The organism is Edaphobacillus lindanitolerans (assembly GCF_900156305.1).
GTDB classification, from domain to species: Bacteria; Bacillota; Bacilli; order Bacillales_A; family Planococcaceae; genus Bhargavaea; species Bhargavaea lindanitolerans.
This window is the reverse complement of record NZ_FTPL01000003.1, coordinates 449,051-505,392: the sequence shown is the minus strand read 5'-3', so window position 1 is coordinate 505,392 and position 56,342 is coordinate 449,051. Positions and strand designations below refer to the sequence as shown.

Here is a 56,342-nt window from a genome sequence, read left to right as displayed (position 1 = left end):
GGAAATCGCCCATCCGCCCGAACGGTGCTGCCACATTCCGAGCAGGATGACGGCCGGCACGATCAGCAGCGTCAGCAGGCCGTACGGGAACAGGAACCAGGAGGCCAGGCCGATGACCGGAATCATCCAGACGAAGTCAATCCGGTAAAAGTACGGCCGGGACCGCCCCGGCGTCCGGGCCAGTTCCGCGTCCAGATCCAGTTCCGGAAACAGTTCGCCGAGCAGCGCGTTGACGCGGTCCCGCTTCACGAGCGGGAACAGGCTGATGACGGCGCCGGACTCTTCCCCGCCGCCCGCGCTGTGCACTTTGACGGACCGGTAGCCGAACAGTTTCTGGAACGGGTTCTCGCTCATCCGCACCGCCTGGATCCGGTTGAGCGGGACGGTGATCCGTTTTTTCTCAAGCAGCCCTCTTGAAATGAACAGGTCATCCCCGTCAAATGCGACCTGGAATCCGTAGAACGACAGGAACGTCCAGACGACCGAGATCACCCAGCCGACCAGCAGGACGGCGAGCACGGCAGCCGCGATGATCAGCACGCCGAATTTCACGAACGCGGCGAGCTCGTCAAAGATCAGCTCATACGGCAGAATATCGGAGAACTGGGACATCAGCACCGCCATCCCGGAAAAGATCAGGCCGATCCGGCCCGAAATCGCGGACAGAAATACGATATCCCGGTTTTCCATCCTGAAGACGGTCCGCGCCGGCGCCCCATCCGCCTCCGGCACTTCCGGCGGCACGCCTTCTGCTTCCGTGCCGGTTGTTTCAGCCGCTTCTGCAGAAGGCATCCGCTTCATCCGTTTTGCATCGGCGATTTCCCGGCTCACCCGGTCCGCTTCCGCCCGGGTGACCGCCGTCAGTTCCGCTTCCGCCTGGTCCTTCCCCGAACCACCCGCCGTCTCGACCTTCACTTTGACAAGTCCGAATGGACGGTGGAAAATGCCTTCGGTGTAATCCAGGCTCTGGATCCGCTCAAACGGGATGTACCGTTTCTTTTTCACAAACAGGCCGTGCTCGATCCGCAGTTCACCGTCCTCGAACCAATAGACGAACCGCTTCCACTTGATCAGCCCCGCAACCGCGGTGAAGACGATGAACAGGCCGAAGATGAACACGGAAATATTGTCGAGCCAGAAGTTGCCCGTCTTCTCGCGTCCGAGCCCGTTGGCCACGACAATGACGATCAGCGGTAGGATCGCTTCCTTCAGCGTCTTCACGAGCTCGATGACGGCGGTGATCCAGTGCAGGCGGTGGCGCTCCTCAGACATCATCTTCCGCCACCCTCGCCAGTCCGGAGATCCGGCTCCTCAGATCATCGGCTTCCTCCATCTGGAGCGCCGGGATCTCATGGGTCGTCGCTGCAGTGGATACCGTGATCCCCGCAAGCCCGTACTTCCGCAAAATCGGGCCCTGGCTCGTATCCACATGCTGCACCCGCACCATCGGCACGAGCGTCCGCTTCACGATGAACAGGCCGTGCTGCAGCTCGATCTCCGTCTCCCGCACTTCATAGCGCCAGCGCTGCCAGCGGATCTTCGGAAACAGCCCGATCAGCAAATACCCCGTCAAAACCGGGACAGCCGCCGAGACAATATAAATCCAGACGGGCCCGTCAAATATGTACGCCAGCACAATGGCCGCGATTGCCGGAACGAGGACCATCAGCGTATAAAAGACCCCATGGATCCTCCACACGGTCAGCCCCTTCCCGGAAATCCGGTTGGCCGGTTCTTTTCTCATCCCGCTCACCCCTTCTTCTCTCTTCCTATTGTATACGGAACGGGGAGGGATGGGTTTCACTGATTTGATGGATTGGGAGGACAATCCACGCACACTTCGATACCGGAACCAATCCCCGGCGCAACACGACATCCAGGCAGCCCCGCCCGCCGGCCCGCAGGTCCGGCTAAAAATAAAACCGGAGAGTCGCGAAGACTCCCCGGTTCCGGCCCGCATCAGGGCAGGGATGTTCCTGGATTTGCATGTTTTACACCTGTTGCTTAACCCTCATCGATCGGAGTGAGCTTGGCTTCGATCTCTTCCCGTCTCTCTTCGAGGAAAGGCGGCAAGTCGAGTTTTTCTCCCAGATGCTCCACATCCCCGTCAACGGTAAACCCTGGACCGTCTGTTGCAATTTCAAAGAGGATGCCGTTCCAGTCACGGAAATACAGACTCTTAAAGTAGAAACGGTCCACGATCCCGGACGAGTGGAACCCTCTTTTGTCCACTTGGTCCGCCCAATACTCGAGCTCGGTGTCATTCTTCACACGGATTGCCAGGTGATGAATACTGCCCCGGCCCGGCTTTTCCGAGGGTCCGTCCATCTGCTTCAGGAGGATTTCTCCAAACACTTCCCCGCCGATCGACTGGAAAGCCGCCTCGCGTTCATTCCGGCTTACTTCTGTATAACCAAACAGTTCCGCCAAGACGCCTGCGGTTTTATCCAGCGAGCGCACCGTGATCTCCACCGTGCCCATTCCCTGAATGCGGTGCTCTTCGGGGATGTCCGATTGATCCCACGCTTCCCAGTGTCCAGCCTTTTCTCCATCGGCTGCGAGCAACACCAAGCGGAGTCTGTCAGGATCCTCAAATTTCAATGCCGGTCGGTTGGCATACATCGTGATCCCGCTGTGGGTTACACCCAGCTCCTCGAACCTCGCTTTCCAATAGTGCAGGCTATCCGTTGACGGAACGAGCAATCCGATCCGGGTGATGGCATTCGTCCCCGGATGGGTTTGTCCGGCAAAGGGAAGTTCAAAAAATGTCAGTTCTGTCCCCGGGCTTCCTGTTCGATCCCCGTAAAACAAATGGTACATCGATGGATCATCCTGGTTCACGGTCACTTTCACTCGCCGCAAGCCAAGCACATTTTTATAAAAATGATTATTTTGGCCGGCGTTTTTCGAGATCATTGAAATATGATGATGTCCGGGAATTTGATACATGGATCCTTCCTCCTTTTAGGTTGGCGGGTGGTCATGAACGGGCCCTGCAGCTCATTCCATTATGCACAAGGCTTCATTCCGAACCTCCGGGAATTTGATCGTTCAATTTCGTCATATAAGCTGAATCAACTAAACCCGTTTGTTGAATTGGATTTTATTGATATTCTCGCCAGGGACTCCTGTTTCAATGTAACTTCTGATCAATGTCCAACCCTCGTCTTCTTGCCGTTGGAACGTTTGAAAAAACAAACTGACGTTCTCCAGATTCTGTCCCCCGGTGACCAATGTTGCGGACAAGATCGCCATCACTTCATTTTCTCTTAAAGGCACAATGGAAACTTCATTCAAATCCCATTTGTTTTCTTTTTCTCTTGCAACATTGAAACCTTGTTCCCAGCCGGCTATCGATTCTTCATAGCCAAAGTCCGCTATTTCACCGCTTGAAATCTCCCTCGCACTATAATCCTTGGAAATCATTTTTTTCATGTCTGTCAAAGACGAATTGCTCCAAGCTTCCAGATACGATTCAAGAAATTTGCGAAACGAATTGGTTTCCATGAAATCCCCCCTCATGTCCGATTGATCACTGCCCCGTCCCTGCCATTTCAAACGTTGAATTCCGTTAGTCTGATTGTATTATAAGCTTTGTTAATCTTGAATTCAAGATATCTTCCTTCTTTGACTACTTTGCCATGAAGCCGGTCAGCCGAAACCGTCAGAACTAGAAAAGAAGGACAGCACTGTGACTGTCCTCCTTCCCGAAATGGAACAAACGTGCCAGATACTCGGACAACTCATGCACAATTGGGTCCGAATCTTGTATTAATCCCCGAATGCAAAGATCAATTCCGTTTCGCAGACGAGTTCACCATCAACCGTTGCAATTCCTTTCCCCTTTCCGACAGGACCTTTTAGGCGGGTGATTTCCACCTCGAGACGGAGCTGGTCCCCGGGTTTTACCTGACGCTTGAACCGGCAATGGTCGATTCCGGCCAAAAGCCCCAACCGGCCCTGATTTCCTTCTTTGCTCAGCATCACCACTGCGCTGACCTGTGCCAGTGCCTCCACAATCAGGACGCCCGGCATGACCGGATATTCGGGGAAATGCCCGTTAAAGAAATCTTCATTTGCCGTCACGTTTTTGATGCCGACCGCCCGTTTCCCTTCTTCCAATTCAAGAATTTTATCCACCAGAAGAAAAGGATAACGGTGTTTAATCAGTTCTTTTATTTGCAGCACATCAAGCAACATCAACACCCCGCATCATCATTATTTCAGGCAACCGCCCGTCACCCCACCAAGCCGGTGAGTTCGGTCAGCTTACGGATCTCGTAGGTCGGCTGGATGCCCAAAACGTTTTCCTTTTCGTTCGGATTGAACCAGCATGTGTCGATTCCGTAATTGATCCCGCCCTGGATATCGGAAGTCAAAGAATCCCCCACGATGAGCACCTTTGATTTGTCCTCGATCTGCAGCTTGGAAAACGCATAATCGAAAATCCCTTTTTCGGGCTTCTGACACCCGGCCTCTTCGGAAGTGATGATCTGCTCGAATGTATGACAGAGGGGAGAACCGGCGATCCTCGACTTCTGCACTTCCTTGAATCCGTTCGTGATGATCGCCATCCGGCAGCCGGCAAGGTGTTCACATAGCTCAACGGCTCCCTCGACAAGGGATGTTTCCTTCCCCAAATATCCGAGGTACCGGGTGTTGAACCGGTCCGCCTCGATCTCAAGCTGATGGGCGAGGAACAACCTCCTGAATCTTTCCACGCCCAGTTCCGGCAATGAAGTGAGCCCCTGCTCCAGATCTCTCCACAGTTCCTTGCTTATTTCTTTATACTTGGCCGCATAGTCCGCCACCCCTGCCGGCAAGTCAAATTCATCAAATGTCCGTTGCAGGGCGTTTTTCTCCGATATGCCGAAGTCAAACAGTGTATCATCCACGTCAAATAATATCGTTTCGTATTTCATCGCTGCCTCCGTTGTTCATGGTCTGTTCCACACTCTAAGCCTACCATTGAAATGATCACTTGCTCCAGACCCACTATGGATAGACGGCCTAGAATCCGGCACCGGGAAGGCGCCATTTAATCATCCAGCCGGGGCCAAATGGAAATAAAAGAACCCGGAAGCCTCTCGGCATTCCGGGTTCTGCTTGTTTCTTATCGGTTGCGGGAACGGTTGCCGCTCGGACGGCGTCCGTCACGGCGACGGCTGCTGCTGTCGCGGTTGTAGCCGCCGCTGCGGCTGCCGCCACCGCTGCGTCCCTTATAGTTGCCGCTCCGGCCGCCGCGGTTGTTGCCGCCGCGGTACGGAAGCGGTTTTTCTTCGGTGATTTTTACCGGTGTGTCGTCCGGTTCGCGAGTGAGCGATTTGATCGCTGCCGCGACGAGATCGACGGCTTCGTTGCTCTGCAGCATATCTTCTGCAAGAACGCGGTAGTCGTTGAGCTCGTTCTTCTCGACGAGTTCCTTGAGCTGGGCAACGGCAAGCTTCTGCTGGCCCGCGAGTGCTTCGTCCTCGGATGGCGGACGGAGAGGAGTCATCTTCTTCTTCGTCGTTTCCTCGACGATCCGGAGATAGCTCATTTCGCGCGGTGTCACGAAAGTGACAGCGACGCCGCTCTTGCCGGCGCGGCCCGTCCGGCCGATGCGGTGAACGTAGCTTTCAGGATCTTGAGGGATGTCGAAGTTGTAGACGTGCGTGACGCCAGAGATGTCGAGGCCGCGCGCGGCCACGTCCGTGGCGACGAGGACGTCGATTTTGTTTTCCTTGAACTGGCGCAGGACGGACAGACGCTTCGCCTGTGTCAGGTCGCCGTGGATGCCTTCTGCAAGGTAGCCGCGGAGGTTGAGGGCCTGTGCAACTTCATCGACGCGGCGCTTTGTGCGGCCGAAGATGATGGCAAGTTCCGGGCGTTGTACGTTCAGGAGGCGTGTCAGGATATCGAATTTCTCGCGTTCCTGGGATTTGACGAAGTACTGGTCGATGTTCTCGACAGTCATTTCCTTTGCCTTGATGCGCACTTCTGCCGGGTCCTTCATGTAGTTGTCAGCGATTCTGCGGATCGGTCCGGGCATCGTCGCGGAGAACAAGAGCGTCTGGCGCTCGGACGGGACATTCTCGAGAATCGAGTTGATGTCTTCGATGAAGCCCATGTTGAGCATTTCATCAGCCTCGTCGAGGACGAGCGTCTGGACACCCTGGAGCTTCATCGTGCCGCGGTTGATGTGGTCGAGGATCCGGCCCGGCGTTCCGACGACGATTTGCGGACGGCTGCGGAGCGCACGGATCTGGCGGCCGATTTCCTGTCCGCCGTAGACGGAGAGGATGCGGGCGCGCTTGCCGTATCCGATGCGGTAGATCTCTTCAGACACCTGGATGGCGAGTTCGCGTGTCGGCGCGATGATGAGGGCCTGGATGTCCGGATTCTGGGTGTCGATCTTCTCGATGATCGGCACGCCGAATGCGGTCGTCTTTCCTGTACCCGTCTGCGCCTGGCCGATGACGTCGCGGCCTTCCTGTGCGAGGGGAATCGTTTCTTCCTGGATTGGTGTTGCTTCTTCAAAACCCATCCGCTCGAGTGAGAGTTGGGTGGAATCGCTGATGTTCAGTTCGGAAAACTTTGTCAAATTGTGTCAATCTCCTTATCCTTCATGTGATAATTGGATCCATTTTTCAAATGAAGTCCGGCAATGCTGAGCCGTGATCGGAGGTTCGTCTGCCTGCAGACCGCCTCTCCGGTGCGGTCTGTCGCTAAAACGTCCGGTAGCTGCCGGGCGGTCCGACCGGAAAGGAGCACGCCCTTCAACCGAACCGTTTCAATGGGGCCCCGCCTGCCCGCTTCTCTTTCCGAGAAAGGCTGTACTGCAGGGCTTTTCAAAAAAAAGTACTCTTCATCAAACGCGAAGAGTTCCCGTCAAATGTATCCAACTCCAAAGAGTATACCATAGGAACGCCTTGGTTGCAATGAAACCGCGCGGACGAAAGCCCGCGGGATCATCACTGAATATCAGGTTGCTGCAGGATCCGTTCGAGCGCCATGCCCCTGGACCCTTTCAGCAGGATGAGCGGGCGATTCGGAAGCCGCTCCGAAAGCTTCCGGGTGACCGGTGACAGATCCTCCCCGCTCCAGACGAGCCGCCCTTCCGGAAAACGCCCTTCAAGTTTCCGATGAAGCGCCTCCATGCGGGGACCGAACAGGCACACACCGTCGAAGTCGGCCGGATCGAGATCATCGGCAAGCCCTTCGTGTGCCGACTGCTCGAGCGATCCGAGTTCCAGCATATCTCCGAGCACGACCCACTTCTCGCTCCTGAGCTTTGAACTGCGGACAAAGTCGAGTGCCGCCCGGACCGATGCCGGTGCAGCATTGTAGGCATCGTTGATGAACAGCGAGCCGGACGGGCCTTCCACCGTCTGCATGCGCATGCCGGTGAGTGACACGTCCCGGAGCGCCGTACGGATCCGGTCGGGTGAAAGGCCTGCTTCCGTTCCGATGAGGATGGCCGCGAGCGCATTCTTCGCCTGGTGGGCGCCGAGAACCGGGATTTCAAATTCCCCGCTGATCAGGCCGGATGTCCGGAATCTGCTGCCCGACTCGGATGCTTCGACGGACTCAAGCCGGAGCGCACACTCCGGCCCCCTGCCGAACGGTACGGCGGTGCCTTCCGTCAGTTTCCGGGCATGGGGTGCGAGAAGCGGCTCGTCCCCGTCATAGAACAATCTGCCGCCCCGCTGCAGGCCGTCCGTGATTTCAGACTTCGCCTTTGCGATCCCTTCGCGCGAGCCAAGGTCCTGCAGATGCGCTTCGCCGATGTTCGTGATGACAGCGAATGCCGGACGGGCGAGCTCCGACAGGAACGAGATCTCCCCGAAGCCGCTCATCCCCATCTCGAGCACTGCGTACTGCGTGTCTTCCTCAAGAGAAAGGATCGTGAGGGGCAGGCCGAGCTCGTTGTTGAAGTTCCCTTCCGTTTTGCGGACATTGAAATACGGGGACAGAACGCCTGCAACGAGATCTTTCGTCGAAGTCTTGCCGTTGGAGCCCGTGATGCCGATGAACACGGCGTCCAGTTCGTCCCGGTAGCTGCGGGCCATCTGCTGGAGCGCCTGTTCCGGATCCGTTACGAACAGGACCGGCCGGTCTTCCGGTGCACCGGGCACCCCTTCCTGCCAGAGCGTCGCCGAGGCACCTTTTTCAAATGCCTGGCCTGCGAACCGGTGGCCGTCCGCCTGCTCGCCCTTGAACGGGATGAACAGGTCCCCTTCCCTGAGTGTGCGCGTATCAATTGAAGCGCCGGTCACGATGATTTCTTCCCAGCCGGGCCGCGATTCAGCGCCGAGCCAGCGGGCGATTTGTTGAAGTGTCCGTTTCATGAAAGTCTTCCCTCAATTTCTGTCTGTATTCAGCGACTGCTTTTCTGCATGTCGTTCGAGCGCCAGGCGGATCAGCTCTTCGATGAGTTCCGGGTAAGTCATGCCCGTGTGCTGCCAGAGGAGCGGGAACATGCTCGTCGGCGTGAACCCGGGCATCGTATTCACTTCGTTGATGAGCACTTCATTGTCTTTCGTGAGGAAGAAGTCGGCGCGGACAAGACCCGAGCAGTCGAGCACCTTGAACGCCGCTTTTGCCATCCGTTCCATTTCCGTGACGGCAGGTTCGGGGATTTCCGCCGGAATCGTCAGGACCGTGTTGCCGTCCTGATATTTGGATTCATAATCATAGAACTCCGATGCCGAACTGATCTCACCGATGACCGAGCATTTCGGATCATCATTGCCAAGGAGTCCCATTTCGATCTCCCGGCCGTCGACCCCCTGCTCGATGATGACTTTCCGGTCGTACCGGAGGGCTTCCCCGATGGCACGGATGAGTGAAACGCGGTCGGTGGCCCTGGAAATCCCGACGCTTGATCCGAGATTCGCCGGCTTGACGAACACCGGCCAGGACAGCCGCGCCTCCACTTTGGCAAGGATCACGTCCCGGTCGCTTTCCCACTCGCTCCGGATGAAATGGACGAACGGCACCTGGTTCAGGCCGACCGAACCGAACAGCTGCTTCATGACCACCTTGTCCATACCGGCGGCCGATGCGAGCACACCGTTTCCGACGTATGGGAGATCCATGACTTCCAGCAGCCCCTGCACAGTCCCGTCTTCGCCGTTCGGGCCGTGCAGCAGCGGGATGACGACCGGCTGCCCCGGCGCCTCATCGGCAAGCGCCCCGATGCCGTCCGCCAGGCGCGCAGGAGCGGATGTCCCTGCCTCTCCGATCAAGAGATCCGTCACCTGTTCTGCCGGTCCTGCAAGCAGCGGCCCCGGACGCCATTCCCCTTGCGGCGTGATGAACACGGGTGTTACGTCATACTTGGAGAAATCAAGGGCATGCGAGACGGCGCGTGCCGTTGACAGCGACACATCATGCTCCGCCGACTTGCCGCCATATAGAAGAAAAATCCGATTTTTCATGTGGAAACCTCCGTATCTTGGATACTTACAGTGTAGCACGAGCGGCCGGACATGTGACGGGGCGGGCGGATTTTTTCAGGCGGATCACCCCCGGAAGCGGCGGCTGGCGGGGATGATCCGGAACGGACGCCATGCGGCCCGCCAGCCGCCCGCCGGCATGATGAATCGTCAAATCGGGCGCCGAACGAATTGTATGGCGGAATGGAAACATTTCTCTTTCAATCTCGTCCAATAGATTGCAGGAATCCGCGCAATCCGACTTCAGTTGCGGTATAATGGAGCGTATTGGCTCAATCTATTCCAAGAAATTTCAGGTGATATCCATGAAGCTGAACAATCGGCCGTCAGACCGGTTTGACTGGACGCTTGCGTTCATCTTATTGCTGTTTCTGATCATCAGTTCCTTCGCCATCGCATCGGCGCAGACGACCGGACAATATAACCATACGAACTTCGTGCCGGCCCAGATCCGTTGGTATGCCGTCGGCGCCTTCATCATCGCCGTCATGATGTACTTCGATCCGGAGCAATATAAAAAGGCTGCATGGCTCATCTACGGGGCCGGCGTCTTTTCCCTCTTCCTGCTCCACGTCCTGCCGGGCAGCATGGCGCTCGTCGAGCCGCGGAACAACGCAAAAAGCTGGTTCCACCTTCCGATCGGGGACATCCAGCCCGCCGAGTTCATGAAGACGTTCTACATCATCGGAGCGGCCAAGCTGATCACCATGCACAATGAGAAGAATCTCATCCGCACGGTTCAGACGGACCTGATGCTGCTCCTGAAGCTGGCGGGCGTCATGGCCCTTCCGCTGTTTTTCATCTTCAAGCAGCCGGACCTCGGGACCTCGCTCGTCTTCATCGCCATCACGGCCGCGCTGATCCTCGTTTCCGGCATCTCGTGGAAGATCATCACGCCGCTGTTTGCCGGAACCGCCGTGCTCGGCGGCATCGTCATCTGGATGGCGCTGTACATGCAGGAGTTCCTCGTCAAGACAATCGGTTTCAAACAGTATCAGTTCGCCCGCGTTTATTCATGGCTGGACCCGTACACCTACTCGACCGATGAAGGCCGTCACCTGATCACGTCCCTGAATGCGATCGGCTCGGGGCAGATCGGCGGGAAAGGGTTCATGGGCCGGGAAGTGTATGTCCCGGAAGCCCATACCGACTTCATCTTTTCCGTCATCGGTGAAGACTGGGGATTCATCGGTGCGAGCGTCGTCATCTCGCTCTATTTCGTCCTGATCTATCATCTGACGAAAATCACGCTTCAGCTCAAGGATCCGTTCAGCACCTATGTCCTGTCGGGCATCATCGCCATGATCACCTTCCATGTGTTCCAGAACATCGGCATGACGATCCAGCTGCTTCCGATCACGGGGATCCCCCTCCCGCTCATCAGCTATGGAGGGAGCTCGATCATGGGCAACATGCTCGCCCTCGGCCTCGTCTTCAGCATGAAGTTCCACCACCGGACCTACATGTTCAGCGCCGAATCGGAGGATTGAGGCTAAACAGAGGGCTTCGAACATCGCGATGCTTCCCCATCAACCCGCACACATAAAAGCTCCCGCCCTCTCGAAGAGGCGGGAGCTTTTCGCAGTGATCAGGTCGTGCGCGGGTGGGGAACATTTGCGGGCGGGGCAAGGGCTTTGAGCAGTTCCAGGCGGGATTTCGTAATCGTGACGGGGATTCCAAGCGCGGAGATCCGCTCCGCGATCGTCTTGACGTCCTTTTCTTTGGCCATCCGTTCCACCTCTTCCTTCCTGTAGATTCCGACGCAGCATCCGGGGCAAGGTTGCATGGCTGGCATGGTTGATGGATGAATCCGAACCTTATATATATGCCCTTTTATCATACCACCGGGGTCCCCGCTCAAATCTTTCAATTTTGTTACAAAGGTTAACCCGCAGTAAAGGTTTTATTCACGGTTTTGGAATAAGTGCCGGACCCCGTTTGTCACCCTCCCCTCCCGCAGAGTAGAATGGGGTCATCGAAATGTTTTGGAAAGCAGGTCAATGTGAAATGAAAAAAGCCATCATCCTTCTCATGTCCGTCCAGTTCCTCGTCTATCTCGGCTTCGGGATCGTCATTCCCGTCTTGCCGGAAGCCGTGGTCGCGCAGGGGTATGACGAAATGCACGTCGGCGGGCTCCTCACCGTCTATGCACTCGCCTCGTTTTTCACCGCCCCCCTCTGGGGATCGTATTCCGACAGGACCGGGCGCAAAAAACTCATCATGATCGGGCTTGCCGGATTCAGCCTGAGCTTCTTCCTCTTTGCCCTGTTCACCCATTCGCTCCCGATGATGTACCTCTCGCGCATCATCGGCGGACTGTTCTCCGGAGCCCTCTATACGGCCGTCACCGGATTTGTGGCAGATCTGACCGATGAAGAGAACCGGAACAAATACATGGGCTTCCTCGGCATGTCGATCGGGCTCGGATTCATCTTCGGGCCGGCGTTCGGAGGCATCCTCGGTGACTACAGCCTGTCGCTTCCGTTCACCGCATCCGGCACGCTCATCCTCCTGCTCCTCTTCTACGCGGCATTTGTGCTGAAAGAGCCCGTGCGACAGGGTGAAGCGAAGAAGCGGGCCATCATCCCGGAAGGCGCCGCCAGGCTGTGGGGATACAGGGTCCGCTATCTGTTCCTGCTGTCATTCATGGTGACCTTCCTGCTCGCAGGAATCGAAGCGACCTTCCAGCTGTTCAACATCCATAAAATCGACATCACGCCCAAGCAGATCGGCTATCTGTTCATGTTCAGCGGGCTCGTTGATGCCGCCATCCAGGGGGGCGTCGTCCGCAGGGTGAAAAATGGCATGGAAACGAACATCATCATCCTTGCCCAGATGATCACCGCCGCCGGCCTCATCCTCATGCTGTTCACCGGAAGCCTGTTCTGGGCAGGTCTGTCCCTGTGCGTGTTCACCGCCGGCAATGCGCTCGCCCGGACGATCCTCGTCTCGCTCACGACGAAGGAATCCGGCGGCCGGTACGGCACCGCAGCCGGCATGAGCTATTCGATGGACAATATCGGACGGATCGGCGGACCGCTCCTGTTCAGCTGGCTGTTCACCCGTCTGCCGGACGGCGTTTACGGCATATCCGCGGCGCTCGCCGTCCTGTCGATCGTCCTGCTCCTTCTCTACCGAAATTCGGACCGGACACTCCGCAACGCGGAACCTCTGGGCTGAAACAGAATGTTAAATCCCCTGCGGGGCGCTTCGTTGCGCGCCCGCAGGGGATTATTTCATTCATTCAGATGATCCGGTAGCGCCCGCTTCCCTCTTTCTTGGAATGATACATCGCCCGGTCCGCGAGCCGGAGCAATTCCTCGGGCGACATCCGTCCTGGAGCGGAGAGTGCGATGCCCAGGCTCGTCGTGACGAGGATTTCCCGGCCGGTGATCCGCAGCGGGGATTTGAGTGAATCGAGGATCCTTCGGCCTGTTGCCGCAGCTTCATCCGCGTCCCTGCATTCGGCAATCAGGGCGACAAATTCATCTCCGCCGTACCGCGCAACGAGACCGTCCTCAAGGGCCCCTGAAATCCTCACGCCGAATGCCCGGATCACTTCATCCCCTGTTTCATGGCCCCAGTTGTCATTGATCTGCTTGAAATTATCGATATCCATTAAAATGATGGCGAACGGTTCTCCTGCCATCCGGTATCGTTCCAGCCTCTGTTCCAGCCGGTCAAAGAAGAGCCGGCGATTCGGCAAGCCCGTCAGCGGATCATGGTACGCATAATTGTGCAGCAGCTCTTCCTCTTCTTTTTGGCGCGTGATGTCCCGGATGACCAGCACCATATGCAGGAAACGGCCGTCTGAACCGTACACCGCTGACCCGGTCATCTCGGCCCAGACCCAGCCTCTTTCTGCATGGGCAAGCCGGAGACGGAGGGTGAACACACCATTATCAAGGACCGTCCGGTCAAAGGTCTCCCGCAGTCTCGGCTCATCTTCGGGAAAGACAAATTTTTCTCCGCTGGAACTCGACAGTTCGTCAGGCGTGAAGCCGAAAACGGTTTTGATCGAAGGAGACACGTACAGGAAATTCCATCGCTTATCGACGAGAAGGATCAGATCCCGGACATGCTCCGCAATGATCCGGAAACGCCGTTCACTTTCCATGAACTGTCCGACGAGTTTATCCAGTTCCCGCATGTCTTTCAGATGGGCATAACATCCGATCTGCGTCCCGGCATTCATCACCGGCGTGAACTTGAGCAGGCAGCCGACCGGACCGGATATGGAGCACACATCCACCCGGATGTCCCCTTCTGATTCCGAATGCGCGGACCGGAACGCCTTTTCCTCCCGCTCTCCCCATCCTTCTCCGATCACTTCTGCGAACGGGCGACCGTCGAATGATTTTTCCGGTTTCCCGAACAGACGCCCTGCGGCCGGATTTGCGGCCAGAACCGTGCCATCCGCCGACAGCTCGAAGACCGCATCGCTGTTATTCTCAAACAACGCACGGAATTTGGAGCCGCTGAGTTCAAGCCGGCCGTTCAAGAGCGTAGCGGAACGGCGCGCGGCTATCTTTTCCGTAACGTCCCGGACTGTCGCCACGATGTGCGTGCAGGTCCCCTCCTCAAAAAGCGGAACCAGCGTGGTTTCGGAATACCTTGTCTTTCCAAGTTCATCCGGATACTCGTCCGAATAGACAGCGGAAATCCCTGTATCCGCGACTTCTCTATAAAGCGGCTCCAGCAATTGTCCGCGCACATCACCGAGCGCATCGCTGATCGTCCGCCCGATGATCTCTTCATTGATTCCAAGTGTGTTGCGGGCCGTCCGGTTGAAGAATTCGTAAACCATCTTCCCGTCCTCCCGGATGGCCATGACAAACACCATGTCTGTCATCCCATCCACCAGTACACGCTCCGGCAGGTTTCCGTATATTCCCCCCATGATGCGCCCCCCTATCCATAAAGCACAATCTCTTCCATTCAAACAGTATACCGGATGCCGAAACATAACGGGAAAAAAAAGCCGGACAGGCAACCCGGTGGGGTCCTGTCCGGCTGTGAGTCCGGTTGCTCTTTATTTTGCTGCCTGGGGGACATGGCCGTTCTTCGGTGCATGGAGTTCAGGATGGGCCCTGCGGATGACCGACGGTCGGGCAAGCCACAGCACCGCACCGATGAGGGCAGCCGTGGAGATGAGGAGAATCCATTCGGCCGGGAAAAGGTCATACAGAAATCCGTAAAGGACCGTCCCTAGCGGCATCAGCGACATCGCCATCGTTTCCAGGACTGCAAACACCCGTCCTTTATAGTCATCATCCACATTCTTCTGCATCATCACCATGATCGGCGTGTTCACGATGCCGGATGACAAGCCGGAGATCAGCATGATCGTTCCGAAGAATATCGTCATGGGAACATAGGGGATATCGGCGAAAAGCGGAATTGCGACACCGCCCATCGCCAGTCCCATGGAGACGATGCCCCATTTCGAGACGACCAGCGGGTATTTCACTTCTTTCCGGACGCTCAGCCAGATGGACATGAGGAGCGTCCCGACGGCGAGAGCCCCCTCGGTCAGTCCGAAATGTTCGGGGGCGATTTTCAGTTTTTCGATCAGGATGAATGAGTAGCCGACCTGGAAAGCCCCGAACAGGAAGTTGACGATGAGCGCAATCCAGATGACCGCCATGATGACCGGCTGTCTCCTCAAATAGGAGAGCCCTGACTTCATGCTCTGGAGCAACGGCTCTTCCGCCGGCTTCTCGGCTTCACCGCCTGCTTCGGCCTTGCGGTTAAACAGCCGAAAATTCATCGTCGCCTCCAGGATGAGGGCAATCGCCTCCGCAGCCATGAACAAGATGAGGAAAAGATTGATCGAAACGGCGCCGTACAGCAGGCCGCCGACCGCCGGCGCGGCGATCGCGGCAAGCGATATCGACATCTGGTTCAGGGACATCGCTTTCTGGATGCGCGCTTCGTCCACGAGCCCGGTGATTGCCGCAGAGAAGGTGACGCCCGAGAACGACGCGGCGAGGGAGATGACAACGGTCGTGGCATAGATGGCCGGAAGTGACAGTCCGGCCGTCAGACTGACCGCAAGCAGCCCGCCGACCGCAAGCACGATCGCGCCCTGCGAGAGAATCACAATCCTCTTTTTCGGCCAGCGGTCCGCCGCATAGCCGGCAAAGGGGGCTGCAATCGTCCGCGGAAGGATGCTGCAGATCAGGTTCGTCGCAAAGCTCGTCGCAGAACCGGTCAGCTGAAGGATATAGAAACTGATGGCAAACGTGTATACTTGTGCACCAAACGCGGAGATCAGCTTGCTCGTCATGAATGTCCAGATATGATAAGTGGCCCTGCGTAATTTTACCGCCTGCTCCAACCCTTCCACACTCCTTGTTTAATGCGATTGAACCAACGATACCATCTGCCACCGCTCAATTCAACCGTAAGTTTAATTTTATTAAACACATATTCCAAAAAAAATAGCGGTCACAGCCAGCGTCGTGTTCTCATGGATTCGGCATCCAGACGGTCATCCAGATTGCGATGAGCGGGAATTTTCTTCAAGGCATGCCTTTCCGGCTCTTCTGACGGGCGTATGGGCAGGAACCGCGCGGACAGTTTTTCTGCTGTCTGCGTCCACAAATCCAAGGTCGCCTGGTACAGCCGCTGTGCATTGATCATCTTGATCACTCCATTGTTTAATTTAATTAAACCAAGGATAACACGTTCCCACTTCACAGGCAAGCAAAAGTTCAATATAATTAAACAGAAGGATGTGATTGGATTGCCGACACTCGGTGAACGGATCCGTTCGATCCGGAAAGATCAGAAACTGACATTGGACAACCTGGCAGGTGACCGGATGTCGAAAGGCATGCTGTCCCTGATTGAAAACAACAAAGCCAAGCCTTCGATGGAAAGCCTTTCGTATATAGCGGAGCGGCTGGGCGTCTCCCCTTCGGAATTGCTGGAGGAAGTGAGTGTCCAGGAACTGCGTGACCTGTTGGAGAAAACAGAGGACCTTGCCAAGGTGAAGATTTTTGACGAGGCGAAGGCAGTAACGCAGCAGCAGACCGTGGATCTGATCGCGCCCTACGTTGAGCGGCTCGGGACCGGTTATGAGTCGGCCCGGATCCTCGAGCTGTATGCATACGCCCTGCGATACCTGGACAGGGATGGCTGGGAATCCGCCCTTGAGCGGGCGGCGGATATCTATGACAGACTCAACATCACCGCGCGCCGGGCCGCCATCGGACTGGCCCGGGCTCAGGCGCTGTACTCCCGGCACCGGTATGCCGATTCACTTGCCGTCCTTCTCAGGGAACGGAACACAATCGAAAACCGCGCCACCTTCATCGAACCCGTGACGAAGCTTGACTTCGATTACTTCGAAGCCACTCTCCACTACGCAGTCGGGCAGAACGAAGAGGCCTTGCGGGTCATGGAGGAGGCGCTCGCCTTCTCGAAAGAAAAAGGGATGTACTACCGGATGAGCGACTGGTACCGGCTTGCCGCCGTCCATGCCCTGATGACCGGGAACAAAGAGGATTACACCCGTTTCCGGCTCAAACTCCGCCAATACGGCGAATTTGCAGAGGACGATGAAACCACTGGCTTCCTCCGGTTCCTGGACATCCACGAGCTGACCTCCTATGAACATCAATACGCGGAAGCATTGCAGCAGGTTCGGGATGTGGAAAACGAATTGAAGGAGAACGGCCAGGACCTCGACCGTCTGCTCCACTCCCCGTACATGAACATGGAAACCGGAAAGGCGCTTTCCGGCCTCGGCCGGCATGAAGAAGCAGTTGAAAAGCTGCGCAATGTCCAGGTGCCGACCGAGTATATCCACCACCCGATCGACCTGTCCATCTTCCTTGAAGGAGAGGCCTTCCTCGCCGATTCTCTTGCCGGGACCGGTCAAACCGGCGAGGCGGAAGAAGTCATCCGTCATGCATATGAGCAGATCGGACCGCTCATCGACACGCCGTACAAAGAGCATGTCAAAGCAGTGCATGACCGGCTGATCCGGAACTGAATCAAAAGACCGCCCGGCAAGTCCGTTTCTAACGGTTTGCCGGGCGGTCTTTAATTTTCTGGTAAGTGTGTTGCAATTCGATTTGCCTGAGTCGCCTCACTGCCGGGAAGTGTTGCCGTCTTACGCGTCGATCGGCTGTGCATCGACCGAGCCGTTGAAGACATCCCGGTCGAGCTCTTTGTTGACGCTTGCTGCAGTGACGCTTGCGGTCATCGAGCCGCTGACATTGAGCGCCGTGCGGCCCATGTCGATGAGCGGTTCGACGGAGATGAGCACGCCGGCAAGTGCGACCGGCAGGTTCATCGCGGACAGAACGAGAATGGCCGCGAAGGTGGCACCGCCACCGACGCCTGCCACGCCGAACGAGCTGATCGCCGTGATGAGGATGAGCGTGGCGATGAACCCGGGATCAAGCGGATTGATGCCGACGGACGGAGCGATCATGACGGCGAGCATCGCCGGATAAACGCCCGCGCAGCCGTTCTGCCCGATGGACAGTCCGAACGAACCCGCGAAGTTCGCCGTTGCATCCGGAATTCCGAGCCGATCGGTCTGTGTCTTGATATTCAGCGGAAGCGCGCCGGCACTTGAACGGGAAGTAAAGGCGAACAGCAGGGTTTCAGCCGTTTTCTTCACGTAGGTGACCGGATTGAGGCCATTCATCGCAACAATCGCCAGATGAACGAGGAACATGACGATCAGCGCCGCGTATGAAGCCAGGACGAACTTTCCGAGGTTCACGATGGCACCGAAATCGGATGTGGCCACGGTCCGCGACATGATCGCCAGGATGCCGTACGGCGTCAGGCGGAGGATGAGCTTCACGACCCTCATGATGAGGGTATAGATGGCATCAATGCCTTTTTTCACAGTTGCCGCCATTTCCGGCTCCTTGCGCGCGATCCCCATGTAAGCCACGCCGAGGAAGGCCGCGAAGATGACGACGCCGATTGTCGACGTCGGCCGTGCGCCGGTCAGGTCGAGAAACGGGTTGGAAGGAATCAGTTCCGTGATCTGCTGAGGCAGCGTCCGGTCAGCCACATCGGCCGACTGCTGTTCAATGGACAGTCCCCGTTCCGATTCTGCGGAGCCCTGGACGATATCCGAGGCATCCAGGCCGAAGCCTGTTGCCGAGATGATGCCGATCGCTGCGGCAATCGCGGTCGTGCCGATCAGCATGCCGAGCACGAGTGCCGCCGTCTTGCCGAAGTTTTTCCCGGTCGACACTTTCGTAAATGCAGCCAGGATCGAGATGAAGACGAGCGGCATGACGATCATCTGGAGGAACCGGACATATCCGGTTCCGACAATGTTAAACCAGTCCACCGAGCGGGCGAGTGTCTCGGACTCCGCACCGTATACGAGATGCAGCACAACGCCGAACGCCACGCCGAGCCCGAGCCCGGTGAAAACGCGCTTCGAGAAAGAGACGTGCTTCCGGTCCATATAAAAGAGGACGCCGACAAGTGCAGCCAAGATCGCCACATTGAGGATGACCCACCATATATTCATAGTTCATTCTCCCATCATATTTTATCGGCCGGCTGTCCATTTAAGATAAAATCCGATGTCTTTCCGGCATAAGATGCATTCTATGTTTTTATTGCCTATAAGTCAAGTAGGTTTAATCGAGTTATTGCGTTCCGGTTCGTCTTTTTCTCGGCCCTTCGGTATACTATGGGTTATAGAAATAAGCGGTAAGGGAGGGTTCCCGGCCATGACACAAGCAATTACAATCGTGACGGCTACGATTTTCATCTTGAACATCTTCCTCGCCATTGCGCTCATTTTCCTCGAGCGTCGGGATGCGACTTCGACATGGGCCTGGCTGATGGTGCTCTTCTTCATCCCCGTCTTCGGCTTTTTCATCTACCTCCTGTTCGGGCGGCAGCTCCGGAAACGGCATATGTTCCGCTGGGAAGGACGCAACCGGATCGGGATTGAGAAGCTCGTTGATTACCAGACCGAGGCGATCGAAGACGGGACGTTCGAATTCAACCTGGATGATACGGCCCATTACCGGGATATGATCTATCTGCATCTGCGCAACAACCATGCGCTTCTCACCCAGGACAATGACGTGGAGATATTCAACGACGGGGCGGCGAAGTTCGAAGCACTGCTCGCCGACATGGAGCAGGCAAAGGATCATATCCATATCCAGTACTATATCTACCGGATGGACGACCTCGGCCGGCGGATCCTCGACGTCCTGGTGAAGAAGGCAAAACAGGGAGTGAAGGTCCGTGTCCTGTATGACGACATGGGATCACGGGGGCTCCGGAAACGACATTTCCGCGAACTCATCCAGGCAGGCGGCGAAGTGGAGGCGTTCTTCCCCGCTCTCCTCCCCCTCATCAATCCCCGGATGAACTATCGGAACCACCGTAAAATCTCGATCGTCGACGGACGGATCGGCTATATCGGAGGATTCAATGTCGGGGATGAATACCTCGGCCTGAAAAAGAAATTCGGTTATTGGCGGGATACGCATCTGAGGATCGAAGGCAGTGCGCTCCATCCCCTTCAGACCCGGTTCATCCTCGACTGGAACCAGGCATCGGCTTCCCATGACATTGAGTACTCGGACCGCTATTTCCCGGCCATCCCGAGAAAAGGGAATGTCGGCATCCAGATCGTCTCAAGCGGGCCGGACGCGGACTGGGAACAGATCAAGGACGGCTATCTGAAAATGATTAACCTTGCGAAGAAATACATCTATATTCAGACGCCTTATTTCATCCCGGATGCGAGTTTCCTCGATTCACTGCGAATTGCCTGCCTTTCGGGCATCGACGTCCGGATCATGATCCCGAACAAGCCCGATCATATGTTCGTCTACTGGGCGACCTATTCCAACGTGGGCTCGCTCCTGCGTGCCGGAGCGAAGGTCTACATTTACGAGAACGGCTTCATCCATGCGAAAATGATCGTCGTAGACGATGAATTGTCGACTGTCGGGACGGCGAACATCGATGTCCGCAGTTTCAAGCTGAACTTTGAAGTGAACGCATTCATCTATGACCGCGAAGAATCCCACGAGCTCGCCGAGCTGTTCGAGCAGGATATGCGCCTCTGCACGGAACTCACGACCGAGGTGTACCGCTCCAGATCAACGGCGATCAAGGTGAAGGAATCACTGTCCCGGCTCGTGTCGCCCATACTGTAAAGTAAATGCCCGGAAGGCGTACCTTCCGGGCATTCGTCTGTTTGTATTCATTTAGCCGGATCCGCCGGTTCGGGCTCGTGCCGCTGTTTCTGTTTCTGGCCGCCGAGCAGGTATTCTTCGAGCGTCAGGTTTTCGGAGTGGATCTTGGCGGCGAGTTCTTTGCCCACATAGCGGTAATGCCAGGACTCATGCATATAGCCGGTAATGTCTTCCTTGCCCTCCGGGTACCGGAGGATGAAGCCGAACCGGTGGGCGTTGGCGAACAGCCATTTCCCTGCCTCCGTATCACCGAATGAATTCCGCGCCCAGTGCTGTTCCTGATTGGCTTCCCCGATGTCGAACGTCAGCCCCGTCTGGTGCTCGGAGTAACCCGGCCGCGCACTGTACCTGTCGGCAGCCTCCACTCCGTCACGGGCGACATACTGATCGTACAGTTCTTTCTGGCGTTCGAATGTGCGGAACGTGCTGAACGGGGCAAGCTCAAACCCGTCCAGCTTCGCAGCGGCGGCCATTTCATCAAAAGCGGCCCTGGCCTCCGGGTCTTCCCCGGGGGCGAAGTCCGCAGGCAGCGGATATTTCTTGTTGGCGAGCAAAACGCCGTCTATATAGGTCGGCTCGGACGGGAGCGGCCGATCGTCGTCATATTCACCGATACCGGCAAGCGCATCGGACGCGTCATCCTTCTCTTCCGGGACGGGCTGTTCTCCGCCGCCGGATGCCGGGGCCTGATCCTCCTCTGCCGATTGGGGCGGAACAGGACTTTGGTCCGCAGGAGATTTCTCCGTCCCTCCTCCAAGAACGCCCTTCAGTGACACGGCACTCTCCTTCAGATCCCAGTCGTGCGCCCCTGTCCATGCCGCTCCTCCTCCGAGTACGAGGACGGCAATCGCCGAAGCCACGATCCAGCCTTTATTTTTCCGTTTTTTCTTGTTTAGATAATCCACTCTGCGCATCGTAAGGGGCTACCTTCTTTCCTTAATTTCCATTTCTTTATCGTACCACATCCGGGACTTGTTCCGGACTCCTGATTCATATGCTATTCTATTTCCATATGAGATTTTTTGAATGCGGAAGGATGGACCCGATGAATGCACGATGGCTGTCATTGAATTTCTTTGCTTACTTTTTCACCTGGGGCATCTTCCTGCCGTATTGGACCGGCTGGCTCACGACGGTCAAGGGACTGAGCGTGTTTGAAGCCAGTGTCGTGATGGGTACAGGCATGATTGCCCGGGCCCTGTCCACGCTGTTCTTCTTCCCCGCCGCCGCACAGCGGTATCCGCTCACCAAGCTGATGAGGATCTCGATCATCCTGTCCCTCGTCATCGGGCTCTTTTACATTCCCGCCCATTCGTTTGCCATGTTGCTCGCAGTGACGCTTGCCTTCAACACCGTTTATCCGAACCTGCTGCCCGCGATGGAATCCGGCGCCTCCGTGCTGATCCAGTCCGAGCGGATCGATTATGGGCGGAGCCGGGCCTTCGGCTCCCTCGGCTATACGATCGCCCTGCTCGTCATCGGCGGCCTCAATGCCGTCTTCGGCAACGCGGCCATCCTCTGGACGATGTTCGCCGGACTGGCCGTCTTCTATGCCGCTCAGCTCGCCGGCCCGCCCGCCGTGCTGAGCGAGCGCACAGCCGCTACGGGCAAAAGCGGGCGGGGCAGCGCGTTCAGGCAGCTTTTCGGCATGCCGGCCTTTCTGACCGTGCTCGGCATCACCATCCTGCTCCAAGGCGCCCACGCCTCCTACTACAACTACGGATTCATTTATCTCGATGACCTCGGGGTGGCCAGCTTTGCGATCGGCCTGATCCTGAACGTGGCCGTCATCGTGGAAATCGCCTTCTTTGCAAAGGCAGATAAACTGTTCGGCTCCATGAAGGCATCCACCATGTTCCTGATTGCGGCCATCGGTTCCACCGTCCGCTGGCTGCTCATCTTCCTCGTGCCGACGGTCTGGATGTTCACGCTCACCCAGGTGCTCCACGCCGTGTCATTCGGGATTGCCCACTACGCATTCATCCGATACATATCCGGAAAACTGCCGCGGGGTCTGATCGCACCGGCCCAGGGACTGTACGCCGCACTCGGCATGAGCCTCAGCAGCGCGTTCCTCACCCTGCTCGGCGGCTCGCTGTATGAACTGTCTCCCGGACTGGCATTCCTCGGCATGACGATCTGCACGGTCCCGGCCGCAGTGATCGTGCTCCTGACCCGCCGGCGTTTCTCCTATTGATCAAAAAGGACGGACGGGAGGGCGGTTGGTTTCGCACCGGCCGGAAAGGCGCGTACCCAAACTGCTTCCATAGGAAAAGGCAAGAACACGGATCCTCCGCAGTTCTTGCCTTTTTGTATCCTAGAAGAACAGCATCATCACGAGCAGGACGACAAACATCAGGCCGAAGAAACCGGCCAGCATGCTCATCCATTTGGCTTCACGGAACATTCCCCGCTCCCGGAATCCCGAGGCGCGGGCGGTATTTGTGAGCACGAACAGAAGTGAAAGCGACAAGGCGGCTCCGTACATAGCCTGCCGGATGATGAAAATGATCGTGAAGAGGCTGACCACAGCGATCAGGCCGCCGATCACCCACCTTTTCCCTTTGGACATCTGGCTCCCCCTCCCCGAAACGATTGTCTATAAAAAAGAGGCAAACGGCAGGACCCGGGTCACTTCCGTTTGCCAATATCCGATTAAACCGCCGCAAAACCGGCGGAGAATCCGCTCATTCCACTGCTTTTTCCGGGTGCTGGTAGTAGAACTTCCGACCGATATAGGTCTGGATGATGAGAAGCGCCCCGCTGACCGCCCAGTAGAGAGGCAGCGCCGACATCGCCGTGAAGGAGATGAACGTGATCATGATCGGGGACATGTAAATGAACATCTTCATCTGCTTCTGCTGCTGTTCCGGCATCGTCCAGAGTGATACGCGCGCCTGGAAAAGATAAACCGCACCGGCAACAAACGCCATGATCATGTCGGGCGAACCGAGATTGAACCAGAGGAACTGATGGGCTTTGACATCTCCGGAATACAGGATGGAGAAATAGAGGCCCATGATGATCGGCATCTGGATCAGGACCGGCAGACATCCCATGTTCAGCGGGTTGACCCCGTGTTTCTGATAGAGGCCCATCATTTCCTGCTGAAGCTTGAGCTGCTCGTCTTTGTCTTTTGTTTCTTTGATCTTCTTCTGGATCTCGTCCATCTCCGGCTTGAGTGCGTCCATCTTGACCTTCATGGCCTGCTGGCTTTTGTAGTTCTTCAGCATGAGCGGCATGAGAATCAGGCGGATGATGACCGTGATGACGATGATGGCGAGCCCATAATTTCCGTTGAACGCTTCACCTAGCGACTCGAGTGCCCACTCCATCGGCCGGACGAACAGACTGTAGAACGTCCCTTCCTTGTTCTGGACGCTCGAACATCCGCCAAGAAGTGTTGCCGTCGCCACGAGGGTGATGATCAACCCTATGCGTTTATTCAATCGATTCACCTACATCTTTTTCAAACTATAGAGTAGTATACATCAATTGTGACGGACATTTCAATTATGGGCAGGCACTCATTCTTCCGCCGACGGCAGTGCAAAGGTGAAATAGTCAATCTCCTTGCGCTCCCTGAACTGTTTTGGGGTCAGATTCGTATATTTCTTGAACGTCCGGGTGAAGTAGCTTTGATTGCAGAAACTGAACTGTTCTGCAATCGAGGAAATCTTCATGTCCGTGTTCCGGAGGAAATATTGGGATTCCTCGATCTTCCTCATATTAATATAATCGATGAGGGTCAGGCCGGTGTGCTCGCGGAAGATCCGGGAAAGGTGGCTTGTGCTGATATTGAAATGTTCGGCCAGCCGGGCGACTGTCAGATTGGCCTCGATCGAGGCGTCGATATACTCGATCAGCTCGTTGACGACCGGATGAGGAAGTTCCGGTTTCTTCCGCCCTTGCAGGACATGTATGAAAAATTCGACCATATCATTCGTCAGATCCTTGATGGCATTCGTGTCAAACTTCCGTTCCACGATCCTCATACAGGTAATATTGAAGGCCACAGTCCGCTCAACGGTGAATTTCGGCTTGAGGAGGATCCTCGCGACCAGCGCAGAAATGATGATGAAGTAAAAGGATACGTCGCGGTCCGCCCGTTCTCCCCCTGCGATTTCGCAGATCATCTCAACGATTTTGCCGAGGCGCTCCTTTGCCCCCGCCTTATCCCCTTCACCGATACAGGAAAGCAGCTCCTTCTCCAGACGGTAGAAGTCTCCGCTCCTGTCATATGCCCTCATCACTTCGAATTCATCCAGAAAGACCTTGGTCATGTCCTGCAAGCCAGAGTCCATCATCTGTCTCACCCGCTTTCTCATTCATGCTCTGCCTGTAGCTGCTCTGTTTTTCCGGGGGCCAGTACGCGGAGATGTCCGGGGAGGACGGAAACCTCGAGCGGGGTGGCGCCGCATTCGTCACCGTCGATATTGCAGACGAGCCGGCTCGCTGAAGTGACCCGGATCCGCTGCGTCCTGATCGTTTCAACCGCGCCCGCTTCCTGCAATTTACCAAAAAGAAGGGCAGCGGACAACCGGACCAGATTCGGCAATTTCGTGCTTTTGATGACGGTCACGTGCAGGAGGCCGTCATCCGTTTCCGCTTCCGGGGTCATCCGTTCGAACCCGCCGGTCGAGTTGGTCAGCGCAATGAGGAGAAGGGCGGCTTCCCCCGCCCATCTTCCGTGGTCATGGTCGAGCGTCAGTTCATTGCCATCGTCTTCAAGAAGCGCGCGGGCCCCGTGGACCGCATAAGCGAGCGGTCCGAAGGCGGACTTCTGTTCCACCGGCACGCCGGCCACCCCCTCCGCAAGGGCCCCGACGGCAATGATGTTCATAAAATACCTGTCGCCTGCCATCCCGATATCCGTTGCACGCGGAACAAAATCCGGAAACGCCCGGATCGCTTCGTCCGCATCCAGCGGAATGCCGAGCGCACGGGCGAAGTCATTGACCGTCCCGAGCGGGATGAAGGCGAACAAGGGCCTTTCCGGCAGCCCGGCAATCCCGTTGACGGCTTCATTGACCGTTCCGTCACCGCCCGCCGCAACAATGAGCGAAGCGCCGTCACGGGCCGCCTGCAGGGCAAACCGCTCCGCATCACCCGCTTTTTCAGTCAGGCAGACCCGGACGGCATAGCCGGCCCTTCCAATCGCTCTTTCAAGCGGCTCGCGGATCCCGCCCGCTTTTTCCTTGCCTGACGAAGGGTTCAAGATCAAGACAGCCTGTTGTTTCCCCACTGTTTAAACACTCCATTTCCTGCTGTATTTCCTCTATACCCTTCGGCAGGGAAGATTTACACGAGGTTTGCCGTTTTCTCCCTGAATCTGCAGGGCACACCATGCCGGAAAGAGATTTCCTGACCGCTGCGGCCCCGCAGTACACAAAGAAGCCGCCTATCCGGCGCCGGATAGGCGGCTGTCTGGAACGGATTTAGAGATTCTCGGTGCTGATCCGATTCTCATCCGTGACGGTATCCGTGTTTTCCTGTTTGTGTTCCTGATCCGCGTCGGTCCCTCCCAGTTTGGCGCCTTGCCCGCCTGCCGGTTCACCGGTCTCCTTCTTATGATAGAGGCCATCTTCGTCCGGTGCCAGTTTTTTGTTGTCCTGGACTTCCTGGTTGTAGTAATGGACGCTTGTCTGGGCTCCTTCTGCCACCATATCGTTATCCTGGAGGTCATACGGATCCGAGAATCCCGCTTTGGCGTCATCATCACGGTTCAGTTTCTGGGTTTCCATGAACGAATCCACTTTCGTCTTCAGGTTATTGAAGGACACCATCGCCTTGTCGCGATTTTCCTTCTTACTGAAATAGGCATAGGCTCCCGCAGCGAGGCCAGCCAACAATAGATTACGGTTTTTATTTCCCATCTCCATCATCCTCCATGTTTAAATCGGGTGTCGTTAAGTATCCGTATTCGAGTATACCCGTTTAGGAACTTTAAGAAACACTCATCCTCATGTCAACATGCGGAACCCCTTCATCATCGTACGGCTCCGAGATCGAGCCGAATCCGCAAGACTGATAGAACGGCTCGAGATGCTCCTGGGCCTGCAGCCGCACCGGCACGCCCCCCCACTCGTCCCGGATGATCCGCTTCGCCCGCTCGACCAGTTCCCGGGCAAGTCCGTTTCCGCGCCAGGCCATCCTGACGACCACGCGCCCGATCGAAGGCTCCTCGTATCGTTCCCCCGGCGGCAGGATCCGCGAGTAGGCACAGATCTCCCCGTCGTCCGTCCCGATCAGATGGAGCGACTGCCGGTCATGGCCGTCCACCTCCCCGTAGATGCAGCGCTGTTCGACGACGAACACGTCGACGCGCAGCCGGATGATCTCATAAAGCTCGTCCAATGTTAAATCCTGAAAGCGTTTGACTTTCCACTCCATGGAATCCCCCTCTTTCATTTCAATTTGATTACATTATTCCATAAGATATAGTTGAAGGGCGATTTATTTGTTATGCTTGATGAAATAAATTAGAGGTGGGGGAAGCCAATGATCCGTTTGATGACACCGAATGATATCAATACCGTCCGGCAGATTGCGGAAATCAGCCGGCGCCGCTCCTATGAAGAGATCTTGCCTGCCCAGGCTTTGGAATCTTCGCTGAACCGTGACTACTCTCCGCAGATGCTGATGAAGCGGATGGAAAAGACGACGATGCTCATCGCGGAACATGAAGGAAAGCCGGTCGGCTTCGCCAACTTCACCCGGGTTGACGAGGACGGCGATGCCGAACTCACGGCCTTCCACCTGCTTCCCCAATACGCCGGCACCGGATTCGGCGACCGGCTCATCGAAGCCGGCGTCGCCGGCCTGGAAGGAGGGCTCCGGCTGTTCGCTTATGTGGAAGGACCGATCAGCGAAGCCTGCACGTTTTTCGAAGGGTGCGGTTTTGAGCTGGTCGATGAATTCGAAGAGCTGTTTGAAGGGTATCCGACGCTCACTGCACAATATGTCCACTATCTGAAAACACCGGCGCTCGTTTGAGCGGCCGGTGTTTTTTTTTGAGCTCATTTCTGGATCATAGCGGGCGCATCGGCTCACCGAAATGGTCGTCCGCATACGTTTCCGGCTCGACCGGCGGCTTGCGTACAAGGCACATGATTCCCGCAATGTAGAACAGGATGGACGTGAGCGAGATGATCCCCGCCAGGAATCCTCCGACGAGGAACAGGATGCCCGAGAGCTTCGCATTCTTTTTCAGATTAATAACCGCGACCACCGCAAGGACTGTGCTGATGACAAGTGCGACGACGAAGAACCAGCCGAAGCCGACCATCCAGTCAATGACCGCATACATGATGTCAATAATATCCTGGGCATCCGACTGGCTGATGGTCGGATCGTTCCAGATTTCCGCTTCGAACTCTTCCCGGAACGCCGGGTCCGTCGACAGCATTTTCGTGAATCCGTTCATGATGATGACGCCGATGATCCCGAGGACATTAAAAACAATTCCGATGATGCCGAGCACCATTTCACCTGTCCGCTTGAACGGGCGCTGGTAGGCTGATTGATTGTGTTGCATGGACTGAACACCTCTTTTTCTATTGTTCTACTTCATCATACGGCTATCTTAGCATATGGTTTCATCTCCAAGACTAAATTTTTCAAATGGAAGGTTTATGCAAACATTGGCAGGGGTAAACTTCTAACAAATAACCAATGTGGACAGGAGAGATTGAAATGGAGAAAAAATTGATCTTCAACAATGCGGATGCCATGTATGCGATTGCCGGTTCGTCGGTGCTTACAGCCATTTTGATATTGCTGACATTCTGAGGGAGGGTGCCATGACCGACATTCCGAATTCCGACACATAAAAAGCAATCCGTCTGATCAGGGCCGGATTGCTTTTTTGATTTCTCTTTATGCCTTGATGTCATCGTAGTCCGGATACCGCTTGAACGCAGTCACCACATACGAGCAGACAGCCTCCATCTTGTAGCCGTGCTCGCGCGCATGTTCGGCGGCCCGGTCAAGAAGCTGCTTTGCCACCCCTTCGCCTCTGAGCGACGGATCGACGTACGTATGGTCCATGACCATGACATCGCCCATCAGTGTCCACGTGATTTCCGCGTCCTGCTTCCCGTCTTTTTCATGCACAAACGCAAATGCATCGCTTCCGAGATTTTTCAGTTCGAATTCCATCCTGGTCATTGCCCCTTTCAATCGTTTCATTCCGCTGTCCAGGGAGTGCGGGCCGGGTTCTTCGAGGCTTCGGGGACGAATCACGGCTCCCAAAATCGGAGACTGATTCTGACATGTCATTCCTGCCCCGAAGTCATCCGGCCGGCTCCTGATCGGGTATTCCCTGCAAAGGTTTTCCTTTTTTCAGTTTATATGCATCCCGGAAGCTTTGCAATCCGGACGGCCTGCCTTAAACTGGGGACAGACCGTATGCCATACGTAGAAAGGAAGCACATCCCATGTCGCTCATCACCTGGACACAAGTCGTCCTCATTGCCCTTTTTGCGCTGTTTGCGTATATCATCCTGAAGAAAAAAGCCTATTTCCTCATTTCCGGGTTTGCCACGCGGCCTGACGACGAACAGGAAGCGCTGATCGAAAACGGCTATCCGCAGGGGGTCGGAAAACTGTTCCTCCTCCTCGCGGCCGGAATGGCCGCCCTCCAGCTCACCGTGTTTTTCGGCTTCTCTTACACGTTTGAGATTCAGATTGCCTTCCTGTTCATCGTGCTGTTCGGAGGGAGTATCCTGCTCTCCGGAAAAGAAATTCCGAAAAAACGGAAGCGCGCGTTCATCACCTCATCCGTCGTGGCGATGCTCGTGATCGGAGGAATCGGAATCCTGCTCGCGGTGGGATCCAGCCAGCCGGAGCTCACCTTCACCGGGAAGGCCGTGGAGATTTCCGGCATGTACGGGGAAACGATCGGCTACAAGGACATCCGGACAGCCGATCTGCTTGATGAACTGCCCGATATCGCATACAAGGAAAACGGGTTTGCTTTTTCATCATTCGCCAGGGGCTGGTTCAAAACAAGGGATTATGGCTCTGCGCTGCTGTTCGTCGACGATCGTCAGAAACCCGTCCTGTTCCTCGACACCACTGACGGGCCGGTGTTCATCACCGGGGACACCCCGTCCGAAACGAAAGAATGGAAAAAGCAGATAGACGAAAAAACGGATGCACCGGCTGGATAACCGGGCATCCGTTTTTTTGGTCTGATCAGCTGAAGAAGGATTTGGCCTTGTCGATCAGGGTGTTGAAGAAATCTTTGACGCTCTGCCAGAACCCTTCGTCGTTGATCGTTTCCTTGATCTTGTCGCCATATTTGTCGTTCAGTTCCTGTCCGAACTGATTCAGCTTGTCGGACCATTTGCCGAAGTCGATGTCGAGCTGCCGGATCCGGTCCATCAGGTCAATCAGCAGCTGTCGGTCTTCGGGACTCAGCTCGATCTGCAGCTTGTCGAGCTGTTCCTTGACGATCTTCTCGACCTCTTCTTTGGAGGCCGGCTTCTGTTCGGCGATCTGCTGCTTGAGCTCTGTCAGCAGTTCATTCACTTTCTGCTCATCGACGCCCGACTTTTCCGTGAGGTCGGTCGCGACGGACAGTTCATCGTTGGCGACGTCTGTCCGCTCTGTATCCAGTGTTCCTCCGCTCGCTTCGTATGCCTTGTAAATTCCGGCGAGCGCCGAGTGCCCGGTCACCGGCTTCGGTGCGGCCACGTCAACATTCGCATCCTCGATCCCGGCCGTCAGCATGGCGTTCGCATACATGTCGGATGTGACCTGCGTGATGTTCTCCGGCGTGACGATCTGGATGACAAGCCCGCTCCCCTCATCGGTCACGGTGATTTTCGCGGACGAGTACATGCGTGCCCGCGGATTGCTGTCCTTGATGTATTTGCCGAGATCTTCCCCGGAGACCGTGATCTCCTCGGTCTCCGCATTGTCGTCGACGTCCAGGCTCTCTTTTACACTGGCCTTTTCCGCATCCGACAGGTTCGCGCCGTATACGACAATCGGGACTCCGAGCCGCTCATCAACCGGGGTGTCGGCCGATGCAACGGGTGCCGTCAGCATGGAAGCCGCCAATACCAGCACCGCAGGAAATGCCCATTTGTATGTTCGTTTCACCATTAAAATTCCCCTTTCAAATGCAATGCCCTACCCATATGAACGGGCAGGGCAATGAAAAAGTTTCACTTCAGATTGAAAATAAGCTCAATCCCGGCTTTCTTTCAAATACGTCCAGCCGTCCTCCTGCTCGATGCGACGGCTCTTCATCAGCTTGCCGAGGGCACGCTTGAAGGATGCCTTGCTCATGCCGAACATCTCCTCGATCTCTTCGGGCGTGGACTTGTCCCAAAACGGCATCTTGCCGCCGGAACTGTTCAGGTAGCGGAGGACCGTTTCCGCATCATCTCCGATCCGCTCTTCCTTTCTCGGAAGCAGCGATCCGTTGAGCGAGCCGTCTTCCCGGACGCCGATGACCCGGACATCCAGCTCCTGGCCGAGCCTCGGCTCGAACTTCATCTCGGTATGATGGACGAAGATCCGGTACTTCTCCGGCTCCGTCAGCATGAAGGCCCCGACCGGAAGCAGCCGGTATGGACGGGCTTTCAGATTTTTATTGAATATCGATGACGGGGCATCGACAAACTCGTCCATGATCCGCTCCTCTGTGACGAGCCGGCCGAACAGGTTCCCCCCCTTGTCGGTGCGGAGGGTCATGTACAGGCAATCGCCCGGCTTCGGCCAGAGATTGCACAGTTTCGGCATGTCCGCGGGGTTGACGATCACTTCGACCGATGTCCCGATATCGGTCCGGATGCCGTCACGCCCGTCCGTGTCGATCACCTCGGCCCATCCGTACGACCCGATTTCCATCCGAGGGAGGCGGGATGTGGCCGTCAGGTTGCCCCGCCGGTCCGGGTGGACGAACACCTTGACCCTGTCTCCCTCCGCCAGTCCTTCCGGCGCCTCCGAATCATTCATGAGGATTTCGTCTTCCCCGCATGCCAATATCCAGCGGGATCCTTCCCTGCGTTCCGCGACCGCCTCGACGATCCGGCCCGATTCCGCTTGTGCCATCCTCATCTCTCCTTTTCCGTTCCCGTGTTCTCTGCGGGCCTTTCGCCGGCCATCCTTCCGAGCACTTCCGGATGCTCCTCAAGGGTCTCGACGAGTTCGGTGATCCGGTCGATCGCATTCCAGCTCAGATGATGCTCGATCCCTTCAACGTCCCCGTATACGAATTGCTCGTCCACGCCGATGATCCGCAGGAACCGCTCCAGCAGCTCATGGCGGCGGACGAGTTTCCTGCCGAACGCCTCGCCTTTCTCCGTTAATATTAACCCTTTATACCGTTCATAAACTAAGTAGCCTTCCCGGTCGAGCTTGCGGGCCATCTTCGTCACCGAGGAAGGCAGGACTTCCAGCGCCTCGGCGATATCGGATACACGGGCCTCCCCGCTTCCAGCCGACTTCAGCCAGATCTGTTCGATATAGTCTTCCATGCTCGGCGTCGCCATGCCATCAGCCCTTTCCAATCCATGTCCGTCCATTATAGCACGGGAAGGTCGGCGGTTTAAGAAGCCGGCCCGGCGGGTAATTTCCTTGTATAGCAATAATCTTTCATCTCAAATTATGACGGAAAGCAGGTGAATGCCGACATGGGCAAAATTCTTTGGTTTATCATTCTTGCACTCATCGTGTTCTGGGTGCTCGGGCTTGCATTCAAGGTTGCAGGAGGATTGATCCACATCCTGCTTGTCGTAGCCGCAGTTCTGTTCATCATATCGCTCTTCACAGGCCGGAGATCAGCCTGAAGAAAGGGATGCCGCACAGCCGCGGCATCCCTTTTTCATTTCACTTTCGAATAGACGCATGTGTCCCGGACGCCGTCCCCCGAAACGGACAGGGCATCGTTGCGGAGCAGTCCTTCCAGGGAGAAGCCGAGCCGTTCGGGGATTGCCCGGCTCTTCAGATTGAGCGCATCGCAGCGGATCTCCACCCGCCGCGCGCCGAGCGAGTCAAAGGCGAATTCGGTGATCCGCTCAACCGCTTCGGTCATGTACCCCTGCCCTGCATAGCGGCTGTCGATCCAGTATCCGATCTCGAACTTCGGCACGTCCCAGTCGATCCGGTGAAGGCCCGAAGACCCGATGAACGCCCCGTCCTCCTGCCGGTACAGATGCAGACGGAGGTCATTCCGCGTGATGAAGTCGGCGATGGACCGGCGCAGGCTCTCTTCGGTCGAAGCGAGCGTCGGCGCCTCCTTCGCGAAAGGCAGCCATTCTTTGAGTTCCCCATGTGAGTGGGTGAGGGCGTCGCACACATCCGCGGCGTCTTCCAGACGCGGTGCCCGGATGACCAGGCGATCCGAGCGGAATTCATCCGGAAATGCCGGCGGGCCCGACACCGGTGCAGGCTCTACCCGTCCGGATTCCCGGTCGTTCCACTCGACCGGCGTGGTCGTCCCGCTCAGGAAGTCCTCCCGTGTCATCCCGTATGTGACGGCATCATAATACGAGTCTTCCTTCGGCGAGTACCATGCCTTCCGGAGATGGGCCTCCTTCACGAAGCCTGCCCGCTCGAACGTCTTGCGCATCGGGGCATTGTCCTGCCGGGTATGGCCCTCCAGCCGGATCTTCTTGGCCGGCAGGCTGAAGACATAATCGCAGATGAGGAGAAGCGCCCGCCGGCCGTAGCCGTGCCCGCGCGCCCGGTCCGCGATCCGCAGATCGAACATCGGGATTTCATCCTGCATGTCATACAGTTTGACGATTCCGACTTTCTCGCCTTCGTCCGTCTCCACCCAGAAGGTCTTGACCTCATCGGATTCATAGCCGCCCTCGCCGATGGCCTTTTCGATCAGTTCTCTGGCCGGGTGCGGAATTCCGTGGTACGGCCAGCTGTTTTCCGTCATGAAGTGTATGAGTTCTTCCTGTTCCTGCATCGTCCATTCCGTCAGTTTCATCCGATGTCCCCCCGCTGTGCGCTACTCCCGGATCTTGATGAGGCGGAGGGAGTTCAGCACGACGATGAGCGTCGCCCCCATATCCGCAAAGATTGCGATCCAGAGTGTGAGCCACCCCGGGATGAGCAGGAGCAGCGCGGCAATTTTCAGTCCTAATGCAAACATAATATTTTCTTTGATGATGCGCAATGTTTTTCGACTGAGCCGGATCGTATACGGCAATTTTTCAAGGTCATCCGCCATGAGGGCGATGTCCGCCGTCTCGAGCGCGGCATCCGTTCCGGCGCCGCCCATCGCGATCCCGACGGATGCCGCGGCAAGCGCAGGGGCGTCGTTGATGCCGTCCCCGACCATGGCGGCCGACCCGTGCGAGTCGCGGAATTCCTTGATGGCCCCGAGTTTCTCGTCAGGCATGAGGGCTGCCCGGACATCGGTGATTCCGATCCGTCCGGCGATCGCTTCCGCGGTTTTCTGGTGGTCCCCGGTCAGCATCGCCACCCGGTTGACCCCCGCATCCTTCAGCTTGCGGATGATGCCGGCGGCTTCCGCACGTTCGGCATCGGCCGCGGCGATGAGGCCCGCATAGCGGCCGTCCGCCGCGACGGCCATGACTGTCTTCCCTTCCCCGAGCAACCGGTCCGCCTCGGCACGGGCGCCGCCGGGGACATCGGCGATGGACTCAATCCAGGAGAGGCTTCCGATGGAGATGCGTTCTCCTCCGACGAGTCCTTCCGCCCCTTTGCCGGTGACGGAATGGAATTCCCCGACCTCGGGGACATCAGAGACCGATTGCTTTGCACGGGCCGTGATGGCGGAGGCGAGCGGGTGCTGGGACAGCGATTCGACCGCCGCCGCACGGCCGAGCAGCCAGTCCGGATCCGTGCCTTCAGATGCCAGGACATCCGTCACTGCCGGGACCCCGTTCGTCAGTGTTCCGGTCTTGTCAAAGGCGACCGCCCTCACCCGGCCGAGTTCCTCCAGATGGACTCCGCCCTTGATCAGGACACCGTTCCGGGCGGCGTTCCCGATTGCCGTGACAATGGCGACCGGCGTCGAAATGACGAGCGCACACGGACAACCGACGACGAGGACGGCCAGCCCCTGGTAGATCCAGGTGTGCCAGTCGCCCCCGAGAAGCGGGGGAACGACTGCGACGAGCAGCGCGACAAGCATGATCGCCGGCGTGTACCACCTGGCGAACCGGTCGACGAACTTCTGGGACGGGGCCTTCTCTGCCTGTGCTTCTTCCACAAGGTGGATGATCTTCGCGATCGTCGTATCCTCTGACCGCTTCGTCACACGGACCTTCAGTGCCCCCTCCCCGTTCAGTGTCCCGGCGAACACTTCATCGCCCTCCGCCTTGGCGGCGGGGATCGACTCTCCGGTGATGGCCGCTTCGCTGACCGACGACCGACCTTCGCTGACGGTCCCGTCCATGGCGATCTTGCCGCCGGGGCGCACGAGCATCAGGTCGCCGATCCGGATCTCATCGGTCGGAACTTCCACCGGCTTGCCGTCACGCAAGATCTCCGCAACCGGCGGTGCCAGATCCATCAATCCGCGGATCGACTGCCGGGCTTTGTCCATCGAATAGGCCTCGAGCGCCTCTGATACGGCGAACAGGAAGACGACGACCGCCGCCTCGCGCCATTCCCCGATGATCGCAGCCCCGATCACGGCGATGGTCATGAGCGTCTTGATGTCAAAGTCGAGCCTCACGAGATTGGACAAGCCGGTTTTGAAGATGCCGGCGCCTCCGATGAGGATCGAGAGTGCATACAGCAGGACGGTGACCGGCCGGGCGTCCCCGATTGTGTAGGAGGCCGTGACGCCCGCTGCCAGGAACACAAGGGAAACGAGGGAGACCGCCGCTTCCCTTTTCGGGATGAGCGGCGCCTTTTTGGGATCCGGACGTGTACCGGCCGGGACGATCTTGATGCCGTCGAACGCGCCGGCCGCCTCCAGTTCCTCGATCGTCGCATCCCCGACAACAGACAGCTTCGATGCGCCGAAATTCACCTGCGCCCCGCTCACCCCGGCGAGTGTGCTGACGTTTTTCTCGAACTTCATCGCGCAGTTTGCGCAGCTCAGATTCTCGAGCCGATATTCCCGCTTCTCTTCATTCCCCATTCCCGGCACCTTCTTCCGCATGATCCTGTGCAATTTTCACGAGGTCCCGGACATGGTCATCCTTCAGGAAGTAAAAGACGAGTTTGCCTTCCCGCTCGGATGAAGCCAGTCCGTGCTGCTTGAGATAGCGCAGGTGATGCGATGCGGTTGCGGTCGATGATCCGATAATGGCCGATACATCACAGACGCATAGCTTTCCGCCCACCATGAGCGAATAAGCGATTTTCAGTCGGGTTTCGTCGGCAAGCGCTTTGAATATTTCAGCCATCCCCCCGAGCTCGGGCAGCTGTCCCCGGACGGCCGCGACGGCCTCTTCATGGAAGGCGGTCACTTCACACATCTCTTTCATTGATTTGCTCCCCCTTTTATATTCAAATGGCCGTTTGATTGTCTATGCCCCCATTGTATAAGGAGCTCCTGCGGAAATCAAGGACATTCAAACAACCGTTTGAACTTTTCCGTTTTTTTTCGTCAGGGGAAGGTTTTTAGGGCACCCGGAGGGAATAGAAACATATACGAATGAATGCAAACGCATGGCATATAGACTGAAACCGGCGCGGACAAAACAGCAGCCCGCCCGGAAGGAGACCGAAGGAGTGACTCATCGATGTATAAAAAAATCCTCGTCGCGGTGGACGGATCCGACCACTCCAAGCGGGCGGCACAGCACGCAGCGGACCTCGCCGCTTCCACAGGGGCCGCGGCAGACATGCTATATGTGGTCGACTACGACCGGTCCCGGGAAAAGGAATTCGAAAACGTTCCGAAAGACGAGCTTGAGGGAAAGATCACCGACCGGCTCGATCACGTATTTGAGGTGTTCCGGGAAAAAGGCGTAGGCCCCGGCCTGAAGATCCAATACGGCGAACCCGGTCCGACCATCGTAAAATTTTGCAATGCCGAAAACTATGACCTCGTCATCGTGGGCAGCCGCGGACTGAACGCCTTCCAGGAGATGGTGCTCGGCAGCGTGAGCCACAAAGTCGCAAAACGCGTGGACTGCCCAGTCCTTCTCGTCAAATGACGGAACGCCCATCCGGCGCGGATGGGCGTTTTGAGTGTGCGAACGGGCAGTCCGCCGGAAGCTTTGCCGGCCATGCCGAAGTAAACCGTGCGAGACCATTACAACTTGAGGGGGAACTTTTTATCATGGAAAAAGGAAAACTGAATGCCATCACCGATATCGAAGGCGTTGCGGTCGGCCACGTGACGCTCGGCGGCCCGATCGAAGGCGAGGACTTCCGATGCACCGGCGTGACGGCCATCCTGCCGCACGGCGGCAATCTGTTCGAGGAAAAAGTGCCGGCCGCTTCATTCGTCCTGAACGGATTCGGAAAGACGGCCGGCCTCGTCCAGGTCGAAGAACTCGGCGTCATCGAATCACCGATCATGCTGACGAACACTTTCAGCGTCGGGGCGGTGCTGGAAGGGACGATCCGGCATATGCTTGGGGAAAACCCCGCGATCGGCGACTCATCGAGCTCGCTCAACGTCGTCGTCGGGGAATGCAATGACTCCTATCTGAACTCGATGCGCCGGATGGCCGTACGCCCCGAACACGCCGAAGAGGCGATCCGCTCGGCGGCCCCGGGTGCATTCGCACAGGGCGCGGTCGGGGCCGGAAAAGGAATGATCTGCTACGGCGCGAAAGGCGGCGTCGGCAGCTCGTCCCGCCTGGCGCGCCATGCCGGCAGGACGTTCACCGTCGGCACGCTCGTTCTCACCAACTTCGGACGCGGGCATGAATGCCTGTTCCCCGGCTGGGTCACGCCGGAAGAACCGGCGCCTGAAACGCCCGTCGCCGAATCTGGCGGATCCACATCGGACCAGGACGACAAGCGGCCGGACGGATCGGTCATCATCGTGGTCGCGACCGATGCCCCGCTGGACAGCCGGCAGCTCGGACGGCTTGCGAAACGTGCGGCCATCGGGCTCGGCCGCACCGGCACCCACATCCATAACGGGAGCGGCGACATCATCATCTCCTTCTCCGCGGCCCAGACCGTCCCGCACGGCGGCGAAGAGCCGACCTGCACCCGCGAAGTGATGAAAGACGATCACCCCGTCATGAATGACCTGTTCCAGGCCGCCATCGAATCGACAGAGGAAGCGATCCTCCAGTCACTGCTTCATGCAGAGACGACGTCCGGCCGGAAAGGGCGGCTCGTGAAAAAAGCCGTATTCGAATCCAACCCGCTCGCGTGACAGAAACAGGGCAGGTCCTCCCGCTTTTCCGGAGGACCTGCCCTTCATTTTATTTTTCCCCTTCCGGCACGAGCTTCAATTCGTCTCCTCCGGCGGTGCCGTCTGCCCGGGTTTCATGGTAATCTCCGGCCACCCAGTCCTCCGCCTGATCATGGAACCACTTCGACTTCATATGGCCGCTCTGGCCGGGACCGACGATATGCCAGGACCGTGTCAGGTCGGACAGATCGGCGACGAACCGCCAGGACGCTCCGTGGTCTGCGGAGCCGTCATCCTTGAAACCGGCCGCCTGGACCGTGACGGCCGAGCCGCTTGTCGCCGTGCGGGGCGGGCTCAGCAATTTCTCAAATATCGGGGATGCACTTCCGAGCGGATGGGGGAAGACGAGCTGATGATAGTCTCCCCATTTCCACTTGTCCGTGCTTTCGCCGAACTCATCGGAAAGACCCTTCATCGTCCTTTCGAATGAATCGCTCACCCACTTGTCGACGCCCCCGTACTCTGTCACCCATTCACCCGGCTTGCCGGCATAGGCCTGGCGCATCATTTCATCGGTGATGTGGTTTTTGCCCGGCATGAGGTCATACACATCTTCCGGCATGGCTTTTTCGAACATGACGCGCGGCAGGTCCCGCATCCATTTATGGAAAATGAGCGGCGCGCCGAGCTCCTTGTCATCCTCCCCGTTCCATTCCTCGAGCAGTTTTACCGCCTTGCCGTATTTCCCGTCGGCCCCCGTCGACTTCAGCGAGCCGAGCATCTCGTCCAGGAATTCGCGGGCATACAGGTTCTTCACATCCATCTGGAGATCCATCATGTCTTCAGGGGTGAAGGAATCACCGTCCTCCAGCACTTCCGCAATCCGCTCGTATCGATACGGCTGCGCCCAAAAGTCGGTGATGTGATACGGATAGTCATCCCCGATCACCTGGTTGTTCGCCGTCGCGATGAACCCTTCATCCGGGTTGACTGCCGTCGGCAGCTCCTCATACGGAATATAGCCTTCCCAGCCGTACTCGGACGAGTTCCCCGGAACCGGCAGCTGGCCGTCCCCTTTCTTCCGGATCGGGATGTTGCCGTTCGCCCGGTAGGCGATCGTGCCGTCCTTCGATGCGAACACGAAGTTCTGCGCCGGCGCATTAAAGTTCCGGAGCGCCCGGTCGAAGTCGTCCCAGTCCGAAGCTTTGTTCATCTGCATGACCGCCTCAAGCTCGCGGGTCGGTTCGAGTGCCGTCCACTGCATCGACAGCAGGTCGCCGCCCGTTCCGGTGTCCGGCAGCATGATATCGGAAATGATCGGGCCGTGGCGGGTCGTCACGACTTCAAAGTCGATCGTGTCGCCGTCCTTCACCTTGATCGGTTCGTCGCGGACCGCCGCCTGTTCCCACTCGCCGTCCCAGCGGAACTCGGCCGGATTGTCGGGGTTCTGTTCCTCGATATACAGATCCTGCACATCCGGTCCGACATTCGTCACGCCCCATGCCACGTTTTCGTTATGGCCGAGGATGATCCCCGGGATGCCGCCGAAGATGACGCCCGTGACATTCTGTTCCGGAGACTGCAGGTGCATCTCGTACCAGATGGACGGCGTGGTCAGCCCCAGATGCGGATCGTCCGCCAGCAGCGGCTTGCCGGACGCCGTCTTGTCACCCGAGACGACCCAGTTGTTGCTTCCGTTATGCTCTGGGGGGATCAACGATGCATCGAACGCACCGGCGATCGCCACCGGATTTTCCCGGTTCGCCTCGAGGATCGACGGGGCATTTTCCGGATAGCGGATGAACAGCTCCTTCATTTTGCCGCCGTCATACTCGTTCACCGCCCAGTGCCGGAACGCGAGCGCGTTCCAGTTCCCGCCGAGGTCATAGGCCATGAACTTCCCGATCGTCAGCGAATCGACCGGCGTCCATTCCTCCGGCTCATAGCCGAGCAGCCTGAACTCGTACGGCAGCTTCCCGTCTTCCTTCGCATGGTCGATGAATGCGTTCACGCCTTCTGCAAACCACCCGAGCACTTCACGCGCATCCTCACCGTAGCCGGACTCCGAATCGGCCGCGGCCTGTCGCAGGCTGAATGTCCTGAACAGCTTGTCAGACGGCACGGCCGCCTCCCCGACGACTTCCGCGAGCCTGCCGGATGCCTGCCTGCGCGCCAGGTCCATCTGGAACAGCCGGTCCTGCGCCTGGACGAATCCCTGCGCACGGTACAGGTCGGCATCCGACGCCGCGCGGATATGCGGCACGCCCTTCGCATCCCTCACGACCGACACTTCTTCTTCGAGCACCGGAACGGACAGCTTCCCTTCCGTCACCGGTTTGGATTTTGATATGTAAGCGTTTACGAAAATCAGCACGGCAATCGCCAGCAAAGCGGCGGATCCGAGCACGATGGCGACCGCCTTCAGCCACTTCGGCCACTTCTTCATATGTCTCTCCCCCTTGTTTCTTCCATTCTCCCTTTTCGTGCAAAACCCTCTTTCCCTGCGTGCATGCAAATACGGGCAGGACGGCGGCGGGAAATCAAAAAGGGCCGATATCCACCGGGAATCCGCCGATACCGGACACCGGAGCCCGTCTCCGTGACGGCTCCCTCCGGCGTATCGGGCCCCTGGCTTCTATCAGCCTCCGGATTCCGGCGGCACTTTTTCAGACACCGGAATCATTTTTCTTTTCCCTGTTCAGACGCTCCAGATTCTGCTCTTCCATCAGCCTCTCCTTCGCCTCCGCCAGTTCATCCTTTTTCGAGATGTCCGCGAGCTTGACGCCCGACCGGTGGGCCGCCCGGATGATGACGTGGCCCGCGACCGGGGCGGTCAGGAATACGAAGAGGATCCCGAGGAGCAGGCGGACGCTGATGAAGCGCTCAAGTGCCCAGAAATAAAGGAACCCGCCGAGAAGCGTGAGGAGCACCGCGAGCGTCGAGCTTTTCGTCGCGGCATGGGACCGTGTGTAGACATCCGGCAGCCGGATGAGCCCGATCGCGCTCACAAGGCTCATGAGCCCGCCCGTCACCATCAGGATGGCGGCCGTGTATTCAACGATTGTGTCGGCGTTCAACGATGACCCCCCTCTCGATGTATTTCGAGAAGGCGATCGTGCCGATGAAGCTCAGGATGCCGAGGATCAGGATCACTTCCATGAACGCTTTCGTCTCCAGCAGACAGGAGACGACCGCGATGGACGCGAGCAGGTTGACGCCGATCATATCGAGCGCAATGACCCGGTCCGGCTTCGACGGCCCCCGGATGATCCGGTAGACGGCGATCACAATCGTAAAACTGAACAGGATCAGCGCGATCAGCATCAATGTGTTCACCATCAGCGCGTCACCTCCATGATCGCTTTTTCAAAGTTTTTGAGCTGGACGATCAAGGCCTGTTTTGAACTCTCGATGTCCATGGCATGGATATAAAGGCCCCGGCCGTCCTCTGTCACTTCCATGACGACCGAACCGGGCGTCAGGGTCAGGAGCAGCGACAGGGTCGTCACCTCCCCTTCGCTTTCAAGCACCGTGTCGTACCGGAAAATCCCCGGCCGGATCGTCAGCTTCGGGCTCAGGATCTGGCCGATGACCGACCAGCTGGACTTCACGAGCTCACTGATGAAGATGAACATCAGCTTCACAATGGCGAACATCCGGCGCAGATAAAACTGCGTCCCGAAAAACCGGTGCATGAAGAAGACGATGAAAATCCCGACGATGAATCCGGCAGCGAACGTGGTCACCCGGAACTTGTCTTCGTCCAGGAGGAGCATCCAGAGGAAAGCGATGAACAGATTGAGAAGGAACTGGGCAGCGGTCGCCCCCGTCCCTCCGGTTCCGCGGAATTTATTCATCCGGCTGCACCTCCCCCAACACGGCCTCTATGTAGATCTCCGGATTTGCCAGCACATGCGCGGCATCTGCCACGAACGGCGCAAGAACCTGCGTGCCGACCCCGATCGCAAGCGTCAGGGCACCGAGCAGCGACAGCGGGATGAGCTTTTTCTTGTTGAGCGGACGCTGCTCTTCCCGGGTGATCGTCGTCTCTCCCCAGAAGCAGTTCATGAAAATCCGCAAAAGCGAGTACAGGACGAACAGGCTGGAAAGGAATCCGGCCAGCAGGAGCCAGTAATTGCCGCCTTCGACCGCGCCGAGGCCGGTATACACCTTGCCGATGAATCCGCTGAACGGCGGAATGCCGGCAAGCGACAGCATCGTGATGAAAAACAGCCAGCCGAGAAGCGGATAGTTCCGGATCAGTCCGCTCATCCGGTCAATCCTCGACTCCCCCGTCAGCAAGATCATCGATCCGACGGCGAGGAACAGAAGCGCTTTGATGACCATGTCGTGGATGAGATAGTAGACCGACCCCCGGAAGGCGGCCTCATTGAAGACGGCAAGCCCGAGCATCATGAAGCCGACCGCGATGACGACATTGTAGGACGCAATGACCCGGATATCCTTGTACGCAACGGCACCCAGGCTGCCGCCCGCAAGCGTGAGGACCGCCATTGCTCCGATCAGTCCGTGCGTGATCGAGGAGTCGTGGTAGAAAATGAGCGTGAACACCCGGAACATCGCATACACCCCGACTTTCGTCAGAAGGGCGGCGAAGAGTGCGGCCACCGGAGCGGGTGGCGACGAATACGATCCCGGCAGCCAGAAGTACAGCAGCAGGCCCGCTTTCAATGCGAAGACGATGAGGAAAATGACCGCGATGGCGCTCAGGAGCGGCCCCTGACCCGCCTCCGCGACGCGGACCGAGATGTGGGCCATGTTGAGCGTTCCGATGGTTCCGTACAGGAAAGCGAGCGCGACAAGGAAGAACCAGGAAGCCACGACATTGATCGCCACATACTTCATCGATTCCGCGAGCTGCGACTTCCCGCCGCCGAGCGTGACGAGCACGTACGAGGCGAGCAGCATGACTTCAAAGCAGACGAACAGGTTGAACAGGTCCCCCGTCAAAAGAGAGCCGTTGACACCCGCGACGAGGAAGAACGAGAACGGGTAGAAGAACATGTTCTCGTGGCGCCGCTCCGTTGCGGCAAATGCATAGAACAGGATCAGCCCCGAAACGATCGAGGTGGTCAGGACGAGCAGCGCCGCAAACGAGTCCCCGACGAACAGGATGCCGAACGGCGGTTTCCAGCCCCCGAAATCGAGGCGGAGGATGCCCGCGTCCCGGATCTTCAGGAGCATGCGGACACTGACGGCGATGAGCGACAGGATCGACAGGGAGGCAACGAGCTTCTGTGCCCTGACGGACGGGCGCAGGAAGAACAGCACAAAGCCGGTGAGCAGCGGGATGACCATCGGGAGCACGAGGATGTTATTCACGGCGCACCCTCCTCAGGTAGTTCAGATCGTCGGTTCCCGTCTCCTCATACGTCCGGTAGGCCAGCACGAGAAGGAACGCGGTCGTCGCAAAGCTGATGACGATCGCCGTCAGGATGAGCGCCTGCGGCAGGGCATCGACATACGGTCCGTCCGATTCCCCGAGCAGCGGGACATGCCCCTCCGCGGCCCCGCCCATCGTGATGAGCAGCAGGTGGACCGCATGGGACAGGACCGCGGTACCGAGGATCATCCGGATCATGTTCCGGGACAGCAGAAGATAGACCGCCACGGTCACGAGGACACCCGTCAGTATGATCATATGAACTTCCATCCGCTACACATCCTTGCTGATACTTAGAATAATGGTTTCCACCGTACCGATCACGGTGAGGGCGACGCCGGCCTCGAAGATGGTCACCGTCGTGAGTTCCGTGACGCCGAAGATCGGCAGGTCAAAGTAGCCGAACCCCTGGGAAAGGAACGGATGTCCGAGGACCGCAGCCGCCGTCCCCGAAAGGACGGCGAGCATCGCGCCGAAAGCCGCCACTTTCTTGAAGTCGAGCGGGACGCCCTGGTGCACCGTCTCGATGTCGAAGACCACGTACAGGAGGACCAGCGCCGAGGACAGGACGAGACCGCCGATGAACCCGCCTCCCGGATTGTTGTGTCCGGAAAGGAACAGTTCGACCCCGAACGTCAGGATGATGAACACGACGATCCTTGAGACCGTCCGGAGGATCACGTCATTTCCCTTCAATGTCCCCGCCCCCTTTCTTCGCCTTCAGCACAATGAGCGTATAGACACCGATCCCTGCGATGAAGAGCACGACAACCTCGAGCATCGTATCAAACGCCCGGAAGTCCCCGAGGATGGCATTGACGATGTTCTTGCCCCCGGCAAGCGTATAGGAATCTTCGAAGTAGCCCGAGATGCTGTCGAAAACGACGTAGCCCTTGACCGTCAGGGCGAATCCCGTGACGACCGCCCCGGCGCCGAGTGCGATGAGGCCGTTGATGATTTTCGTCCGGGCAGGTGCCCGTTCCGGCTTCCAGTCGGGCAGGAAGTGGAAACAGAGCAGGAACAGGACTGTCGTCACCGTCTCGATGACCGTCTGGGTGAGCGCCAGATCCGGCGCCCGGAAAAAGATGAAGAAGATCGCGATGGAGTACCCGAGCACCCCGTTCAGCAGCGTCGCCGTGATCCGTGACTTCACGAACGGCATCGCCAGTGCGGCGAACGTCATGATGAGGACGAACGTCACTTCATAGACCGCAATCGTCTCCATGCGGAAATCGGGCTTAAATGCACCTTTGAGAAACAGGCTGCCGCCGGCTGCCGCCAGGAAAAACACGTAAATATAGACGAAGTAATCCCGGAGATTCCCGGACATGTACCGTTTCGTGATAAGTGTGGAGCCGGTTTCCATGCCGCCGATCAATCCCCTGTACACCGTATCAAGGTTCCATCGGAAAGGCGGAAAACGGTAGATGAGGCGCCAATGGCGGAAGGTCACGAACAGGATGATGCCTGCTGCGATGACGCCGATCGTCATGAGGAGCGGTGTGTTGAAGCCGTGCCACGCCTGGATGTGCGGCACAAGACCGGGCTTTCCGGCCAGTGTCGGGAAGACCGCCGGCATGGCAGGGCCGATGAGGTACTTTCCGGCGAGGTTCGGGAAAAAGAAGATCCCGACGACGAAAAGGGCCAGGACAGCCGGGGATACGAGCATCCCCTTCGGCGCCTCATGGGGAAGCCGGTCGACTTTCTCCGGCTGGCGCGGGCCGAGGAATGTGCGGTAGACAATGATCATGCAGTAGATGAAGGTGAAGACGCTCGCAATCCAACCGACGACCGGAAACAGGAGCGCCGCCCCGTCAGCGGTGAACGGATTTCCGGAGCTGACGGTCACTGCCGCCTGGAAGAACATCTCTTTTCCGAGGAAGCCGTTGAACGGGGGAAGGCCGGCCATCGAGAAGCTCCCGATCACGGCCAGCGTGAACGAAACGGGCATGAGGGCCATCAGCCCGCCGAGCCTTCGGATGTCCCGCGTCCCGAGCTCATGGTCGACGATGCCGACGATCATGAACAGCAGGCCTTTGAATGTGGAATGATTGACCATATAGAACAGCGCGGCGAACCCGGCCTGGGCAAGCAGCACCTGTTCGGCATCGGTCCCGGCAGCGAGTGCGGCGGAGCCGAAGCCGAGAAGGCTCATGATAAGGCCGAGCTGGCTGATCGTCGAATAGGCGAGCAATGCCTTCAGGTCGTTTTGCTTCACCGCATTGAATGATCCCCAGAGAAGCGTCACGATCCCGATCAGGCTGACCGTCCAGAACCAGGTGCTCTCCCCGCCGAAAATCGGGGTGAACCGCGCGATCAGATAAATCCCGGCTTTCACCATCGTCGCCGAGTGGAGATAGGCGCTCACCGGCGTCGGCGCCTCCATCGCATCCGGCAGCCAGATGTGGAATGGGAACTGGGCCGATTTCGTGAACGCGCCGAGCATGACGAGGATCATCGCCGCCAGGTAAAGCGGCTGCTCCGAGAGTTCCGGTGCAAGCGTGATTGTCTCCCGGATGCTGAACGTCCCGGTCATCGAATAAAGCATGAGGAACCCCGCGAGCATCCCGATGCCGCCGAACACGGTGATCAGCATGGATTTCCGAGCTCCGTAGCGCGATCCTTTCCGGTGGTACCAGAATGCGATGAGCAGGAAAGAGGAAATGCTCGTCAGTTCCCAGAACGCATAGAGGACCATGAGATTATCCGAAAACACGACACCGAGCATCGCGCCCATGAACAGGAGCAGGTACGCATAGAAATGGCCGAGCGACTCCCGTTCGGACAAGTAATGGATGGAGTAAAGCACGACGAGCGAACCGACGCCGGTGATCAGCAGGCCAAAGATCATGCTGAGGCCGTCAATGTGGAACGCCAGATCGATTCCGGCGTCAGGGATCCACGGAACCGTGACATTTGCGGTTTTCCCGGCAGCAATCCCCGGCACGATGCTCAAAAGTCCCGCAAACAGAACGAGCGGAACCGCCATGACGAACCAGCCGATCCGGCGGTTTGGAATGAGCCGGTACAGCAGCGGAATGAGCCCCGCCGCGGCGAACGGAAAGAATACCCCTAAAACGACAAGCATAGAAACCCTCCAGTAAATTGGTATAGCCACAGGAAGCGTTTTCGAGAGCCCTTGACGGACTGGCCGGCAGGGCGCATAATATGGGGCGACAGGCCGGTTCTTCGGTAAACCCGAAATTCCGGTGTCCGGTATATGTACAAAAAGGGAGTCCCGTTTTCCGGCGGACGTGATGCCTGCCGTGCCGGTATTTCCCCAATCATCAATTATACAGGAAACAGGCCGCCCCCGCACTCTTCCGCCCGCCGGAGGAGCGGAGGCGCTGACCATAACGCACATTCCATGCCGGCGTTTGCGCCGGCAGATCAAAAACGAGAGGTGAAAACCGCCATGATGAAAAAGCCGGGGATGGACGAGCGCATCCTTGTGTGTGTCTACTATGGGCCGAACGGCGAGCGGCTCATCCGTCGCGGACATCAGATGGCCAGCATGCTGGACTGCCCGTTTTATATTCTGACGGTCGATCCGCTGCCCTTCGACGAGTTCGACGCAGACAAATCCGATTATGTGGAGAGCTGGAAGGAACTTGCCGAAGAACTCGGCGCAGAAACGTTCGTCCTCCGCGATGACGAGAAGCGGCCGTCCGCCAAAGTGATCAAAGAAGTCGCCTATGAACTCAACATCACCCAAATCATCGTCGGGCAGACCGCCCAGAGCCGCTGGGAAGAAATTACGAAGGGATCCTTCATCAACGTCCTGCTTCGTGAAATCCCGTTTGCAGACCTGCACGTCGTATCCGTCGCCCGCACGGTCAAGTCCGAGGAGGAAGGGCTTTACGAAAAAGGCGTCCGCGCCTACCTCGTGAAAGACGGGGACGGCTATCGCGTCAGCTTCACGATGACGAAAGGCTGCCAGTTCGAGGGCATCTTCTTCAAGGAAATCGGCACCGACTTCAACAACGGCATCTTCAAGTTCATGCACGACCACAAAATGTGCCAGGTCCATGTCCACGACGACCAGATCGAGGAAACCGGCACCGTCGACCGCATGGCGGAAGAAAAGCATGTGAAATGAGAAAGCCGCAGGCCTGAACGGGCCTGCGGCTTTCTCATTTTCTTTACGGATACGGGGAGCATGGAAAGACCGGAAGGACTCTTGTCCTTCCGGTCTTTTTCTGTCACGCTTCTTCCCCGACGATTTTCACTTCGAGTTCGAGGTCGACACCGAAATTCTTTTTCACTTCCGCCTTGACCATCTCGATTGTCCGGATGTAGTCGGTCGCCGTGGCTTCATGTTTATTGATGATGAACCCGGCATGCTTGGTCGATACTTCCGCTCCGCCATGCCCTTTCCCCTGCATCCCGGAATCCTGGATGAGCTTGCCGGCGAAATAGCCCGGCGGCCGTTTGAAGACGCTGCCCGCCGACGGGTATTCGAGGGGCTGCTTCGACTCCCGCTGATGGGTCAGGTCTGCGACTTTCGCGTCAATTTCTTCCTGTGCCCCGTCCTCGAGGCAGAATTCCGCCGACAGGACATAGTAGCCTTTCCGTGCGATAACACTTGTCCGGTAGCCGAGTTCGAGATCATCCTTGGACAGGACAAGCCGTTCGCCTTCTTTTGTGAGCACCGTGCACCGGTGGATGACATCCTTGATCTCGCCGCCGTATGCCCCGGCATTCATCACCATCGCTCCGCCGACGGACCCCGGTATCCCGCATGCGAACTCCAGACCGGTGAGGCCTGCTGCGGCAGCCGCACGGGAGACTCCGATGATGTCGGCCCCGCTTTCGGCGTACACATGTCCTCCGTCCACGCGGATCTGGTCGAGCTTGCCGAGATTCAGGACAATCCCCCGAACCCCGCCGTCACGGACGACCATATTCGATCCGTTTCCGAGCAGGAGAAGCGGAATGCCGTTCCGGTGTGCATACCGGACGACTTCTGCAGTCTCTTCCTCAGTCTCCGGAGTGACGAACAAATCGGCACAGCCGCCCATCCGGGTTGCGGTATGAAGCGAGAGTTTCTCATCAATCCTGACATCCTCTTCACGAAGCAGTGTTCTCAAGTCATCGGCCCATTGCCGTTTATCCATGGAGAAACATCCTTTCATTGCCGTTCGGTGGCCGGCGGAGCCATTGCCTCTCCGCACGTACCATTGTTTTTATTTTGTTTCATACAAATATATAGTATGCTCGGCAACGCATGTTTTGACAAGCGTCACAGGAAACATCCCCAGGAGCTTAAATTATTGACTTATTCAATCAATTAACCTAAATTCAGATTATACTGAAATGGAGGCGATGCAATTGGCAAATTCGAAATGGCAAGTCGACGCGGCCCACTCCCACATCACGTTCACCGTGAAGCACATGATGATTTCAAAGGTGCGGGGCTCCTTCAGCAAGTTTGACGCAGAGATCGACGCTGACCCGGAAAACTTGACCGGTGCATCCATCTCTTTCAACATCGAGGTCCCATCCATTGATACGGACAATGAAGACCGGGACAACCATCTCCGTTCCGCCGATTTCTTTGACGCGGAGCAGTATCCGGAGATCCGGTTCAAATCCACCGAAATCCGGCAGACCGCCGACGGCGAGTATGATGTCAAGGGGGACCTGACGATCAAAGGCACGACGAAGCAGGTCGTCTTCGAGGCAGAGTACGGCGGCCGCGCGACCAACCCGTGGGGCCAGGAAGTCGTCGCATTTGAAGCCGAGGGCAAGATCAACCGGAAAGACTTCGGCCTCACGTGGAACCAGGCACTTGAAACCGGAGGCGTGCTCGTCGGAGAGGACGTAAAACTGAAGATTGAGCTTGAAGCGACCGCCGGGCAGCCCGATACTGCCGAAGCGGAAGAAGAGAGCCTGTAAGAGGGAAAGAATCCCTCGATATTCAAACAGCCGCATGGACGGGGAATGGACCCTCCAGGCGGCTGTTTTTTCAATTCATCCAGCTAATTGGTCATTGCTCTTCCGAAACAGCCTTTTCAAGGGCCGAACGGAACAGTTCGTCAGGCTGTGCGCCCGAGATGGCATACTTTCGGTTAAGGACGAAGAACGGGACTCCGCGGACGCCAATCGCTGCGGCTTCCCCGATGTCGCCGCGCACGTCACCGGCATACCGGTCGGACTCCAGGACAGCCGCTGCTTCCGCGCGGTCCAGCCCGGTCTCCTCTGCGATGTCCGCCAGCACGTCTTTCAGGCCGATTGAACGGCCTTCGGTGAAGTAGGCATGGAGCAGGTTCTCGGTCAGCTCCGCGCCCTTGCCCTGTTCCTCCGCCCATTTGGCCAGCCGGTGGGCATTGAACGTGTTGCCCGGACGCATGCTGTCGAAGTCATAGTCCAGGCCGACTTCCTTGGCGGCTGCTGCGATGTTCGCATTGGACGCTTCCGCCTGTTCCAGGGAAATGCCGTACTTTTCCGCGACGGCGGAGGCCATCGTGTGTTCAGAGGTTTCCGGTGTGGTCGGATCAAGCTGGAAGCTCTTGTACACGACTTCCGCCCGGTCATCGAGCCCGGTTTCTTTCAGGGCATTTTCCAGTTTCCGTTTACCGATGTAGCAAAATGGGCAAACATAATCAGACCATACTTCGATTTTCATGTGTGGGTCCCCTCTTTCTTTTCTTACATTGTAGAGGTGATGCAGCCGGCCGGACAACTGATTCGCTCCATGCCGGCGTCTATCCGTTGCATGTCCAACCGAGTGACCACTGAATGGAGGAAGTTGAATTGACTCAGTCCCTATGGCTCGACACCGGCTATCCGCGCGACTCGTTCCCGCAGGCGAAAGGCCATCTCAAGTGTGATGTCTGCGTCGTCGGCGGCGGCCTCAGCGGCATCGCAGCCGCCGAGCAGCTTGCGGCTGCGGGCAAGGATGTCGTCCTCGTCGAGCGCGACCGGATTTTGGCCGGCACAACCGGGAATTCCACCGGCAAGCTCACCGCCCAGCACGGCTACATTTATGCAGATCTGCTGAAGAAATTCGGCAAGGAAGGTGCCCGGACCTATTACGACGTCAACGAAGAGGCCGTCCGGCGCGGCCGGGAGATTTCCGGGGAAAGCGAGGCACGTCCCACGGATTCCTATATCTTCTCCCAGACCCGGCACGGCACGGAGAAGCTCAAGAGAGAGTGGGATGCCTACAGGGAAATCGGCATTCAAGGCTCGTACGGTAAGGAGACCGAACTGCCATTCCCCGTGCAGGCTTCCCTGTCGATGTACGACGAACTCCAGATCCACCCGTTCCGCTTCGGCCAGCGGCTCGCCCGGATGGCCGCCGACCACGGGGCCCGCATCTATGAGATGACCCCTGTCCGGACGATGGACTTCCAGAAGCGGGTCGTCTCCCTAGCGACCGGAGGCACCGTCGAGTTCAAGGAGCTCATCCTTGCCACCCATTACCCGATCGAAGGGCTCCGCGGGCTGAACATCATGAAACTCCACGTCAGCCGCTCCTACATCGCCGCTGCCCCGACCGACAAAGAATTGAAGGATCAGTATATCTCGGTCGACTCGCCGCAGCGTTCGATCCGGACGGTGAACATCGACGGGAAGATCTACATGATGCTCGCCGGCGGCAGCCACACGGCCGGCATGAAAAAGGAGACGGATGAGGAATACGGCCGGCTGACGGAGGACCTGGAGAACCTGTTCCACCTGAAGGGCATCACGCACAGCTGGTCGGCACAGGATCCGCAGACACCGGACATGGTGCCGTATGTCGGCCGCATATCCGACAGCCTGCCGCATGTGTATATGGCGTCCGGGTACCGCAAATGGGGCCTGTCCAACTCAATCGCAGCCGGGAAGATATTGCGCGACTTGATCACGGGACGGAAAAACCCCGCGATCGGGCTGTACGATCCGGGCCGCACCGGCTTCGGCTCCCTTCTCCTGCAGGGCCTGAAAGTGAACGGACTGGTCGCCGGGGAGCTGGCGACCGGCTATGTGGTCCGGCTGGACTCCCCGACCTGCACCCATATGGGCTGCAAGACCCGGTGGAACGAAGGGGACCGGACATGGGATTGCCCGTGCCACGGCTCCCGCTTCCGCGAAGACGGATCGGTACTCGAAGGACCGGCAACCAAACCCCTTGACCTATAAGAATCGGCGGGCAGGACGGCTTCGGTCGTCCTGCCCGCTTTTTTCGCTTCCCGGATTCCGGGGGGTCTGCCAAAAAACATGTGGATCGTGTCGACACCGCCGGCTCCCTTTGATAAATTGGAGACAAAGGAGGGCTGCGGCATGATTCTGAAAAGCATCAAGATGAAGGCGCCGTTTCCTGCGGAGGGGCGGTTCCCGTTCGACCTGCCGGTGATCCGGAAATTCGGGGGATTTACGTTCCGGGCACCGGTCACGATCTTCGCCGGCGACAACGGAACGGGCAAGACGACCCTGCTTGAAGGGATTGCCGCAGCTGCGGACAGCATTCTCATCAGCAGGGAACCATTGGAGGGCAACGCCTCCCTCTCCCATGCGCATGAACTGGCGGAACATCTCGCTCTCTCCTGGTCGGTCAAGACCCGGAACGGCTTCTTCTTCCGCGCGCTCGACTTTGTCACATACACGATCGAAGTCGCCCGCATGCGGGAAGACGCACGGGGGACAATGGAGGAGATCCGGTCACGGAACCCGCACAGCCTGGAGATCCAGCCGTATGCCCGGACATATGCCGATCTGCGCAACCTGTACGGGGAAGGACTGGAACAGCGCTCCCACGGCGAGAGCTTCCTCGACCTGTTCCAGGCCCGCTTCAGGCCCGGAGGTTTTTACATCCTGGACGAGCCCGAGGCACCGCTTTCCCCGTCCAAGCAGCTTGTCCTCATGTCGATGCTGAACGACATGGTCGCACAGGGCGCCCAGTTTCTCATCTCCACCCATTCACCGATCCTGATGGCCTATCCGGACGCCGATCTGTACGAGATCCGGGACGGCCGGCTCGAAGCCGCTTCATTCGAAGAGATCGAACATGTCCGGATGACAAAGGATTTTCTGGACGCGCCGGACCGCTTCCTGCGGCATCTGTTCGGCTGATGCACGGACGATTTATATCCAAAAAGAAACCGGCTCCCGCAATCGGGGGCCGGTTCGCCGGTCAATGACCTTCTTTTTCAAAATTGCTGCCGGAAATTTCGTTGACCCTTTGCACGACGACGAATGCGTCGGGATCGACATTCCGGAGGACCGTCCGCAGCTGCGCCATTTCAAGCCGGTCCACCACGGTGTAGATGACTTTTTTCTGATCGTTCGTGAAGGCGCCTTCTCCCCGGAGGAATGTGACGCCCCGCCCGATCTGCTTGAAAAAGCCGTGGGCGAGTTCATCCGCCTTGTCTGAAATGATCATGACGGATAAGGACTCGTCCAACCCTTCGACGACCATGTCGATCACCTTGGAGGCGATGAAGTACGTGATCATCGAGTAGAACGTCGTTTCCCAAGTGAACACGAGAAGCCCGGCGAGCGTGAAGATGAACACATTCATGATCATGACGATCTGGCCGACCGAGATCGACCGACGTTTGCTGATGAGGATGGCGAGGATTTCCGTGCCGTCAAGCGCGCCGCCCGTCCGGATGACGAGGCCGACCCCGACGCCGAGCACGACTGCACCGATGATGGTCGAAAGGAACAGATCCTGGGTGACCACTTCGAACTGCTCGAAGAATTTTGTCGCGATCGACAGGACCACGATCCCATAGAGTGCTTCGATTGTGAACTTCAATCCGAGCCGCTTGTAACCGAGGAACAGAAACGGAATATTCAGCAGGATGATGAAGATACTGAGGGAGATCGGCGTCATTTCCGAGAAGATGATGGAAAGACCGATTACGCCGCCGTCGAGGATCGCATTGGGTACGAGGAACAGCTGCAGGCCGATTGCCGCGATGACCGCCCCGATTGTGATCATGATGAACTGGGCGACCGGCGAATCCGCCACCCGTTTTTGTTTGCCCATCTTGCTCCTCCTTCCGCTGGCTGTTGTTCATATTATTCCAAAGCGGTGGCGGTCGATGCAAGCTTGAGGGTCAGGTGATGCACATCCGCACTGAGAAGCGCGTCCGCTTGTGTGAGCAGGCCGCCCCCCTTTGTTTTATATGCATCTCCGGCGTCCGGCTTTCAATTCCCTGCCGCAAATCAATGTGCCATCTCGTCAATTCACGTGCCATATCTCAAATCTTCATTCCATATCGCAAATTCCAGGTCCATATTGTAATTCTTCGCCCCATATTGCAATTTCCCGGTCCATATCTCAAATCTTCATTCCATATCGAAAATCTCAGGTCCATATTGCAATTCTTCGCCCCATATTGCAATTTCCCGATCCATATCTCAAATCTTCATTCCATATCGAAAATCTCAGGTCCATATTGCAATTCTTCGCTCCATGTTGCAATTCCCGGTCCATATCTCAAATTTTCATTCCATATTGCAAATTTCAAGTCCACATTGCAATTCTTCGCCCCATATTGCAATTTCCCGGTCCATATCTCAAATCTTCATTCCATATCGCAAATTCCAGGTCCATATTGCAATTCTTCGCCCCATATTGCAATTTCCCGGTCCATATCTCAAATCTTCATTCCATATCGCAAATTCCAGGTCCATATTGCAATTCTTCGCCCCATATTGTAAATTTCCGTGCCATTATCAGACCTTCGCTCCATATCGCAACTCCCAGCGCCGCATCTCATTTTTCCCACATAAAAATCCCCGGCGATTTGCCGGGGATTGATGGGTCGTTCTTCAGTTCGAAAGGGCTTCTGTCAGGACCGGAACAATCTGCTTTTTCCGGGAGACGACGCCCTTGAGCGTGGCGAGGTTGTTTTCCAGCGGTGTGCTGAACGCAGTGCATGCCGCCTCCGCTTCGCTGCCGAGGATGAGGACCGTGGAGTCATTCTCCAAAATGTCGGTGATGGCGAGCATATACAGGGACAGTTCCCGCTCCGCGATCACACGGTAGAGCAGATCCTCGAGCTCTTCCTTGCGGTTGAGGACGTCATCGACATCGACCGTGTTGACTTGGGCGATGACGACTTTCTTGCCGCCCATCTCGAATTCCTTGGCATCCATGTTAACCAGTTCGTCGAGTGTCTTCTTGCTCAGGTCCGCGCCCGCTTTCAGCATGGCGAGACCATATTCGTCCGCGTCAACATCGGCGATGGCCGCCAGCTCGTCCGCCGCTTTTTTGTCTTCTTCCGTGAAGGTCGGCGACTTGAAGAGGAGCGAGTCGGAGATGATTGCCGACAGCATGAGGCCCGCGATGTCCTTTGGAATTTCCACACCATTTTCTTTGTACAGCTTGTTCAAGATCGTGGCCGTGCAGCCGACCGGCTCGGCACGATAGTAAAGCGGATCGGCCGTCTCAAAGTTGGCGATCCGGTGGTGGTCGACGACTTCCAGGATACGGACATCCGTGATGTCATCCGCACTCTGCTGACGTTCGTTGTGGTCGACGAGGATCACCTGATCCGTTTCGGCTGCAACCTGTTCGACGAGCCGTGGCGCTTCGAAGCCGAATTTCTCGAGTGCGTAGGCCGTTTCATCATTCACTTCTCCAAGGCGGACCGCTTCGGCGTCCACACCCAGTTGTTTCTTTAAATGAGCATAGGCGATTGCCGCCGTGATGGAGTCCGTATCCGGATTCTTATGCCCGAAAATCAGTACGTTTGCCATTGCCACATTCCTCCTGACCTGCTGATCGCTAATTTTCCAAACTTATTCTATCATAACTCGCCTGCCGACAATACGGCGGCAATGTCGTCTTTGTTGATGAGGAAATCCGCGAGTGTGTACTCATCCAACACGGCCAGATAAGCGAGCAGCGCACGGTTTAATGCACCGCGAAGACCGCAGATCGGGCTGAGCACACATCGGTTCGCCGTGGAACTGAAGCATTCGACGATGTTGAAATCGTCTTCGGTCTGCCGGACGACCGCCCCGATATTGATCTCCTCCGGCGGGACGGCGAGCCGCACCCCGCCGCCGCGTCCGCGCACCGTCTCGACGTAGCCCATCTTGCCGAGTTCATGGGTCACTTTCATCAGATGGTTTTTCGAAATGCCGTATGCATCCGAAATCCCCTGGATGGTCGAGAGTTCTGCCGGTGCCTTCGCTCCGAGATACATGAGGACACGAAGGGAGTAGTCGGTATACATCGTCAGTCTCATGTATGGTCACACGCCTTTCTATTCATATTATAAGCGTTGAGAGGGGTTCCATAAAGGAAAGCGGCACCAGACCGGATCTTTGACTATTCTTTGAATGGTTTGTGACTGAAATTCAACAGCTGATTAAAGATATATTTTATATATTGCTTTAAAATTTCCTGAGCAGTATTCTTAAACCGAGAACAAAACCCACAGACGAAAGGTGAGAGTGCAATGCTTTCCCAACAAACCATCGACATCGTAAAATCCACTGTTCCCGTACTGGAGCAACACGGCAAAACGATCACGACCGTCTTCTATAAAAACCTGTTTGAGGCTCATCCTGAACTCCTGAATATTTTCAACCACGCCAATCAATCCCGCGGACGCCAGCAAACAGCGCTTGCGAACACTGTCCTGGCAGCCGCAAAATACATCGACAACCTGGAAGCCATCGTGCCGGTCGTCGTTCAGATCGGGCAGAAGCACCGGGGACTCAACGTCCGTCCGGAACATTATCCGATTGTCGGCTATCATCTCCTCGGTGCCATCAAAGAAGTGCTCGGCGACGCAGCCACTCCTGAAATCATCGGCGCCTGGGGCGAGGCATATGAAGCCATCGCAGACGCATTCATCGGCGTCGAAAAAGGTATGTATGAAGAAGCCACCCAGCAGGAAAACGGCTGGGATGGATTCAAGGACTTCGTCGTTGCGAAGAAAGTGGAAGAAAGCGACGTCATCACTTCCTTCTACCTCAAGCCGGCTGACGGCAAAGGCGTCCCTTCGTACATTCCCGGACAGTATCTGACGGTCCGCGTCTCGATCCCCGGCGAAAAATATACGATG

Annotated in this window: 57 protein-coding genes (2 of these 57 running past the window's edge); 15 read left to right on the top strand and 42 right to left on the bottom strand. The window is 57.2% G+C overall.

The features are described 5' to 3' along the window. From B0B07_RS11990 to B0B07_RS11945, 9 genes are all read right to left on the bottom strand, one after another. Window positions 1-1,275 carry the 5' portion of a PH domain-containing protein gene (locus tag B0B07_RS11990; protein ID WP_084186677.1) on the bottom strand. The gene continues 279 nt to the left of window position 1, outside the view, so the window shows 1,275 of its 1,554 coding nt (coding positions 1-1,275); it begins with the start codon at window positions 1,273-1,275; its stop codon lies off the left edge, out of view. Then, complete coding sequence (locus B0B07_RS11985; protein ID WP_076759206.1) at window positions 1,265-1,744, bottom strand: PH domain-containing protein; 480 nt, start codon at window positions 1,742-1,744, stop codon at window positions 1,265-1,267. Before B0B07_RS11985 ends, B0B07_RS11990 begins: the two co-directional genes overlap by 11 nt. A gap of 260 nt (window positions 1,745-2,004) precedes the next feature. Continuing rightward, complete coding sequence (locus B0B07_RS11980) at window positions 2,005-2,949, bottom strand: ring-cleaving dioxygenase (protein WP_076759204.1); 945 nt, start codon at window positions 2,947-2,949, stop codon at window positions 2,005-2,007. Between the two features lie 129 nt (window positions 2,950-3,078). Beyond that, the gene (locus B0B07_RS11975; RefSeq protein ID WP_076759203.1) at window positions 3,079-3,507 is read right to left on the bottom strand and encodes a flavoprotein; all 429 of its coding nucleotides are present in this window, start codon (window positions 3,505-3,507) and stop codon (window positions 3,079-3,081) included. Window positions 3,508-3,771: 264 nt separating this feature from the next. After that, window positions 3,772-4,197 carry a 3-hydroxyacyl-ACP dehydratase FabZ gene (gene fabZ / locus B0B07_RS11970; protein WP_076759309.1) on the bottom strand — a complete coding sequence of 142 codons (426 nt, stop codon included), beginning with the start codon at window positions 4,195-4,197 and terminating at the stop codon, window positions 3,772-3,774. Between the two features lie 41 nt (window positions 4,198-4,238). Continuing rightward, window positions 4,239-4,922 (bottom strand): YjjG family noncanonical pyrimidine nucleotidase, encoded by a 684-nt coding sequence (locus tag B0B07_RS11965; protein WP_076759201.1) that lies wholly within the window; start codon window positions 4,920-4,922, stop codon window positions 4,239-4,241. 191 nt (window positions 4,923-5,113) lie between these two features. After that, window positions 5,114-6,583, bottom strand: a complete 1,470-nt coding sequence (locus B0B07_RS11960; RefSeq protein WP_076759199.1) for a degradosome RNA helicase CshA — start codon at window positions 6,581-6,583, stop codon at window positions 5,114-5,116. 370 nt (window positions 6,584-6,953) lie between these two features. Beyond that, window positions 6,954-8,330 (bottom strand): UDP-N-acetylmuramoyl-tripeptide--D-alanyl-D-alanine ligase, encoded by a 1,377-nt coding sequence (locus B0B07_RS11950; protein ID WP_076759196.1) that lies wholly within the window; start codon window positions 8,328-8,330, stop codon window positions 6,954-6,956. Window positions 8,331-8,342: 12 nt separating this feature from the next. After that, window positions 8,343-9,422, bottom strand: coding sequence for a D-alanine--D-alanine ligase (locus B0B07_RS11945; protein WP_076759195.1), 1,080 nt, complete (start codon window positions 9,420-9,422; stop codon window positions 8,343-8,345). 323 nt (window positions 9,423-9,745) lie between these two features. Here B0B07_RS11945 and B0B07_RS11940 point away from each other — a divergent pair, with 323 nt between their 5' ends. Continuing rightward, window positions 9,746-10,930: an FtsW/RodA/SpoVE family cell cycle protein gene (locus B0B07_RS11940; protein WP_076759307.1), complete on the top strand. Its 1,185-nt coding sequence runs from the start codon at window positions 9,746-9,748 to the stop codon at window positions 10,928-10,930. Window positions 10,931-11,028: 98 nt separating this feature from the next. Here the strand turns inward: B0B07_RS11940 and B0B07_RS15335 are convergent, their stop codons facing one another. Continuing rightward, window positions 11,029-11,169 carry an Lmo0850 family protein gene (locus B0B07_RS15335; RefSeq protein WP_200805808.1) on the bottom strand — a complete coding sequence of 47 codons (141 nt, stop codon included), beginning with the start codon at window positions 11,167-11,169 and terminating at the stop codon, window positions 11,029-11,031. 278 nt (window positions 11,170-11,447) lie between these two features. Between B0B07_RS15335 and B0B07_RS11935 the strand changes: the two genes are divergently transcribed. After that, on the top strand, window positions 11,448-12,620 hold the full coding sequence (locus tag B0B07_RS11935; protein WP_076759194.1) for an MFS transporter: 1,173 nt from the start codon (window positions 11,448-11,450) through the stop codon (window positions 12,618-12,620). A 64-nt stretch (window positions 12,621-12,684) separates the two neighbouring features. On the opposite strand, the gene B0B07_RS11930 is transcribed toward B0B07_RS11935, so the two are convergent. The 3 genes from B0B07_RS11930 to B0B07_RS15285 form a co-directional block, all read right to left on the bottom strand. After that, window positions 12,685-14,340 carry a sensor domain-containing protein gene (locus B0B07_RS11930; protein ID WP_076759192.1) on the bottom strand — a complete coding sequence of 552 codons (1,656 nt, stop codon included), beginning with the start codon at window positions 14,338-14,340 and terminating at the stop codon, window positions 12,685-12,687. A 132-nt stretch (window positions 14,341-14,472) separates the two neighbouring features. Beyond that, window positions 14,473-15,780, bottom strand: a complete 1,308-nt coding sequence (locus tag B0B07_RS11925) for an MFS transporter (RefSeq protein WP_076759191.1) — start codon at window positions 15,778-15,780, stop codon at window positions 14,473-14,475. Between the two features lie 110 nt (window positions 15,781-15,890). Further along, window positions 15,891-16,085: a hypothetical protein gene (locus B0B07_RS15285; RefSeq protein WP_076759189.1), complete on the bottom strand. Its 195-nt coding sequence runs from the start codon at window positions 16,083-16,085 to the stop codon at window positions 15,891-15,893. A 103-nt stretch (window positions 16,086-16,188) separates the two neighbouring features. Between B0B07_RS15285 and B0B07_RS11915 the strand changes: the two genes are divergently transcribed. Continuing rightward, window positions 16,189-17,442 carry a helix-turn-helix domain-containing protein gene (locus B0B07_RS11915; RefSeq protein ID WP_076759188.1) on the top strand — a complete coding sequence of 418 codons (1,254 nt, stop codon included), beginning with the start codon at window positions 16,189-16,191 and terminating at the stop codon, window positions 17,440-17,442. Between the two features lie 120 nt (window positions 17,443-17,562). Here B0B07_RS11915 and B0B07_RS11910 read toward each other — a convergent pair whose 3' ends face one another. Continuing rightward, window positions 17,563-18,954 (bottom strand): L-cystine transporter, encoded by a 1,392-nt coding sequence (locus tag B0B07_RS11910; RefSeq protein ID WP_076759186.1) that lies wholly within the window; start codon window positions 18,952-18,954, stop codon window positions 17,563-17,565. A 205-nt stretch (window positions 18,955-19,159) separates the two neighbouring features. On the opposite strand from B0B07_RS11910, the gene cls reads away from it, so the two are divergent. Next, on the top strand, window positions 19,160-20,611 hold the full coding sequence (gene cls / locus B0B07_RS11905) for a cardiolipin synthase (RefSeq protein WP_076759185.1): 1,452 nt from the start codon (window positions 19,160-19,162) through the stop codon (window positions 20,609-20,611). Window positions 20,612-20,658: 47 nt separating this feature from the next. Here the strand turns inward: cls and B0B07_RS11900 are convergent, their stop codons facing one another. Continuing rightward, window positions 20,659-21,564, bottom strand: a complete 906-nt coding sequence (locus B0B07_RS11900; RefSeq protein WP_076759183.1) for a M15 family metallopeptidase — start codon at window positions 21,562-21,564, stop codon at window positions 20,659-20,661. Window positions 21,565-21,695: 131 nt separating this feature from the next. Here B0B07_RS11900 and B0B07_RS11895 point away from each other — a divergent pair, with 131 nt between their 5' ends. After that, on the top strand, window positions 21,696-22,847 hold the full coding sequence (locus B0B07_RS11895; RefSeq protein WP_076759182.1) for an MFS transporter: 1,152 nt from the start codon (window positions 21,696-21,698) through the stop codon (window positions 22,845-22,847). Window positions 22,848-22,967: 120 nt separating this feature from the next. On the opposite strand, the gene B0B07_RS11890 is transcribed toward B0B07_RS11895, so the two are convergent. The 6 genes from B0B07_RS11890 to B0B07_RS11865 all read right to left on the bottom strand — a co-directional run bounded on the left by B0B07_RS11890 (window position 22,968) and on the right by B0B07_RS11865 (window position 27,043). Further along, window positions 22,968-23,222 (bottom strand): hypothetical protein, encoded by a 255-nt coding sequence (locus B0B07_RS11890; protein ID WP_076759181.1) that lies wholly within the window; start codon window positions 23,220-23,222, stop codon window positions 22,968-22,970. Between the two features lie 115 nt (window positions 23,223-23,337). Further along, window positions 23,338-24,099: a membrane protein insertase YidC gene (gene yidC / locus B0B07_RS11885; protein ID WP_076759179.1), complete on the bottom strand. Its 762-nt coding sequence runs from the start codon at window positions 24,097-24,099 to the stop codon at window positions 23,338-23,340. Between the two features lie 78 nt (window positions 24,100-24,177). Further along, window positions 24,178-24,954, bottom strand: a complete 777-nt coding sequence (locus tag B0B07_RS11880; RefSeq protein ID WP_159438445.1) for a helix-turn-helix transcriptional regulator — start codon at window positions 24,952-24,954, stop codon at window positions 24,178-24,180. A gap of 20 nt (window positions 24,955-24,974) precedes the next feature. Continuing rightward, a complete protein-coding gene (locus B0B07_RS11875; protein ID WP_076759176.1) occupies window positions 24,975-25,895 on the bottom strand; it encodes a diacylglycerol/lipid kinase family protein in 921 nt (306 codons plus the stop codon). Window positions 25,896-26,088: 193 nt separating this feature from the next. Next, the gene (locus B0B07_RS11870; protein ID WP_076759174.1) at window positions 26,089-26,526 is read right to left on the bottom strand and encodes a hypothetical protein; all 438 of its coding nucleotides are present in this window, start codon (window positions 26,524-26,526) and stop codon (window positions 26,089-26,091) included. A gap of 70 nt (window positions 26,527-26,596) precedes the next feature. Beyond that, window positions 26,597-27,043 carry a GNAT family N-acetyltransferase gene (locus B0B07_RS11865; RefSeq protein WP_076759173.1) on the bottom strand — a complete coding sequence of 149 codons (447 nt, stop codon included), beginning with the start codon at window positions 27,041-27,043 and terminating at the stop codon, window positions 26,597-26,599. Between the two features lie 108 nt (window positions 27,044-27,151). On the opposite strand from B0B07_RS11865, the gene B0B07_RS11860 reads away from it, so the two are divergent. After that, window positions 27,152-27,646 (top strand): GNAT family N-acetyltransferase, encoded by a 495-nt coding sequence (locus B0B07_RS11860; RefSeq protein WP_076759171.1) that lies wholly within the window; start codon window positions 27,152-27,154, stop codon window positions 27,644-27,646. Between the two features lie 34 nt (window positions 27,647-27,680). Here B0B07_RS11860 and B0B07_RS11855 read toward each other — a convergent pair whose 3' ends face one another. Continuing rightward, the gene (locus B0B07_RS11855; protein ID WP_076759170.1) at window positions 27,681-28,187 is read right to left on the bottom strand and encodes a DUF4064 domain-containing protein; all 507 of its coding nucleotides are present in this window, start codon (window positions 28,185-28,187) and stop codon (window positions 27,681-27,683) included. A 341-nt stretch (window positions 28,188-28,528) separates the two neighbouring features. Then, window positions 28,529-28,810 (bottom strand): GNAT family N-acetyltransferase, encoded by a 282-nt coding sequence (locus tag B0B07_RS11850; protein WP_076759168.1) that lies wholly within the window; start codon window positions 28,808-28,810, stop codon window positions 28,529-28,531. A 278-nt stretch (window positions 28,811-29,088) separates the two neighbouring features. On the opposite strand from B0B07_RS11850, the gene B0B07_RS11845 reads away from it, so the two are divergent. Then, complete coding sequence (locus tag B0B07_RS11845) at window positions 29,089-29,823, top strand: DUF3784 domain-containing protein (RefSeq protein WP_076759166.1); 735 nt, start codon at window positions 29,089-29,091, stop codon at window positions 29,821-29,823. A gap of 25 nt (window positions 29,824-29,848) precedes the next feature. Here B0B07_RS11845 and B0B07_RS11840 read toward each other — a convergent pair whose 3' ends face one another. The 3 genes from B0B07_RS11840 to mntR all read right to left on the bottom strand — a co-directional run bounded on the left by B0B07_RS11840 (window position 29,849) and on the right by mntR (window position 32,157). Next, on the bottom strand, window positions 29,849-30,763 hold the full coding sequence (locus B0B07_RS11840) for a DUF1002 domain-containing protein (protein WP_076759165.1): 915 nt from the start codon (window positions 30,761-30,763) through the stop codon (window positions 29,849-29,851). Between the two features lie 84 nt (window positions 30,764-30,847). Further along, complete coding sequence (locus B0B07_RS11835; RefSeq protein ID WP_076759163.1) at window positions 30,848-31,717, bottom strand: CvfB family protein; 870 nt, start codon at window positions 31,715-31,717, stop codon at window positions 30,848-30,850. Window positions 31,718-31,719: 2 nt separating this feature from the next. Then, window positions 31,720-32,157: a transcriptional regulator MntR gene (gene mntR, locus B0B07_RS11830; RefSeq protein WP_076759161.1), complete on the bottom strand. Its 438-nt coding sequence runs from the start codon at window positions 32,155-32,157 to the stop codon at window positions 31,720-31,722. Between the two features lie 141 nt (window positions 32,158-32,298). Between mntR and B0B07_RS15165 the strand changes: the two genes are divergently transcribed. Then, window positions 32,299-32,454: a lmo0937 family membrane protein gene (locus tag B0B07_RS15165; protein WP_200805807.1), complete on the top strand. Its 156-nt coding sequence runs from the start codon at window positions 32,299-32,301 to the stop codon at window positions 32,452-32,454. 35 nt (window positions 32,455-32,489) lie between these two features. Here the strand turns inward: B0B07_RS15165 and B0B07_RS11825 are convergent, their stop codons facing one another. The 3 genes from B0B07_RS11825 to B0B07_RS11815 are packed head-to-tail and all read right to left on the bottom strand — an operon-like array spanning window position 32,490 to window position 36,084. Continuing rightward, window positions 32,490-33,605, bottom strand: a complete 1,116-nt coding sequence (locus tag B0B07_RS11825) for a GNAT family N-acetyltransferase (protein WP_076759160.1) — start codon at window positions 33,603-33,605, stop codon at window positions 32,490-32,492. Between the two features lie 21 nt (window positions 33,606-33,626). Next, window positions 33,627-35,735 (bottom strand): heavy metal translocating P-type ATPase, encoded by a 2,109-nt coding sequence (locus B0B07_RS11820; RefSeq protein WP_076759158.1) that lies wholly within the window; start codon window positions 35,733-35,735, stop codon window positions 33,627-33,629. Continuing rightward, entirely contained in the window at window positions 35,725-36,084 is a 360-nt protein-coding gene (locus tag B0B07_RS11815) for an ArsR/SmtB family transcription factor (protein ID WP_076759157.1), read from the bottom strand. Before B0B07_RS11815 ends, B0B07_RS11820 begins: the two co-directional genes overlap by 11 nt. 258 nt (window positions 36,085-36,342) lie before the next feature. Here B0B07_RS11815 and B0B07_RS11810 point away from each other — a divergent pair, with 258 nt between their 5' ends. Continuing rightward, window positions 36,343-36,759 carry a universal stress protein gene (locus B0B07_RS11810; protein WP_076759155.1) on the top strand — a complete coding sequence of 139 codons (417 nt, stop codon included), beginning with the start codon at window positions 36,343-36,345 and terminating at the stop codon, window positions 36,757-36,759. 125 nt (window positions 36,760-36,884) lie between these two features. Beyond that, window positions 36,885-37,940, top strand: a complete 1,056-nt coding sequence (locus tag B0B07_RS11805; protein ID WP_076759154.1) for a DmpA family aminopeptidase — start codon at window positions 36,885-36,887, stop codon at window positions 37,938-37,940. A gap of 49 nt (window positions 37,941-37,989) precedes the next feature. On the opposite strand, the gene B0B07_RS11800 is transcribed toward B0B07_RS11805, so the two are convergent. The 8 genes from B0B07_RS11800 to B0B07_RS11765 form a co-directional block, all read right to left on the bottom strand. After that, window positions 37,990-40,365 (bottom strand): penicillin acylase family protein, encoded by a 2,376-nt coding sequence (locus B0B07_RS11800; protein ID WP_076759152.1) that lies wholly within the window; start codon window positions 40,363-40,365, stop codon window positions 37,990-37,992. A 220-nt stretch (window positions 40,366-40,585) separates the two neighbouring features. Further along, on the bottom strand, window positions 40,586-40,996 hold the full coding sequence (locus B0B07_RS11795; protein ID WP_076759151.1) for a Na+/H+ antiporter subunit G: 411 nt from the start codon (window positions 40,994-40,996) through the stop codon (window positions 40,586-40,588). Further along, window positions 40,974-41,258, bottom strand: a complete 285-nt coding sequence (locus B0B07_RS11790) for a Na(+)/H(+) antiporter subunit F1 (RefSeq protein ID WP_076759149.1) — start codon at window positions 41,256-41,258, stop codon at window positions 40,974-40,976. The genes B0B07_RS11795 and B0B07_RS11790 overlap by 23 nt, the downstream gene beginning before the upstream one ends. Further along, window positions 41,258-41,776 (bottom strand): Na+/H+ antiporter subunit E, encoded by a 519-nt coding sequence (locus B0B07_RS11785; protein WP_076759147.1) that lies wholly within the window; start codon window positions 41,774-41,776, stop codon window positions 41,258-41,260. Before B0B07_RS11785 ends, B0B07_RS11790 begins: the two co-directional genes overlap by 1 nt. After that, window positions 41,769-43,262 (bottom strand): Na+/H+ antiporter subunit D, encoded by a 1,494-nt coding sequence (locus B0B07_RS11780; protein WP_076759145.1) that lies wholly within the window; start codon window positions 43,260-43,262, stop codon window positions 41,769-41,771. The genes B0B07_RS11785 and B0B07_RS11780 overlap by 8 nt, the downstream gene beginning before the upstream one ends. Then, the gene (locus tag B0B07_RS11775) at window positions 43,255-43,593 is read right to left on the bottom strand and encodes a Na(+)/H(+) antiporter subunit C (RefSeq protein WP_076759143.1); all 339 of its coding nucleotides are present in this window, start codon (window positions 43,591-43,593) and stop codon (window positions 43,255-43,257) included. The genes B0B07_RS11780 and B0B07_RS11775 overlap by 8 nt, the downstream gene beginning before the upstream one ends. 3 nt (window positions 43,594-43,596) lie before the next feature. Further along, window positions 43,597-44,019 (bottom strand): Na(+)/H(+) antiporter subunit B, encoded by a 423-nt coding sequence (locus tag B0B07_RS11770; protein ID WP_076759141.1) that lies wholly within the window; start codon window positions 44,017-44,019, stop codon window positions 43,597-43,599. Next, window positions 44,006-46,411 (bottom strand): Na+/H+ antiporter subunit A, encoded by a 2,406-nt coding sequence (locus B0B07_RS11765; protein WP_076759140.1) that lies wholly within the window; start codon window positions 46,409-46,411, stop codon window positions 44,006-44,008. Before B0B07_RS11765 ends, B0B07_RS11770 begins: the two co-directional genes overlap by 14 nt. Window positions 46,412-46,738: 327 nt before the next feature. On the opposite strand from B0B07_RS11765, the gene B0B07_RS11760 reads away from it, so the two are divergent. After that, window positions 46,739-47,422 (top strand): universal stress protein, encoded by a 684-nt coding sequence (locus B0B07_RS11760; protein WP_407643872.1) that lies wholly within the window; start codon window positions 46,739-46,741, stop codon window positions 47,420-47,422. Between the two features lie 103 nt (window positions 47,423-47,525). Here the strand turns inward: B0B07_RS11760 and murB are convergent, their stop codons facing one another. Then, on the bottom strand, window positions 47,526-48,440 hold the full coding sequence (gene murB / locus B0B07_RS11755; RefSeq protein WP_076759138.1) for a UDP-N-acetylmuramate dehydrogenase: 915 nt from the start codon (window positions 48,438-48,440) through the stop codon (window positions 47,526-47,528). 208 nt (window positions 48,441-48,648) lie between these two features. Here murB and B0B07_RS11750 point away from each other — a divergent pair, with 208 nt between their 5' ends. Then, on the top strand, window positions 48,649-49,221 hold the full coding sequence (locus tag B0B07_RS11750; protein ID WP_076759136.1) for a YceI family protein: 573 nt from the start codon (window positions 48,649-48,651) through the stop codon (window positions 49,219-49,221). A 91-nt stretch (window positions 49,222-49,312) separates the two neighbouring features. Here the strand turns inward: B0B07_RS11750 and B0B07_RS11745 are convergent, their stop codons facing one another. After that, the gene (locus B0B07_RS11745) at window positions 49,313-49,951 is read right to left on the bottom strand and encodes a DsbA family oxidoreductase (protein WP_076759135.1); all 639 of its coding nucleotides are present in this window, start codon (window positions 49,949-49,951) and stop codon (window positions 49,313-49,315) included. 128 nt (window positions 49,952-50,079) lie between these two features. On the opposite strand from B0B07_RS11745, the gene B0B07_RS11740 reads away from it, so the two are divergent. Together B0B07_RS11740 and B0B07_RS11735 are read left to right on the top strand one after the other, a co-directional pair. Continuing rightward, the gene (locus tag B0B07_RS11740) at window positions 50,080-51,453 is read left to right on the top strand and encodes an FAD-dependent oxidoreductase (RefSeq protein WP_076759133.1); all 1,374 of its coding nucleotides are present in this window, start codon (window positions 50,080-50,082) and stop codon (window positions 51,451-51,453) included. A gap of 141 nt (window positions 51,454-51,594) precedes the next feature. Further along, on the top strand, window positions 51,595-52,383 hold the full coding sequence (locus tag B0B07_RS11735; protein ID WP_076759131.1) for an AAA family ATPase: 789 nt from the start codon (window positions 51,595-51,597) through the stop codon (window positions 52,381-52,383). Window positions 52,384-52,444: 61 nt separating this feature from the next. Here the strand turns inward: B0B07_RS11735 and B0B07_RS11730 are convergent, their stop codons facing one another. The 3 genes from B0B07_RS11730 to B0B07_RS11720 form a co-directional block, all read right to left on the bottom strand. Next, window positions 52,445-53,305, bottom strand: coding sequence for a YitT family protein (locus B0B07_RS11730; RefSeq protein ID WP_076759130.1), 861 nt, complete (start codon window positions 53,303-53,305; stop codon window positions 52,445-52,447). 788 nt (window positions 53,306-54,093) lie between these two features. Beyond that, window positions 54,094-55,023, bottom strand: coding sequence for a manganese-dependent inorganic pyrophosphatase (locus tag B0B07_RS11725; protein WP_076759128.1), 930 nt, complete (start codon window positions 55,021-55,023; stop codon window positions 54,094-54,096). 50 nt (window positions 55,024-55,073) lie between these two features. Next, on the bottom strand, window positions 55,074-55,517 hold the full coding sequence (locus tag B0B07_RS11720) for an RrF2 family transcriptional regulator (RefSeq protein ID WP_076759127.1): 444 nt from the start codon (window positions 55,515-55,517) through the stop codon (window positions 55,074-55,076). A gap of 213 nt (window positions 55,518-55,730) precedes the next feature. Between B0B07_RS11720 and hmpA the strand changes: the two genes are divergently transcribed. Continuing rightward, on the top strand, window positions 55,731-56,342 hold the 5' portion of the coding sequence (hmpA, locus tag B0B07_RS11715) for an NO-inducible flavohemoprotein (protein WP_076759125.1). Its footprint extends 573 nt past the window's final position; only the first 612 of its 1,185 coding nucleotides appear in the window; its start codon is at window positions 55,731-55,733; its stop codon lies beyond the right edge, outside the window.

Excerpts from the sequence above, each read along its gene's own strand:
- B0B07_RS11835 (WP_076759163.1), bottom strand. The coding sequence starts at position 31,717 with ATGGCACAAGCGGAATCGGGCCGGATCGTCGAGGCGGTCGCGGAACGC.
- B0B07_RS11855 (WP_076759170.1), bottom strand. The coding sequence starts at position 28,187 with ATGCAACACAATCAATCAGCCTACCAGCGCCCGTTCAAGCGGACAGGT.
- B0B07_RS11745 (WP_076759135.1), bottom strand. The coding sequence starts at position 49,951 with ATGAAAATCGAAGTATGGTCTGATTATGTTTGCCCATTTTGCTACATC.
- B0B07_RS11895 (WP_076759182.1), top strand. The coding sequence starts at position 21,696 with ATGAATGCACGATGGCTGTCATTGAATTTCTTTGCTTACTTTTTCACC.
- B0B07_RS11910 (WP_076759186.1), bottom strand. The coding sequence starts at position 18,954 with ATGAATATATGGTGGGTCATCCTCAATGTGGCGATCTTGGCTGCACTT.
- B0B07_RS11775 (WP_076759143.1), bottom strand. The coding sequence starts at position 43,593 with ATGGAAGTTCATATGATCATACTGACGGGTGTCCTCGTGACCGTGGCG.
- B0B07_RS11720 (WP_076759127.1), bottom strand. The coding sequence starts at position 55,517 with ATGAGACTGACGATGTATACCGACTACTCCCTTCGTGTCCTCATGTAT.
- B0B07_RS11810 (WP_076759155.1), top strand. The coding sequence starts at position 36,343 with ATGTATAAAAAAATCCTCGTCGCGGTGGACGGATCCGACCACTCCAAG.
- B0B07_RS11880 (WP_159438445.1), bottom strand. The coding sequence starts at position 24,954 with ATGGACTCTGGCTTGCAGGACATGACCAAGGTCTTTCTGGATGAATTC.
- B0B07_RS11900 (WP_076759183.1), bottom strand. The coding sequence starts at position 21,564 with ATGCGCAGAGTGGATTATCTAAACAAGAAAAAACGGAAAAATAAAGGC.
- B0B07_RS11870 (WP_076759174.1), bottom strand. The coding sequence starts at position 26,526 with ATGGGAAATAAAAACCGTAATCTATTGTTGGCTGGCCTCGCTGCGGGA.
- B0B07_RS11975 (WP_076759203.1), bottom strand. The coding sequence starts at position 3,507 with ATGGAAACCAATTCGTTTCGCAAATTTCTTGAATCGTATCTGGAAGCT.
- B0B07_RS11890 (WP_076759181.1), bottom strand. The coding sequence starts at position 23,222 with ATGTCCAAAGGGAAAAGGTGGGTGATCGGCGGCCTGATCGCTGTGGTC.
- B0B07_RS11865 (WP_076759173.1), bottom strand. The coding sequence starts at position 27,043 with ATGGAGTGGAAAGTCAAACGCTTTCAGGATTTAACATTGGACGAGCTT.
- B0B07_RS11735 (WP_076759131.1), top strand. The coding sequence starts at position 51,595 with ATGATTCTGAAAAGCATCAAGATGAAGGCGCCGTTTCCTGCGGAGGGG.
- B0B07_RS11815 (WP_076759157.1), bottom strand. The coding sequence starts at position 36,084 with ATGAAAGAGATGTGTGAAGTGACCGCCTTCCATGAAGAGGCCGTCGCG.
- B0B07_RS11985 (WP_076759206.1), bottom strand. The coding sequence starts at position 1,744 with ATGAGAAAAGAACCGGCCAACCGGATTTCCGGGAAGGGGCTGACCGTG.
- B0B07_RS11790 (WP_076759149.1), bottom strand. The coding sequence starts at position 41,258 with ATGGTGAACACATTGATGCTGATCGCGCTGATCCTGTTCAGTTTTACG.
- mntR (WP_076759161.1), bottom strand. The coding sequence starts at position 32,157 with ATGGCGACGCCGAGCATGGAAGACTATATCGAACAGATCTGGCTGAAG.
- B0B07_RS11930 (WP_076759192.1), bottom strand. The coding sequence starts at position 14,340 with ATGGGGGGAATATACGGAAACCTGCCGGAGCGTGTACTGGTGGATGGG.
- B0B07_RS11860 (WP_076759171.1), top strand. The coding sequence starts at position 27,152 with ATGATCCGTTTGATGACACCGAATGATATCAATACCGTCCGGCAGATT.
- B0B07_RS11820 (WP_076759158.1), bottom strand. The coding sequence starts at position 35,735 with ATGGGGAATGAAGAGAAGCGGGAATATCGGCTCGAGAATCTGAGCTGC.
- B0B07_RS11935 (WP_076759194.1), top strand. The coding sequence starts at position 11,448 with ATGAAAAAAGCCATCATCCTTCTCATGTCCGTCCAGTTCCTCGTCTAT.
- B0B07_RS15285 (WP_076759189.1), bottom strand. The coding sequence starts at position 16,085 with ATGATCAATGCACAGCGGCTGTACCAGGCGACCTTGGATTTGTGGACG.
- B0B07_RS11760 (WP_407643872.1), top strand. The coding sequence starts at position 46,739 with ATGATGAAAAAGCCGGGGATGGACGAGCGCATCCTTGTGTGTGTCTAC.
- B0B07_RS15335 (WP_200805808.1), bottom strand. The coding sequence starts at position 11,169 with ATGGCCAAAGAAAAGGACGTCAAGACGATCGCGGAGCGGATCTCCGCG.
- B0B07_RS11765 (WP_076759140.1), bottom strand. The coding sequence starts at position 46,411 with ATGCTTGTCGTTTTAGGGGTATTCTTTCCGTTCGCCGCGGCGGGGCTC.
- B0B07_RS11945 (WP_076759195.1), bottom strand. The coding sequence starts at position 9,422 with ATGAAAAATCGGATTTTTCTTCTATATGGCGGCAAGTCGGCGGAGCAT.
- B0B07_RS11825 (WP_076759160.1), bottom strand. The coding sequence starts at position 33,605 with ATGAAACTGACGGAATGGACGATGCAGGAACAGGAAGAACTCATACAC.
- B0B07_RS11730 (WP_076759130.1), bottom strand. The coding sequence starts at position 53,305 with ATGGGCAAACAAAAACGGGTGGCGGATTCGCCGGTCGCCCAGTTCATC.
- B0B07_RS11965 (WP_076759201.1), bottom strand. The coding sequence starts at position 4,922 with ATGAAATACGAAACGATATTATTTGACGTGGATGATACACTGTTTGAC.
- murB (WP_076759138.1), bottom strand. The coding sequence starts at position 48,440 with ATGGATAAACGGCAATGGGCCGATGACTTGAGAACACTGCTTCGTGAA.
- B0B07_RS11940 (WP_076759307.1), top strand. The coding sequence starts at position 9,746 with ATGAAGCTGAACAATCGGCCGTCAGACCGGTTTGACTGGACGCTTGCG.
- B0B07_RS11785 (WP_076759147.1), bottom strand. The coding sequence starts at position 41,776 with ATGAATAAATTCCGCGGAACCGGAGGGACGGGGGCGACCGCTGCCCAG.
- B0B07_RS11750 (WP_076759136.1), top strand. The coding sequence starts at position 48,649 with ATGCAATTGGCAAATTCGAAATGGCAAGTCGACGCGGCCCACTCCCAC.
- B0B07_RS11850 (WP_076759168.1), bottom strand. The coding sequence starts at position 28,810 with ATGGAATTCGAACTGAAAAATCTCGGAAGCGATGCATTTGCGTTTGTG.
- B0B07_RS11980 (WP_076759204.1), bottom strand. The coding sequence starts at position 2,949 with ATGTATCAAATTCCCGGACATCATCATATTTCAATGATCTCGAAAAAC.
- cls (WP_076759185.1), top strand. The coding sequence starts at position 19,160 with ATGACACAAGCAATTACAATCGTGACGGCTACGATTTTCATCTTGAAC.
- B0B07_RS11800 (WP_076759152.1), bottom strand. The coding sequence starts at position 40,365 with ATGAAGAAGTGGCCGAAGTGGCTGAAGGCGGTCGCCATCGTGCTCGGA.
- B0B07_RS11950 (WP_076759196.1), bottom strand. The coding sequence starts at position 8,330 with ATGAAACGGACACTTCAACAAATCGCCCGCTGGCTCGGCGCTGAATCG.
- B0B07_RS11845 (WP_076759166.1), top strand. The coding sequence starts at position 29,089 with ATGTCGCTCATCACCTGGACACAAGTCGTCCTCATTGCCCTTTTTGCG.
- B0B07_RS11725 (WP_076759128.1), bottom strand. The coding sequence starts at position 55,023 with ATGGCAAACGTACTGATTTTCGGGCATAAGAATCCGGATACGGACTCC.
- B0B07_RS11840 (WP_076759165.1), bottom strand. The coding sequence starts at position 30,763 with ATGGTGAAACGAACATACAAATGGGCATTTCCTGCGGTGCTGGTATTG.
- B0B07_RS11805 (WP_076759154.1), top strand. The coding sequence starts at position 36,885 with ATGGAAAAAGGAAAACTGAATGCCATCACCGATATCGAAGGCGTTGCG.
- B0B07_RS15165 (WP_200805807.1), top strand. The coding sequence starts at position 32,299 with ATGGGCAAAATTCTTTGGTTTATCATTCTTGCACTCATCGTGTTCTGG.